Below are 57,671 nucleotides of genomic sequence, written 5' to 3' on the forward strand. Positions count from 1 at the left end.
GGATACCGGTATAGGGATCGAAAAAAGCAAACAGGAAAAGATTTTTGGTGCTTTTTCACAGGAAGATTCCTCAACCACTAAAAAATATGGCGGCACTGGCTTAGGATTAACCATTTCCAACAAGTTATTGAACATGATGGGCAGCCATCTTGAACTCAAAAGCATCCCAGGCGAAGGAAGTACCTTTTTCTTTGAAGTAAACCTAAAATGTGAACAGGGCGAACCCATAGAATGGAGAGGAATAGAGAGCATCTTAAATGTACTTGTTGTTGATGACAATGATAATAACAGGGATATATTGGTGAATATGCTGTCCCTTAAAAACATCCAGGCTGACCAGGCCAGGAGTGGCTTTGAAGCCTTACAGTTTCTGGCAGAAGGAAGGATATACGATGCCATCCTGATGGACTACCACATGCCATACATGGATGGCCTGGAGACCTCGGCAAAAATCAGGGAGAGCTTTACATTTGAACAGGACAGACTTCCATTGATACTGCTTCACAGTTCATCAGATGATGAAAAAATCATCAAAGCCTGCAAAGACCTCAAGATCGAACATCGCCTGGTAAAACCGATCAAGATGCATGAACTTTACCAGGTGTTATCCCGGCTTAAAGCTCCGGAAATTGCACCTGATGATGCGGATCAATCAGTCTTCTCTGATGAAACCGTTGAAAATGAGTTTAAATTTATGGTGGTAGAGGATAATGAAGTGAACAGATTTCTGGCCCGCGCGCTGATTGAAAAACTTCATCCCAAAAGCATTATACTTGAAGCTGAAAACGGTGTTAAAGCGCTGGATATCTTCAAAATAGAATCCCCGGATCTTATTTTCATGGATATTCAGATGCCAGAAATGAACGGATATCAGTGTACCCGCGAGATAAGGCTGATTGAAAAAGGAAAAAGAACACCTGTTATCGCCCTTACTGCAGCCAATGTGATGGGTGAGCGGGAGAAAAGCCTGGAAGCAGGCATGGATGATTTTATTACCAAGCCGGTTTTAGAAGAAAATATCGAAACCATATTAAAAAAATGGTTGCCTGACGGTAAAAAGTCTAATGCCAATACCGCTGAAACGATTAAACCTATTCATTTTGACAGCAGTAAACTGGAGTCTTATCTGGACAATGATACAGATCGAATCAAAAAAATAATCGGCATTACAATCGCACAGCTCGATCAGACATTTATTCAGCTAGGAGGAATAGGCACTCCTTTTGATGCTGAAACGATTATTTCACTTTCACATAAATTATATGGGATGGCTTCTTCAGCTGGCCTGAAAAACCTGGCTGAGATCAGCTCCAGAATGCAGGAACTTGATATTGCTGATCATGTTTCGCTAAAAGCCGGTGCTGAACTCCTAAAAAAGGAAATTGAAGTGCTTATTCCATTACTGAAAAAAAGGTACGCGGACTAATGCTTCAAGAGGCTGTATTATCAGTAGAAAATTGTCAATCCTGATGGATAATTTATTATAAATCAAGATAAATAATACAAACCAGAGTTCGATTAACAAGGTGCTTTAATTGGAGTTATTTTGCTCATTCCATGAACGGTCGATACCCTGAACTTGTTTCAGGGTAGAGGCTTGGGGCTTCTCAGAAATGATTTTGAAGATTTTTGGCAGAATAATATTTTGAAAGGGCGTCATTCCCGTAAAAACGGGAACCACAGGAGTGCTCAGCGAAGCTAATCTTGATGCGATAAAACGGCAACTAAATAAGTCCATACCAAAGCATTAAGGTGCCCAGTCAAGCTGAGCATGACGGACATAGCGAAATTTAATTCTTTTGCTATTTCTGAATCTTATTTTGAGACAGGCTTATTAATAACTTAACAATTGCATCGTAACGCCACATCAATTAATTTAGTCGCAATTTCCTAAACAGATTTCTCCGCCAGGGCCGAATGATTGTATGCGAGAGGCGTCATTTCGACTGGAGCTTACCAATCTTTCATCGGTAGCGTAATGGAGAAATCTTTGAACTTCTACTTTGGATATAGATATGGATTCCGCCTCAAAAACTGGCAAATCTCAGGAAATTCTCAATCTTCCCACTCATTTATGATAGCTGTTAAGTTATTCCAGCCTTTATTAAATTTGTCAATTAAAGTATCTTTTTTCGGTCCACTCCAATTTTTCAGTTGCTTTTCCCTATCTGTAGCTTCTTCTATTGTAAAATAAACTTCATAATAAACGCAAATATTTAAGTTGTACTTTGCTGTAAATGACCTCGGATAGATTTTATGCTGATGCTCATAAACGCGGCTTCTTAAATCAGACGTTACACCTATGTATAATGTTGCTCTTTGATAATTGGTCATGATATAGATACATCCTCCACGTTCCATATCAATGAATTTAAGAATAAGATCGTCATTTCTATCAAAAATTCGTGCTTTTGGTTGGAACTACTATTTTTCATTGTTAACAGAATGGAGAAATCTTCAAAGCTGGTTTTTTAAGATTTTAAATGATTTAGCTTCCCTGAGGGTTTTGTTTCCCGTTCGGTAGGATGGAGAAATATTGTTTTTTACCACTTTTAAAGATTTCTCTCCCAAAGGTTCGGGACTGCGCTCCAGTCGAAATGACGGAAACTAGAGTCACTCAGTTCCAGTATGATATTTACTTGAAAAAATCATCATTTCGACCTTAATGCCTGCACGTAAAGGCGGGGAGACATCTTTGAACGCCGGTTTTGTAAGATTTTTAAATGATTTAGCTTCGCTGAGTCTTCGGGTTCCCGACTGTAAGGCATTTTGCCCGAAATCTTCAACCTAAGTTTAGTATCACCTTAAAAGATTTCTCGACTGCGTTACACTCCGCTCGAAAGGACGGCCATTCTTTAACATACAAATGATAATACAGTCTCCTCAAGTATCTTCTTCTCGCTCCGGTAAAACAACGTGAGTTATGGGTATTTATAGTTGACTATCAATTATTACAAAGATAATTCATCATTATAAGGTGGGATATGAGCGAGCCGAAGCAATCTATCATGCACTTTATTATCAAAAAAGATTGCTTCACTCCCGGGCGCAGTCCTTTCTTAAGTTCGCAATGACGAAATTAAGAGCAAAAACTCATGTTGAAATAGGAACTTGCCTCTTAAAAATCGTGGTATATATTCCTGAAGCTACTTCTGATGCCGAACGTTACTAAGCTGCTATTTTCTGCAGCAGTGACGTTAATTTCCCGGCGGAATGCGCCCGCCAATTCCAAGCGAAGGTTGTATTTAGGATTAAGCAGATAGGAAACCTGGGCGCGGGCAAAATAGAGATTGGTTTTTATTCCCTGTCCAATTTTACTGCCGTAGTTCACCGTTCGTGTTTCGTAACTTTTAAAAATATCGCCGCCATAATTTAAGCCGGCAGGATCTTTCCCATATTTGGAATAAAGCGCTTCTCCCTGCAGATCAAAACGTTTGTAACTATAGTTTAAAATACCTAAAAACTCCCTGAAATTGGCACCGTAGGGATGTGCCAGTGGTTGGTTGTAATTGGCATAATTTGATAACCTGTCAAAATGGGCATAGGTATACGGACGGGCAGTATTGAATTCAGCCAGGTAATTCAACCCCTTTACTTTTAAAAGATCTGATCCGCGTAATCCCAGCTGAACAGCATATTTATTGGCCCAGTAGCCATTGCCTGCAAAAAACTCCTTTGCGGTGAACTCGTCAAACATAAACTGCCCGTAAATTGCAGTATTCTTTAAAACTTCGTATTTCGCATTAAAGCCTAACCTCATCTTATCAGGCGAGGTGGTATTGGTGTTTTCAACCGGCCTTAAAAATATAAATGGGTGTACATAATTAAAATCAAAACCACGTTTACCTTCCACTTCAGCATCTGCCCAGGTCACGGCCTGGAAAAATCCGATAGAAAGTTTTTTTGTCGCATTCCAGTCTACATAATGCGCTGCCATCCACTTTCCCCTGTCACCAAGTCTGCGGTCCGCAGCAAGTTTAGGTGCACCCGGATCAAGCATATAAGCAAAAATGGTTTGGTATTGTACCGCGCCCAGTGTGGCCCTCACCCTTAAAAAGGAATAATTGGAAGATACATCAGAAAGCAGCATCGAACGGTATCCATCACCAATAAAATTCTTATCATAACCAAGGGATAGGTTTAGGTGTGCGTTAGGCGTATAAGACAATAGCGCCGTTACATATGACCAGTCTTGTTTATCTGTTCCTAATTTTCCAAAACCCTGACCTGGAACAACCTGGTTAGCGACAATATAACGGTTTACATAATCAACAAATTTACCCTGGTTCTCAAATCCGTTCAGATAAAAGGAAAACTGTTTCCCTACGGTTCCGCCTACCTGAAAACCCCTTGTGTTTAACCATGTGCTCCGTTTACCGCTAAAATCTCTACCCACTTGAAAATCCGGTAAAAAATCAGCATAAACCTGATAATCCTCGCCATTAAATTCCAATAGATGTTCATTAAACAGCTTTCTATGGACCCATGAACGTCTATTCAGCGTATCCATCCCCATTTTCATTAATGAATCATATGACGTTGCAATTTCATCTGCATCTGCATAAAATCCTTTGATAGCGGAATGGAACTTATTATCCTGGCTATAAATCTGTTTATTTAATTTTTGATAAAACTGGTAATCATAAGGAATATTCACATTTGGGGTAGACTGACCCCAGGCACTGATCACAGAAAAGCTCAGAAAAGCCAGAAAAAAAACTCTCTTCATTTTATTTATTAATCAAATGGTCAAGCTCTTCGAATACTGAGTTCATACTCTTAAACTCCGGAACCATTTTTTTCATATTGGTCACTACCTGCATGTCATCATCCTGTTTAGCAGATTTGATCAGTTCGGCAATGTTGCTGGCCACCTCGTCAAATACATATTCCCTTACTCTGCCAATCATAATTTTATCATGATGGGTAGGCATGGTATTCTCATTGTCATTTAGTAGCTCTTCATAAAGTTTCTCTCCCGGACGGAGGCCTGAAAACTCTATTTTAATATCTACATTGGGCTCAAGACCAGCCAGTTTGATCATCTTTTTGGCCAGGTCAAAAATCCTTACCGATTTACCCATATCGAAAACAAATATCTCGCCTCCGTTGCCCATACACCCCGCCTCAAGTACTAATCTACAGGCTTCCGGAATGGTCATAAAATACCTGGTGATATCAGGATGGGTAACCGTTACCGGCCCACCTTTTTCAATCTGCTGTTTAAAGCGCGGGATCACTGATCCGTTAGATCCGAGTACATTGCCAAATCTGGTGGTGATGAACTTGGTTACAGGTCTTTTTTCAAGCCGGTTAATATAACTTAGGCCATTACTGAAAAGAAAATCACGCTGCCCCAATGAATTGTTAAGCGACTGAACATATATTTCTGCAATTCTTTTAGATGCGCCCATGATGTTCGTTGGATTAACCGCTTTATCGGTGGAAATCATCACGAACTTCTGAACGCCATATTTCACGGCTTTATCAGCAACTGTTTTTGTACCCAACACATTTGCCTTTATCGCTTCGGCAGGATTATCTTCCATTAAAGGAACATGTTTGTACGCCGCAGCATGATAAACGTAATCCGGCCTGTACATGTTAAATAGCTTGTCCATGCGCTGTTCATCCCGCACATCTCCTACAAAAGACTGATAATTTTTAGTGCGGTCGCTTTCATCAAGTTCCAGATAAAGTTCATGCAGCGCCGTTTCAGATTGGTCGCAAAGGATAATCAACCCGACATCAAACTTTGATAACTGCCTCACAATCTCACTTCCAATGGAGCCTGCAGCCCCGGTAATCAGAATCCGTTTTTTGTGCAGCATCTTGCCAATACCTTCAATATCTATCCTGATCGGTTTCCTGTTCAACAAATCTTCAATATTCAATTCCTGAATCTGCGCGGGTTGTAGTTTCCCATTCGTCCAGGCATTTGCCGGCGGAATGTTTAACACCTTAATGTCGTGCTCTAAACATAGGTCTACAATAGCGTCTCTTTTTTCAGCAGGAATGGTATAAGATGCGAAAATAATTTCATCTATGGCATGCTTAGCAATCAAATGCCCAAGATTCCGGGCATCCATAATGCTTACGCCATCAATTGCCTTACCTACCTTACGCTGGTCGTCATCAACAAAGGCCACAATGTTTTTATTCACTTTATCATCATGATCAAAAGTTCTTTTGGTAGCCATGCCCGCTTCACCTGCACCATAAATGATGACCTTTTTTTTATCCAGTTTCAGATTTTTGATGTACATAAAAAAGTACTTGATAAAAACGCGGTACGTAATGAGAAAAACAAAGCTAAATAAACCCGCAATAACCAATACCGTGTTTGGTATTTGCGGCTTTTTCAGAAAACTGATCGCGATGAGGTTGAATATAAAATAAGCTCCGGTTGAGATCAAAACCGAGGATAATATTCGAATGGAGTCTTGTGCGCTTGTATATCTGATGATACCAGAATAGCTCTTGGTACATAAAAATACGATCGAATTAATTAAGAGCAACAGCAGTAAGTTATCCGACAACTGGTATATATCCACTGATGTCAAGTTTAAATTAAACTTTAACATGTAGGCGAAAATCATCGCTAGTGAACCACAGGTTAGATCAAGACTGAAAATAACCCAACGGGGGACAATATTAATTTGTGTAAACAATTTTTTATAGGCTAAGGTGTGTATTTAAAAGACAACCACCATGAGCAATAACCTTGCCAGTTATTAAACACAGGGATTGTATATTTCCGGCACAATAAACCAATAATTTGCCGGAAAATTCAATATACCCTTAGGCCCAGAGGCTTTTTGGATAGTCTCCCTTTGAGGTCAGTTGCTCCAGTTCAGCCCGTACAATTTCAGCATCCTCTTTAAAGGTTACGCCAAACCACCTCGCATCTGTTTTAACCAGGCTCACCGTTCCTTTACCCGTATTGATTAACTGATCCACCACTTCCGGAATCAAAAACTCAGATTTTAGATTCCCATCCTGCTCATCCAGGAAATTGTAGTACGCTCCTTCGCTCCATTCCACAAATGCTGGCGTAAAGCAGAAAAAATTCATACTTACAGGTGTGAGTAAATCCATTTCCACTTCATGCTCTTCACTAACCCTGAATGCTTTATCCTCACGTTTAAAGATTTCTTTTCGCTCCGTAATCCCCTCCACAAAACCTTCACCATCTACCCTGATCTCCCCACGTGTAACCGCCCCGTGTTCACTTAGTGTATTTTTTAACTGATAACCCAGGCAGGCATATTTTCCATCCTGAATGGCTTCACTTAGAAATTTGTATGCTTTTTTAAAAGCGTCCAATCCATAAAAATCATCGGCATTGATTACCGCAAAGGGTGCATCAAGCACATCCTTGCAACATAATAAGGCATGCTGTGTTCCGTAAGGTTTAACACGGCCTTCAGGTACAGGCCTGCCATTTCTGAATTTATCCAGGCTTTGATAAACATATCTGGTTTTAACCTTACCCCGAAGCTTGGGTTCCATGACCGCTTTAAATGCTTCGGCAAATTCTTCCCTGATGATAAAAACAACTTGATCAAATCCGGCTTTAATGGCATCAAAAATGGAATACTCCATAATGGTTTCGCCAGCAGGGCCAAAAGATTCTGTTTGCTTAGCACTACCATAACGACTGGCCATTCCGGCTGCTAAAATGACTAATGAGGGCTTTAGATGGTTCATGTATTATTTTTAGAGATGATGTCAAAAATACACTTTTTTTTTCGTGAAAAAAAAAGACCAAGACCATTCAAGATATGTTTTTTTCTTCTATTACAATAAAAAACAACAAATAATTAACGTTAAGTTAATATTAACAGCTTTTTCCCAACTAAAACTAGAAAAAGTTGACTAAAGTCATCAAAATAGCGCTAAAAATATGAAAAAACAATGCAAAATCAGCCCAAAAACAGAAAATAAACATGCATTATACTTATCTTTGTGTATCATTTGACTCCATAACAATTTTTACTGCAAACAACCTTATTTTAATGATCATGGAAACACCAGAAGTAGTCAAACGCGAGATTAAGTGCCCCAAATGCGACAGCGAACTGAATCGAATTCCTAGAAATCTCATTTTAAAGAAAATACTTCCTTTTCTTCCGCTCAAACATTATATCTGTTACCGGTGTAAACGAAAATTTTACAGAATCAGTTCGTGACATAAAACGCCTATTTTTATTAAACCAGCTACCGAAGGTTTAATTGGCGGTTATTACCTTTTTTTATCATAAATTAAAATACATACATTTCGCTTAGATCATCACTAAAACGTTTAAGCAGGTCCTAGTCATCATGACCACTCCCAACAACCTAGACTTCATAACTATTTGATTAAAATACAGTCTCATTAACGATCCGTTCCTAACCGATTCATCATGCTGAACTTCCGCCTGGCCGATCGGACGGGTGTTTCAGCATTATTTTAGTAAGAAAGTCCCTGACCACGAGGTAGCTACAAGGCCGTTTAAAATACGATTTTCACTTGCAAAATAAATTACGCTCGGTGAGCTCGCTAAGGTCCGGTTCGGGATGAAGTCCGCTCAATCTAAAGCCTTTATAAACTACTGAAAGGCCATATTAATCATCAAATTCGAGTGAATAAGAATCAACGCTAAATCCGATCCTGTAATCGAAACCCTTTACCCTGGCCCAATACCGCTCAATTTTCACTCATAAACACCCGTAAAAGCTGGTCGGAAGAACGACGGTCCAGATAAATAATGCATAAAGAGCTAATTTTCAAAAGCCTAACACGCACAACAATAACCAAAAGAAGAATCTAATTATGAAATTAGTGGTTAACCTTTTAGATACTGGTAATTAATAAGCATTCTCTTCACCCCTGAAAACATTGATGATGGTCATGAATATGATTTTTACGTCCAGCATGGCTGTCCAGTTCTCCAGGTAAAAAATGTCAAATTTTACCCGGTTCTCCATCGCATCGTTCTCTTTTGTTTCGCCCCTGAACCCATTAACCTGTGCCCAGCCCGTGATGCCCGGCTTTAAAAAGTGGCGGACCATAAACTGACTAATAATTTTCTTATACTCTTCTGTATGTTTCAACATATGCGGCCGTGGGCCGACAACACTCATTGAACCGAAAAAAACATTAAAAAACTGGGGCATCTCATCCAAACTGGTTCTACGCAAAAAGTGTCCGATTTTGGTAATCCGATCATCATCTTTGGTCGCCTGTTTTTTGTCACTGTCCCTGTTCACTTTCATACTCCTGAACTTCCAGCACCAAAACGGCTCATCATTTCTTCCACTCCTCAGCTGTTTAAACAATACGGGTCCGGGGCTTTGAATTTTAATCAATATCGCAATGATCGGATATAACCAGCTCATGACAAACACAATCACAAAGGAGCTAAATATCACATCGAACGCCCGCTTTTTAAAACGGTTACCCATAATCTCCAAGGGTTCATTCCTCAAGGTGATCATTGGAAATTCCCCGCCCATATAAGATATGGTATAAGGGGCCGCCAATGCCCCGCCAATATCCGGCACAAACTTCAGCCGCACGCATTGCTGATCTGCAACGGCGACCAATCTGCTTACATCATTCATCCGATGGGGTGCTATAGCTACGTAGATTTCCTTCACGCCAGACTCAACCGCTTTTTCTATTTTTCCTGATATCCTGTCGTTGCCATCCATCGAATCATATATATCCTCATCATCGCCAACAAATCCAAAGAAATTTAAACTCCGTTGTTTATGGATATAGTCTGATAACCTTATGGCCGTATCATTAGATCCCATTACGGCCACCTTTTTTGCGGCGTTAAATTTGTTGATCACCACGTACTGAATAAACGTGCCCACAAACCTGTTGAGAATAAATGCGCTTACGAGCGCGATATAAAAAACAATCAAAAAGGTTCTTGAAAATTCATATTCTGCAGAAAACAACAGGTAGGATAGGTATAAAACAAAATGCAGCGCTAAGGTACGGTAGGTCCCCCTATAAATGCGCTCCAGTTTCCTGGCACCATATGAGGAGTAAAGCCCAAAGATTGCAGATCCGAAGAGCCAAATCAAATTATAAACAACCACATGGTGTTTATCCATTTCATTGTGTACATTTTTACCTAAAAAAGGGGTGATATGATAGGCAGAAAAATACACTACATTAAGCATAATTAAGTCAGTAACTGGCAAAATATACTTAAGCAGGTATAAGTAGCGCGTTGGGGTCATACTTAAGGGATGAAATTAGACAAACTCAAATTTAAACAAATATTTAGAGCTAAAAGCGATCAGGAGTAAAAAGTTATTGATATTTGTAATATAAATTCATTCACATGCGCTGCAAATAAAGGGCATGGCAAAAAGCAGCTATCGGTTTTAATCTTTATTAAACGGAATGGTTATACACCAATTCCGTTTACCTGGAAACCTATTTCCCTTAGCGCTTTATGATCCAGCACATTTCTACCGTCAAAAATTTTCGCCGGTTTTAGCATCTTGTCATATATCTGGTTCCAATTATAGTCTTTAAAACTCATCCCACTCTGTTAAAACCGCTATGGCATGAGCGCCTTCACAGGCCTCATAAGGATCCTGAAATACACTTACCCCATTTTGATTGGACGCTACCGACCTCGTTTCCAAATATTCCAGATCATGATAAATTTGATCCTTTTGAACTTTAGGGTCATAAACCTGAATATAGGCCTGTTCGTTCAATAATTCGTCAGCCACATATATCGCGGCAGACTCCCTTGTATCATTGGTATCTTTTTTAAATGCCCAACCCAGAAAGGCAATTTTTTTACCAGATACGGTATTGTACAGGCTTTTCACGATATTTAACGCAAAACGTTTTCGCTGATGATTGTTCATGATGATCACCTGCTCCCAATAATCGGCTACTTCCTGTAAACCAAAAGACCTGGAGATATAAACCAGATTCAAAATATCTTTTTGAAAGCATGATCCGCCAAAACCTACCGACGCTTTTAAGAACTTCGGCCCGATGCGGCTATCCGTACCAATGGCACGAGATACCTCATTGATGTTAGCTTCTGTTTTTTCACACAGTTCAGATATGGCATTGATTGATGATATTCTTTGCGCTAAAAATGCATTAGCCACAAGCTTAGAAAGCTCTGAAGACCAAACATTGGTCGTAAGGATGCGTTCCCTCGGGATCCAATTGGCATAAACCTCTACCAAGGCAGCAATGGCTTCCTTCCCTTCCTCTGATTCGTCTCCACCGATCAATACCCGGTCAGGATTCAATAAATCCTCCACAGCAGTACCTTCCGCTAAAAACTCCGGGTTAGATAACACCTGAAATTTAACGCCGCTACCGGTATTATGAAGAATATCACGTACTGCTTCTGCAGTACGAACAGGCAAAGTTGATTTTTCTACAATGATTTTATCGGAAGTAGATACCCGTGCGATTTGTCTGGCACAAAGTTCTATCCATTTTAAATCCGCACCCATTCCCTTGCCAGAACCATAGGTTTTGGTTGGTGTATTTACAGATATAAACACCATCTCAGCTTCAGCAATGGCTTGATCTACATCTGTTGAAAAAAACAGGTTTCTTCCTCTGGCTTCCGCAACTACCTCACTTAAACCTGGCTCATAAACCGGGATATTGTTCACATCAGGATCGTTCCAGGCGGCAATACGCGCTTCGTTTAAATCAACAATGGTCACTTTAATATCCGGGCATTGTTTTGCAACCACTGCCATAGTAGGGCCGCCAACATAGCCTGCACCTATGCAACAAATGTTTGTAATTTTTCTCATTTAATGGTTTATTAGATTGAATTGGAATAGATATGTAAAGTTAATTTCTTTTTTAAGCTTAATAAACTTTTTTTAAAAAAACTTAGTGTAAAATGTACACTATAAGTAAATTTTAAATCAATATGAATATATTCATTTTAAATAAACCTTTTTTTAAAGATTCAATTTTTACAGTTTTTTAAAACTTTGTTGATTGTATAATTATCTCCTTAAAAGCATGAATGTAATCATATGCATAACGCTATAATTTGGCACTTATCAAAATGACATTTCCTTAAGGGGGGAATCACATAAAATTTAAAGGTGAAGGCATTAAAGGAAAGGTGCCTTAATTGACTGCAGCCAAATGAATTCATGGTTTTCGACAAGAACATTCATTGCCATGGATGAAAAATATTTTTGATCCACTGAGGTTCTCAGGCTATTCGTTGCTCCATCTAAATACTTATCTTAAAACGGCATTATTTGCTTACTTAATTAATCTGGTCAGGCTTCCCAAGCCCGCGATTCATGCCTCTTATTTTTGATAAATTATTTTAGCCATCCCATTTAACATCAGACTTATTCAGATGCTAACAATTTATTGTTTCTAAGTTTGTTCAAGTTTTTACCTTCATTCATGTCATTCCAGTTATAGCTTTACATAATAAGCAATTTGTGCAGCAAGGGTAGGTGAAATAAACAGGCTTAAGGTAATTGGAAAAATTTCATCATCTGGTTGACTTGGTTGATTTACTTATTTTTTTAAAGTGTTCAATGTATTGATCCACAATAGTATCCCAGGTATATACTTTTTCAATCTTGGTCATATTGTTTTTCAACATGAGTTGATGATTTTCGCTTGATTTATCTGTTTCTTTCAACACCTCCGCCACTTGGTTTGCCTCGTTAAAGTACAGTGCATCCTCACCAAGTATATACCGGTTAAAAGGATTATCATTGGCACAGATCAGGCTATTGGAAGCCATGGCCTCCAATAAAGAGGGATTTGTGCCGCCAACGGTATGCCCATGAAAATAGACGTTAGCGTAATACCTCACGTTATTTAGTTTATCGATATTATAAATTCCTCCAATAAAACGGATTTGGCTTACGTCTTTGAACTTATTCTTGAGGTACTCCCCATAGTGTGTCTCGTGTTTGCCAATTACCAGAAATGGCCGGTTCTGGTTTGCTAAAGCAACACCGTCCAAAATAATCTCAATGCTGTTTTCGGGTTCCAGGCGGGCAATGAGTAAATCATAGTTGTACTTTTCGATGTTATATTCCTGAAGGACAGATTCGTTAGGGTCAAGGAACAGATCGGCACCATAGGGAATAAAATCAGATTCTTTGTTATATTTTTCCTTTAAATAATCCTGAATTCCTATGGAATCAGAGATCAGGTGATCGCTATATTTTACACCCAGTTTTTCTGCCCAAAGCAAAAAGTTCCGAACCTTTGCAGAGTATTTGGTTCTTTTCCATTCCAGGCCATCCATGTTGGTGGTGACAATGGTGTTTTTGGGAAGCAAAAAGCCCCATACCGAGCTACTGGTATAGCCTAACTGTAATACGATATCAAACTTATGTTTTTTTAGGTTGAGGATGCAGTTTAGATCGTAGATGAACTGTCCGGCAGTACCCAATTTGTTTTCCGGATCATAACAATGTACAATCTTAACGCCATTCCATTCACTTTCCTGATAAGGATGGCTATGGCTATTGTACACCACAACCTCAAAGCCTTTTTTAACAAGCCCCAGAGCTAGGTATTCGGCACATTGCTCAAAGCCACCATAGTGATTAGGAATGCCCCTAGTACCTAATATTGCTAATTTCATTATCTTTTAGTTAATGTTAATATATTCTTTTATTCAATGCCCGTTTCACTTCAGATAGATATTTGCCCTTATCAACTATGGATGGCGTTAACCAAGCACCTTCACCGTATTCATTCCACGCATAAATCACCGCTATCTTTTCCTTGGTTGCAACCGGATTTATTGAAAGCCAATTTCGAATGGCAATAACTTGTCTATAAACAGACCCCGGACTGTAGCCAATGTATATTGGCGATAATAAATTGTTTTTATTTATATCTCCCCAAGGCCTTGGATCCCAATTTAAAGTTATCACCGGAATATATGGCAACACACTTGTTTTGTAACTATCCCACACCGCCGTGTCGGCGTTAGTAAGATTATCAATAGGTAATTTTTTTAGGGCACCTTTAAACCCAGCTGAGTGATTATTGTATGCAGTTAGTACATCAAACCCACATTTTTGAGCTAATATTCTATCAGCAACCCCACCACTTATACAAGCAGCACATGTTACACCAATTAACCCATTTTTCTCGGCTTTAGCCCTCAACTGGCTCAGTGCATTTTTCACGGCTTCAGCAGAACCAAATTCTTGAATCAATGTTCTAAAGTCAAAAATTGTAATTAATGGTTTAGAATCTACCTTAAGGTATTTAGGGTCCTTAAAATAGCTGATCCAGGCAGAAGTAACAAAGTCCCAATCTTTAGGTCCAATGATACTTCCTAAGTGGTTTGCCACTAAAAGATTAAACTGTAACCTACTGGAGTTAGGCGATGCAAGGTATAATCCAAGCGCTCTGTTCAATGGATTACTTTTTAGCTTAGTTGAGTCAGAATTACTATAATACCAACAGAAACTAAAAAATGAAATGCCAGCATTTGCCGCTTCATCTATTTGAGCTTTCATGATTTTAGGTGTACTGGTTACCCAACCCCACTTAGGCCGTCGCTCTGGAAAATTATCTTTTAAGCTTTTTGTGATATGATTGGTTTGCCCGGTCCAACCGTCAAAATAGTAGGCACCTAATTTTATGGGCGCTATCGGAAGGGCTGACACGGTATCATTTCCAAGTAGAAAAACAAGCGATAAGAGGCTCAGTAGAATTTTCAAAAACCTTTGAATAACCGAATGAATTAGTAGACCCATCTTTGTTAGATTAATTTATACTTATACTATTTTTTTCCTTCGCTATTTGTATTTAAACCCTCAATCCATTTCCAAGTCTCTGCCACTCCATCTTTAAGGTCAGTAAAGGTAAATTCACCAATCGTACGCTTTAACTTTGAAATATCTAGTATAAAATGGCTTACATCATACGATTTTTGAGGAGTATAATTTACTTTACTTATCTGGCCGGTAGCAGAATTTACTTCTTCGATTATATCATTTATAGATTTACCAGTCCCGCTTCCTAAATTAAAAACACCCTGCGCATTAACCTCTATTAATTTAGTTAAAATGGAAACAAAATCTTTAATATAAATATAATCCTTTGTAGCAGTACCGTCTCCAAAAACAGATAGCTCTTCACCCTGGCTTACTTTCCGTAAAAAAGTAGAAATTACGCCTTGGGCAATAAAATGACCTTGCCTAGGCCCATATGGATTTGACGGACGTACGATTAAGGAATCCAGGTTATATAACCTTTTATACAAATGGATATAGTGCTCAATTGAAGCTTTAACGATACCGTAAGAAGATATTGGGTTAAGCGGAACATCTTCACCGATTAAGCCTGATTCCGTATTACCATAAACTGCACCACCAGAAGAAAAATAAACTAATTTCTTGATCCCAAGTCTATTCATCAAATTCAAAATATTCAATGTTGGTATCAAGTTGTTATTTACATCAGCTATTTGATCTACATTTGAAGTGCTGGGTACAGAAGCGCTGGCTAAATGGAACACAATGTCGATCCCAAGCATTGCCTCATAGAGATCTGGTATATTGTCGAGTTTGGATAGCCTGTAGTCTACATTCGGCAGTGGATTTCTGAACCTTTCATAAGATATATCAAAGACCCGCACTTTATAGCCCCTTTCTATTAGATGGTCAATTAAATGTGATCCGATAAAACCATTTCCACCTATAATTAAAACATATTTATTCATGTTACTTACGCTTTAAGATATTCATTTGATATTACCTTCCCATAATTATCCATAGAAAAGTATTGCTCAGCCCTTTTATATCCATTTTCGCCAAAATCACGGATTTTTGCATTATGATTGATAAAGTCAAGGATTTTATCGGCAAGCGCGATCTCATCTTCAGGAGGAATAAGAAAACCTGTCTGATTGTCGATAACTGTTTCAATGGTACCACCAATTGCAGTAGCGATCAAAGGTTTTTTCATTGCCATTGCAGCTATTGTTACAGTTGCATTTGGCTCAGGCAAAGTCGAGGGAAGCACAAAAATATCCATTGCAGCGAGCCAGTCTTGAAAATTATTTTGAAAGCCCATAAACATCAATGCTGAAGATACAGGTAATGATGATATCAACTTTTCCAACTCTACCTGAAAATGCTCCTGTCCCTTAAATGTATCCCCGAGCATTAAAAACTTTACCTTTACTTGTGATTCTATTCTGTTAATGACATGAGGGATCGATTTCACAAAAACATTATGTCCTTTCCATCCATTTATTCTCCCGGCCATGCCTATCACAATCGTATCATCAGAAATTCCAAGTTTGTTCCTGATCTCTTTTGCATTATTATTTTCTGGATCATAAACCTTAAGATCTACACCATGGTATAACACTTCAAATTTATCTTCTCTCCCTTTATTGACCTTTAAGAAAAAAGTTCTTACGGCTTTGGATATGGTAAAAACTTTATTTGAAAAGATGCCCACCAACTTCCTAATCACATAACTTACAGGCCGGGGCTTCTCCACTAGTTCCATCACCTGCCATATATGTTTTTTTCGATGTAGCCTAGCCGCAAACCCTCCCATCCACACCGCCGAAGTGTTGGTATGTATTATACTAATGTTTTCATCTTTAATTATTTTGGAAATAAAAATATAGAACCTGAAATTCTGTATGATAAACTTGAAAATACCAATTGGTGAAAACATACTACGCCTAACTACCGGTAAGTCACATACCAGATAATCTATATTATTCTTTTGAAACTCCTGACATAAACTACCCTCGTAAGGCAATAATACAAGCGTATCAAATATGTTCTTGTCTAAGCCTTTTATTAAATTAAGTAGTACGTAGTCGCTTCCGTAGAGATCTGCACTGGCATGTAGGTAAAGAACTTTCTTTCTCATGTATTTAAATTTTATTTTTTTGAAGCGTATTGATGATAAATTTGAATTTGCAACTCTTGTATTTATTTGATCCCCAGCCTGATCTTATCAAGACGAAAAATTAACCTATTGATTCTATCCCGTTTCATCAAAGAAGTGAAATAGTGAAAGATGAATATCCCTGGAAACTTTTTGAAAATCTCTAAAGAACTTCGTTTTTCTACCTTCAGCGCATACAAAAAATTATATCTTTCTTTTGCTTTTAAAACCAGTGCTTTATGTATAGAATATTTTTTAGCCAAATAGTCTAAGACAGCAATTGAAGAGAAAACCATCTCGCCGGTATTGTTACTATAATTAGTTTGATGTAACCGGTATACAAATATTTTTTCCTTAATAAATTTGAAGTTTACATGATCAAGCCTGAAGATAATGTCCAGGTAGGCAGCCCAATCGTCAGCACCTTTAAACTTCGCAGATGCATCTATAAATGCATTGTTTTTATCAATAAAATCGCTATTAAATATAACTGTTCCCGGAGTGTAAATAGTAGTGGTTTGCATCAATATACTCTGTACCCTGAAATCAGGCGAGATGTAATAAATCGGAATTTCTTTCTGTTGCTCGTGATAAAGGAAAACTCCATTAATGATATGCAATGCAAAAGCAGGATCAAGGTGTTTTTCAAGTGTAGAAAAGTAGTTGTCTTGAACGTAATCATCCTGATCTATTATGGTGTAATAACTATATTGAGTCCTTTTGAGTCCTACATTTCTAGAGTTGGCTACTCCTAAATTTTCTGGATTGATGATTATTAATAGATTTTCGTTCGGATACCGCTTCGTGATTTCATCAGCTATTCTTTCAGCATCATCCATCGAATCAATAACTACCACCACCTCTTTTTTTAAAAGCTGCCTACTTTGTTTGTAAGACCGGAAGATTGAGTCTAAGCAATGGAAAATATACTTTTCACCCTTATAATAAGTTAAAACGATAGAGAGTCCGCTATTGATGTCCATTTTACTTATATTTTTTTAAGACTTCTCCTGTAGCTTCAAGATATTGACTTCCCCATTTTTCGCATGGTTCTAAATGATTCCCCTCTGCCCACTCATTCCAGGCATTGATGAAAATCAGATTTTCTTCCCCTCTCGGCTCAAACCTTTCACAAACATTTTCTAGCCAGTCTTGATAGAGTGCAGGGGTAGAGTGTGTTAGAATCGTTCCACCTTTTTCACGTCGCCTTACATAGTTGTCCCACATTGGCGTTACACACGGGAACAATCTAAAATCTTTCGGAAAAACAAACTTTTTATAAAAGTCTACAACTTCTTTATATTTTATAACCAAGAATCTGCTCCGCAGCGGTGCAAAAATGCCTAGCTTACGCATTAATTCAGAAAATATCGCACGTTTCCGTACAAAACTCATCTTGTTGGGTGTAAATTGAGCAGCCGCATCAAACCCCCACTTTTTCGGTTCAACACCGGCATCAAATCCCCAGAAAAAAACAGTATATACACCTGGATAACCGTATTTCTTTGCTTCGATCTGCCAGGTTTCTATCGTTTTGTTAATGTTAGGGAATAATGAGGGCCGGTAAATTACGAAGACTGGTTTACCGTCAATCTTTATATACCGATCATCAGAAAAAACATCTTCACATAAATATTTAATATGATCAATATCATCCTGCTCTGAATACTCTTGCTTAATTAAACTTTCATTAAACTTGCCATCCCAGTTCCTTGACCAATTTTCATTTGCCCAACATAAACAGAATGGAATATCAGGCCTTTTTGAACGCAAAAAGTTGTTAACGGGCATTTCTAACAGCCTTTTACCATTAAACCAATAATGATAAAAGCAAAAACCATGTATTCCATGATCTTGAGCCAATTTAGCCTGCTCTTCCATGATCTCCGGCAAACGTAAATCATAAAACCCCAGATCAGCCGGTAGGTGCGGCTGATACTGACCTTCAACTATCACCTTACCTTTAACTACATTACGCCACTCTGTAAACCCTTTTCCCCACCACTCGTCGTTTTCCGGTATTGGATGATATTGCGGTAGATATATTGCCAGTGCCCTTAAAATTTTCTCCATAAATGTTTATAATTTTACTATTACAAATGTCTAATTATCACCCTTAATTTTCTAGAATGTCAAGATATACGTGATGGATCAATTCAGCATTACTCTCTTCAGAAAATTCAATCTTCGCCTTATTCATAGCCGAAACAAGCTCATCTGAAAAACTTTCTATTCCCATTTTAGTTAAATCCAGCATCAGGTTTGCCAGCTCCCCGACAGAATCAAAAAGCAAACCTGTTCCTATTAAATCAATTATTTCCTTTGTTCCTCCTGTGTTTTTGCCAATTACCAAACAACCATTAAACATTGCCTCAGCAGTAATTCTTCCAAATGCCTCGTTTAACGATGGTACAATCAGCGCTGTTGCCGATTGCATCAATTGATCTACATCATTGCGATGCCCAAGAAATGTTACACGGTCTCCAATTCCCTTCTCATTAAGAAAGTCAATAAGTGCAAGCTTATAGGATGGTAAAGTACTATCACCTGCTATTAATAAATTATGCGACTTATTTTCCTGACAAAAAACGCTAAAGGCTTCCAGTAAGATTTGTATTCCCTTATTTTGACTTAGATGCCCCACAAAAAGAAAATATTCAGATTTTGACGGACTATATTTTGCTGCCGAACCTTTCATAATCCCATTGTAGATTACCGTAGAAGGGGGCTTCAACTCAAAGTGTTCATAAATTGCCCGACTGATCGCTATTGGGTGATTATTTTTGTGATTCAGCATTCTAAGAAAACCTTTTTTATTATACCAGGTTTTCATGTTAAAGTCTAGGTCCTGAAATTCGCGCAAATGCCAAACATGAGGGATATTAAGTTTATTTGCCACTTCGTGCCCTAACAATAATGGACCAACATTAGTATGTATGATATCTATACGTTCAGACTGAACAATTTTAAATATCTTCCTCTTTGCAACCAAATTTCTAAATTTTGATCTCAGAATTCTAGGTAAATACAATAATTTATCTCTAAAATTATCATTATTTGGAAACACAGGCATATAATATTCAATTATATAGCTTTGTACGCCTATTTTGTCCAACTCAATTTTCAGAGTCATGTCCTCATAAGGAGATAATAACACAATTGGCTTAGCCCCTTTAGATTGAAGCCCAACTAACATATGATAGAGAGACCTATTTGCCCCAGTAAAAAAAGAAGATATATGAGTTATATAAAGTACGTTCATTTAATTCTTGTTAAGAAACAATATCAAGTAAATAAATTCATAAATCTTAACCATATGGTTGATCGGATCTAACAAATTACTTTATAAATAATTTTTATTTTTCTTTCCCAAATAACTCATCCCACTAACAAAGGGTATGATCCAACTTTCCCACCATGGATATGATCTTTGTAAAAATGCAATTGCGATCAACACTAAAAAAAACAAATTATACTTTCTAGAATTATAAAGGATAGTTGCAGTAGATTGATAGTAAAATAAAGCAAAGACTAGTAATGAAAAAAGACCGTATCTAATTAAAAAAATTTTCCATCCAGCACCTAAGTTTTCATCTTTGATATAATTCTGAGGCATTCCAATCCATATATCTCCGTTATTTATAATTCTATCTAAGTATTCATCTGCATTTGTCGTAGCACGATTATTTCCTGCGATACCTTTTTCCTGATCATATTCCATTCTAGCAATAATTAATGTATTCAGGAGGTTATTACCATTATTGTAATATTTACCCGCCAGATATAGTGAGCCAAATATTAAAATCACATAAAATATAAATCTGTAGACAGATCTACTCTTTATCAGGATACTTAAAAAATAACCTATTGCTACCAAAATATAACCGGCCAAAGAAAGAGTGAAAATCTCAATTAGAATCATAACCCAGACCTCCCATCTCTTGAAATTAAATCTAATTGCGAATAATAAGAATGCTATAATCATCCCGAGATGGCCAGGCTCTAAGAAAATAGAATTAAATCTGATGTCGTAAAATTGACCTTTTATAAAAAAAACGTAATTTGTGTATACGTATTCATCCCAGCTAGGATGTTCGATTTGTCCGAGGTTTGGTAAAGAAAAAAAGAAAGATAGTAAAAATAATATCAGTGAGACTATAAGAAAATAGGATAACAATTTTACAATTAAATCTAATGTTTGCGTTTTGAATTCTCTTGTTGTTGTTAGGAAAACAATTATGGGGATTGTATTCAACATCTCCGTTAAATTATTACCATAACCCAAGGAAATAATTGAGGCGACATACAATAGGATAATTTTTAAATGCTTTCTGATTTCTAGTTCTCTGTCATAAACGAGAAAGTAGAAAATACTTATTAAAGCAGAAAAAATAAATAATGACTTGCTAATATCCCAAGTAAACCACGCATTTAGCGATCGCAAGAAAGCCAATAATAATACTACTTGATATAATCGCTTAATAAATAATTTACCCATCAGAATCTCTTTTTAAGACATTTTTTTTAACAAAAAGTATAATCAAACTCTTTTCATTTTCATCTAGCATTCCGTAAAAGAATACGACGAGTATTGATAATGATGAGGAAACAGTGGTCACTAAAAATGATGTAAATCCAGTTGTAGTCAAAAAGTGGCTTACAAGTATTGGAAGTATTGATGCGATAATTGACAATATGATCGCACGATAAAAAACCGTATTCAGATATAAACGAACAGGAAATTCAATTAATTTTGATAAAATATTTAACCTCATGAACATAGCCAAAAAATATATTGCTATCATCACGTAAAATGGACTCTCAGGCGAACCACCGAGTTTTAAAATCACATAAGAAATTGGCAAAATAGCTAACGTTACAACCCCTATACTAAGCTGATAAGATTTTATAGTACCGGTAGCCCTAACAGCCTGACTTAATGGACCTTCAAAAACATTGATTAAGGTAAACAAAAGAACCAATTGCGTAAAAACTATCATATGATTATCAACCTTATTTCCCAACCATAATTCCAAAATAAATCGAGCTTGAAGTGCAATAGGAAGAGATAGAATTAGCAATAAAGCATAACCAATCTTAGTAGAAGACATTATTAGACTGCGTTGCCTAGCTAAATCATTTTCGGCATAAGATTTCACAATCTGTGGATTGACAGCATTGAACAAATTAGTAACAAATGCAGAAACTGCTGAATTAACTTGATATGCTATACCTCTTGCAGTATTTATTACAGGGCCAAAAAAGATATTTAATAACAAATTTAATCCTTGATTGTTAAAGACAGTCGTTGTTGCCCCAAATAAGCTCCAACCAGAGTAGCCTGCTATTTCTTTAAACAATTTTGAATCCCAGGCAAATTTGAACTTTGACTCTGCAAATCGATAATAACAAAACAAAACGTATGTCAGCGTAATGACGAAAGTTACTAAGAAAGTTAAAAGGCCATAAAGCTTTAATTTATCATACGTAAAGTAAACCAATACAAAAACGACAAATAATTTCAAGCTGACTTCGACGATACCTACATAAGCGTAAAATCTCATTTTTTCATGTGCCATAATCAGCGCATTGTAAGGTATTGCAAACATAGTTAGAATGAAAGAAAATATCGAAAACTGATATACCCATTTGGCAGCTTCGAATCTATTAGAAGGTAGGTTAACGTAATTGTCCAAAAACCAAATTCCCACTGACTCTGCAAGTATAAATACAATTAAAGCGATTAGCCCATATATCATCAATGATGTGCTAAATACTTTTTTCAAGTTTTCAACATTATTTCGCCCTATTTCAAAAGCAAAAAATCTTTGAGACGCGGATGCCATCGTATTGCTTAGGAAAGCGAGCATAGTTACTACACTACCCACGACATTATTTATCCCGTAATCCACAACTCCAAGCGTTCTAAGAACAACTCTAACAGTATAAAGAGAAATTATCAGCGTAAGTAGCATCCTTATATATAGTAAAATCGTATTTGCTGCGATTTTTTTATTACTACTTTCTTTCATTTATTTAGGGGACATTAAAAAAACGTTAAACAACGATCTATGAGGGTGGCAAAATAAAATTGAATATTGGAGCAGAGATCAGATACTCAATTTTATTTTTTAACAAGCCTATTTCCAAAATTTGAATCTTGAAAAACTATTCTTATTACTTTCTTCTTGTATACCATAACTGCCATAGCCATAACCATAGCCGTAACCATACCCATACCCATAACCATAACCATTCTTTGCATCAATGTCATTTACTACAATTCCTAAAGATGGCATTTTATTATTTTTACTTAAATCCTCTATAATATTTATCTGTTCCTTATGAGTATAATTTTGTCTCACCAGATAAATAGACATATCAGAATAGTTAGCGATAAGCTGTGCGTCTGTAACAATACCAATAGGAGGTGCATCAATTATTATATAATCAAATTTCTCTCTTAACTCGTCAATTAAGAGCTTAGTCCTTGAACTTAATAACAATTCAGCTGGATTTGGAGGGATTGGTCCAGAACTAATGATATATAGATTTTTGTTTAGCCCCAAAGGCCTAACTATTGAGTCAAGTCCTAAGTTCGTATCAATAATATAATTTGTGAATCCCAAAGAATTATCAATATTTAACTTTGTTGATAAACCAGGTTTTCTTAGGTCTAACTCCATAAGTAGCACCCGTTTATTTGACAATGCTAGTATATTTCCAAGATTTATGGCAACAAAAGATTTCCCTTCACCAGACATGCTGGACGTTAATAAGATTATTTTATCATTAGGTGTCTTTTGCATAAAAGATAAATTAGTCCTCAAAGCTCGAAACTGTTCTGAAACTGAAGATCTAGAAGCATTTGCAACAATAAGGTTATCTTGATTATCATTGTGGCTGATTTCTCCGATTATTGGAATATCTGTTATACTTTTGATATCTTCTTTAGTCTGAACTTTCGTATTCAATAACTCTTTAAGATACAATAAGCCTACTGGTATTAGAAGTCCAACAAAACAACCTATAATTAAAGATATTGCTTTTTTAGGACTTAAAGGTTTAACGTCAGCCTTTGGAGGATCTATAGTTTTAGACGTTGCTATATTTGAGGTCTTTGATATCGCTGTTTCTTCTGCCTTTTGCATTAAAAAGATATACAACTCTTGTTTGATTTGCTGTTGCCTTGCCAGATTCAAATAATTACGTTCAATTTTTGGTACATCCTTCACCTGGTTTTCTGCCTGCTGCATTTGTGCTTTGATCTTTCTTTTGGTAATCAGAAAACCATCCAATGTCGTAGCTAAGTTTGATTCGATATCTGCACGGGCATTTTGTATTTCCTTATCGATTAAGATAATACTTGGATTATTTTCTGTAACGCCAATCAGTCTTCTTGCCCGTTCCAAGGTCAGTTCGTTATACTTAGTTACCGCTGCACTAAATACTAAATCTGCAGGAATAAGCGAACTTGGCAAAACCCGTTTATTTTTGTCATTATCCTTCAAATAAGACTGAAGACTTTCCATAATGCTTATCTGGGTTTCTACCTGCGCCAATTGTTTAACATAATCAGCTGTCACTTGCACCAATTGCTTAGATTGTTCGGACATATCGGCCAAACTATTGCGCTGCTTAAAACCCTGTATATTCCCTTCCAAATCTCCTAGTTCATTCCCAATATAGGCAAGCCGGTTTTGGATAAATTTAACGGTACTATCAGCTACCTGATTTTTATCTTGAATATTCGCATAAACGTATTTTTCAATAAGCTTAGATAGTATATCTTCTCCTCTTTTAGGTATAGAATTAGTTATTGATAAATCTATTATAGTAACAAGTTTGTTGGCAACATCCACTTTCAAAACATCACTTAATTCTGCAACTGCCGCATCAACCGAGCTTACTCCAATTTTGTATTTTCCTCCTAGATTGATAACTCCAGAACCCCTTATCAATTCTACTTGTCCTATGTCAGGAAATTTAAAAACTCTATTAAATGCAACGACGGAGTCAAAATATTTACTTTTCAAATGCACCTTATTATTTGTAAGTACTTCCGCTTCAATAGTTGTATTTTTGATCGTATCTTGTGCTTTTAAGATTTTGAAAGTCAAAGGAGATTTATATAATGGCCGTGTTTTGAAAGAATTTATAGAATAATAATTGATATTTAAATTCATATCCTTTACAACCTGCTCTAACAACAATCTGGTCTTTAGAATTTCAGCTTCATTATCTACGGTACTTTTAGTTCCTAAAAGTCCTCCAAGCTCACCGAGCATATCAGCCCCGCCTAATACTCCTCCACCTTTCTTTTCATCATTAACCAAAACTTTGGCTGATATGCTATAGACAGGGGTCTTATATATATAATAGAGATAAGAAAGTAGGATACATGCAATCAAAGAGAAACCTATCCAATGCCAATTCGCTAAAAGCCTTGCAATAAATTTTTTAGTGTCTATTGATGAGGTTTGTTTCATTGCCTCTTCAGAATTATTATTCATTTATTAATTAATTAAAGGCGTGTAAAAAGTACTACTAAAACGGAAAGAAGTGATCCAACTAAAGCGTATGTTTGAGTTCGTGCTTGATTTAGCGAAGCTGCTTTACCTTTATTTGGCTCCACATAAAGTACATCATTTTGCTTTAAATAATAATAAGGACTGTTGAATATCTCTTTAGAGTTTAAGTCAAGCCTTGCAAACTCTTTCTTTCCACCATTATCACGGATCAGCGTAACATTTTCCCGCTTCCCAAAAATGGTCAGGTCACCGGCCAGGCCCAGGGCATCCAATACACTTACTTTCTCATTTGGAACCACGTATGATGCAGGCCTATTGACTTCGCCTAAAACCGTTACCTTGAAATTTGCAAAACGCACCTGTACATTAGGATTGGTATAGACAATGGCTGCCTTTTCTTTAATCAACTCCCTGGCTTGAAAGGTGGTTAATCCGAGTACTTTTACTTTTCCCACAACCGATAAATCAATCTCCCCATTTTTATCCACTAAAAAACCTGAAGTTGGCGGAGTGGCACCTAATGACGCAACTGACCCCACATTGGTACTGATGGCCTGGCTAGCCGCCTGGTTTACCACCATATTGGTTGTCGGATCGATCGTGAAAATTGATATGGATAAGATATCATCCGGCTGAATAACGGGGTCAGTAAACTTAGCCGTGTTGGCCAGTTCAGATTGCCCTAACGCACTGATATCCTGAAAGTAAGCCACATTTTTGGTACTTACACAAGATGTTAAAAATACGATGGATATCAAAAAGCATAATTTAGCAAACCTCGCTTTACATATTGGCATTTTCATAGGCTACTGAGAACGTTTTTAAGACTGATGAATTGTGTTTGTTGGATGGCCAAACTTAACATTTTAAAAAGTGAAAACATATACGTCTGTGCTATATTTATATTAAATTTAAAAAACTATTATTTTCAAAGGGATATTTTCCCAATTTATCAAATAAATAGCCGTTTTCTACATGATACTTTAATGCATTGTAGTGTTTTTGATGATGTAAATCCGTTCCGGCTAACCTGTACAGCTTATTTTTAAGCAGGTATTCGGAGGTGATTTTTACTTCCCGGCCGTAGTAGCCTGTTACGGAGAGCAGATTCAATTGTAACAGAACCCCCATATCATGAAAACGATGGAACCTTTCCTGATCCTTATGATAAAAATTATACCTTTCCGGATGGGCCAGAATAACCGTGTACCCTTTAATCTGAAGATTAAAAATTACCTGCTCAATGTTCGGTGTTTCATTCAGATAAGACATCTCCACGAGAATATGCCTATTGGGCAAAGACATCATTACGTCCCTGATTTCGAAATTTTCATCCAACATATACTCTGCGGCTGCCGAGATACTGACATTTAAATTGGCTTTATGTAGCGCTACTTTGGTTAAATCCAAAGCGCTATTGATTGTTTCAGGGGTATTGGGATATAGTTCTTTAAAGATGTGGGGCGTACAGATAAAGCGATCAATACCCAATTCATAAAGCTTGGTAAGCAACGCTATTGACTCCTCAACATCCGGTGATCCGTCATCAATTCCCGGCAAAAGATGAGAATGTATATCTACACCCAACCACTTCAAATCTTTTACGATAGGTTTTTTATTTTTGAAAAAGCTGAACATCAATTAAGCTGGAAATATGCAAATGATAATTATCCGGAACAAATCCGCCGCAAGTTAACAGTTTTTTTGCATAAAAATTTTAACCTGTCTCTTTTTTAATTATTTCGTAACGGGAATGATTAAAATTCGCATTTATTAATCAAAATAACTGGTGTGATATAGCCAAAATTTAAGTAATACGAACGAATGTTAAAAAATATCAACTTGATTTTAGTGATTAACATGTATAAGACGCATGAATTAGACTTCATGATGGCAGCTACTGAAAATGATACCCACCCCTGCTGCCTATTAATGCAGCGCTTTTGCGATCATCACCTTCAGGTGGCAAACCGTTATGCGGTGGCAATTTTGGTGCTGGTAGGGTCTGGTGTGGCCATCTGGTGGGTAGGTTTGAAATCAACAGGAGGCAGCTTGTTAAAACCGATGATGGAAATGGGTATTTAGGTTTGATGTTCTAAAAAAAACTAGTCTTTTACCGGGAAAAAACGCCTGGTGAATTTTTTTTTTTTACAGTCACTCAGGCTACGTTAAGGCCTACTATCGGCCACCAGCTAAATTGTTTTATTTGCCTAAAAAGAGCGTTTTCTTTGCCAGGCTAAAATTTTGATTGCGCTATTCCCATGCGGAAAAGCGCTATTACTTAGGGCATTGTGCGATAGTTGATATACGATTTGAAATAAGTTGTCGTTATACTGGGCATAAGGTGTAATTATACTACTAAAATAATTACTAATTAAATTTACGCATAATGGAAAAATTAACGCCGGTTGTTATTTCATCTCTGATGATGCAGGTATTGACCGCAATGCATAGCTGTATGGGTGATGCAGGGCAGAACGGCCTTCAAGGGGTGGCCTGCATGATTTTTAACCTGGGGTTTATTTGCCCCAGCCGGGGCCACCCCTAACATCGGGGAAATTATTCCCCACAATTCATGATCCTTACCTACCTGTTAATCAACGTCAATATTATTGGGAATGTTAAACAGCTTTTGGCGCAGTTTGACGCTAAAATGTTAAGATTAACGCAAATTTTCTAACCAATTTTAGTCGCTTCAGCCCCATGGGTTAACCGCCAAAATAACGGCACAGAAACATTTTCCAAATATGGTTGTGTGATGCCTTTTAGCGTTACACAATATGGTTTTGTTTTTAAACGCTATGCCCTATGAATAACCTCGATGCACTTGTACAGATTTTGTATAACATTTACCTCGTACTCAACAAAGAAGAGTTAAAATTTACCTTTATTGATCTCTTTGGCGATCCTGAAAAGCAGTTAACCCGCCAGCAGGTGAAAGATTACCTTAACATCAGCGAAAGTACCTACAAACGTAAAGTGAAAGATGGTACATTAAAACCCATCAAACTGCCGGGCGGCGATCGGTTTTACCTGAAAGATCTGCTGGGTGCCTACCTGGAAAGCCAGCGCAAAGGCCGGATCTGATTACCCTTTCTTTACCTGTTGTTTACCCTTTCCTGGTACCAGCCTTACCCCAGGCTTACCCCCTGGTTACCTATTGCTTACCTATTCTTTACCCATTGTTTACCTTTTAGGTAACCAATGGTTTTTTTTACGGTAAACTTTTACCGTCCATCCACCCATGTGGCATCAGGGCAGGCCGCTGGGGTGTACCTGCTCTTTTGCCCAAAATCCCAAACCTGATCGGGCTCATTTCAGCTCATTACTGCTTGTAATTGGCTCAATTTGGCCCAATTGAGTCCAAAATGAGGTACCCTTGCCTTGAAGCTGCTAGGTTTGATCATGGATTTAAACATACCGGTATCACAGAAATCCGATTAGTTAACATTTTTTCACTTAAAACAAAAATTATGGCAACGTATTCAAAAGGCGCCAATGGCGCATTCTCCGGCAAGGTAGGCAGTGTAATCGGCAGCAACTGGCGCAGTGTAGATTACCTAAGGGGACTGCCTAAAAAAAGCAGTAAAACCAGTACTGAAGCTCAATTGGCGCAGCGGACTAAATTTACCCTCGCCGCCCAGTACCTAAGTCCGATCAAGGATATTTTAAATATCGGCTTTAAGGATAAACAGCTGAACAAGATTACCGGTTACAATGCCGCGGTAAAAATTTTCTTAAACCAGGCGGTTACCGGCAACTATCCGGATTTTGAGATCGATTTCTCGAAAGTGGTGATCAGCAAGGGTTCGCTGTCGGTAATGCATGGCCTGAGCGCAAGCCTGCAGGGATCGGACTTATTGCTCAATTGGCAGCGCATTTTAAACCGCTATAATGCATTTGACGATGATGTGCTGACGGTTGTACTGTTCAACACAACCAAGAACATGTATATGGTGTATGACGAAGCGCAGCGTGCCGCACTTACTTACACGGCGGTAATAGGCACCCACTTTAGCGGCGATATTTTTCACGCCTGGGCTTTCGCGGTAAACCGTGATGCTTCCGGTGTAGCAAACAGCCAATACCTGGGCACCTATACCATTCCTTAATCCAATGATCAACCAGCCCAAACCAAGCCATGCTAAAGGTTTGGGCTATTTCAACAGAAAAGATATGAAAACATTAAAACTGGCTTTAACGGCGCTGCTGCCGAAAAAGCAAATCCTTGAAAAACTGATGCTGGCCATTATTTTAGTACTGGGCTGGCATACCTTCCCTAAAGTATTAAAAACCATTGAGCCTACTGCTGCGCTGCTTGATGCGGGTATCTGGCAGCTGATTTTGCTCACGCTGCTCTGTTATGTAGGCCTGTTGCAGCTATCGTGGTGGCTTTTATACCGTTTTTGGCAAAACCTAGGCCTGCATCAATTAACAGATATGGTTTCACTATTTAAACAGTTAACATCATGGCAACAGTTAAGTTTTTTCTGGGCATCGTTTGCTTTGCTCTTGCTGGCCGCTATAGCCTGCCTGGCCGCAATAGTATAAGTTTAAGGCAAAACCCTGCGTTGGCCAATGAGCAAAGGCTGCTGCAGGTGGCTAAAAAGGAGCTGGGCGTGCGCGAACGTACGGGCAACAATGATGGCCCAGGGATTGCAGCATACCTCGGTTATGTACATGTACCTGAGGGCAATGCCTGGTGTGCGGCTTTTGTGAGCTGGGTTTTTGGCCAGGCGGGTTACCCTGCGCCACGTACTGCCTGGAGTCCGGCTTTATTCCCGCTAAATAAGCGCACCAAAGAGATCAGGCCGGCAGTGGTGTTCGGTATTTACTTTAGCCATTTAAAGCGCATCGCCCATTGCGGCCTGGTTGAACGGCAGGAAGGTGATTGGATGATTACCATTGAGGGGAATACGAACCCGGCAGGAAGCCGGGAAGGAGACGGGGTGTACCGTAAACGCAGGCATTTAAAAGCCATGAAATACTTTGCGAACTGGACAGGCAGGAAAGGAGCGGATGATGAAAACTAAGTTGAACCTGTTCATGGCTTGTGGCCTGATACTTTCGGCATGTAGCACTTTAAAAAACAAAAAGACATCGGCTACGCAAGCACTTCAAAGCTATAGCCACCAGCAGGAAAACATGAAGCAGCTAAGCTGGGCGAAAAGCAATACCCTTTTGGTAGATACCAGCAACAGCGAATATGTGGTGCAAATTACCCCACTGGGGAAATTTCTCTACAGTGCCGAAAAAGGTTTTGAGGGCATGGCTGAAAGGGTAGTGCTAAGCGGAAAAGCCGATAAAAGACAGCACCTGCGGCAGGAGCAACAAACAGGCGATCAGCTGGCACAGCAAAAGGGCGGTGTGAAAAGTACCGCTTTGGAAACGAAGGTACAGCACACCGCAAAAACGGGTAAAGGCCTGCCAACATATCTTTGGATTGGACTGGGGCTTACCTTTTGCCTGACTTTAGGCTACCGGTTAATGAAAAAAGATGATTGACCTGAATATTAACACGCTCCCTTTGAGCCACAGAGGGAGCGTTTACAACATTTTACACCGGTGTAAAATATAAAACGCAAACCTGATAAATAATTACCATTTATATGCCAGACCCACCTTAAAATGCAAATTATTTGTATCTACTTTTGGGATGTCCCAGTAGAAAGAGCCATCATTATCAATAAGCCATTGATTATTTAGCGTACGAATATATGTTAAGTTTGAATTGATGATAAACCTGTTGAAATCCCATCCGAAGTTTGCACCAAAAGCGAAATCTATCCAATGCCTTCTAACTTCTGTTACAGATGAATTTGTATTGTATAAAAAATCATTATTATGAACTAAGCGATCAAGCGTAAAGCCAATTCTTTTCATTCCTTTCACCCATGAAACCTCTGTTGACTGGATATTACTACCCGGGCCAATGCCTGCGCCAAGTATTTGTCCCCGATTCGTATAGCCATCTGTAACCTGGTAGTGCGAATACCAGGACTCTGTAGGTCTCAAATTGGAAGTTTTTGACAACTCTAACTGTGTCATTTCAAATCCAAACTGGATATATTCATCTTGCGATCTCAAAGCAAATAATTTTCTGAAACCCAGAATGTAGGCGCGTGAATGTTCCGGCTCAGAGAGTAGATCGCGGATATTATAAGCATGATCATTTCTTCCAAACTCTGTATATAATTCGGCTTTACTTTCAGGCATCACCCATCTGGCAAAAACAGATAAATATTGATCTCTTTTTTTAAGATCCTCCTGATATACATTGGTTTCCCGGTTAACTCCTCCCTGTTTTTCCAATGCTGTAAATATGGGAAGGTAATCTCCAATACTTTTGCCCATATCTTTTCGATATATTACAAAGGAGCGATCAATTCCTAAAAAAAGATTGGGAATCCATTTTGGTTGGTAGGTAAAAATAAACCCGGAAAAATAGCGCCAGTCATCGGGTTTATTGGTATAATATTTTCTGTATTCAGGTCTCACGGTAGATGGTAAGTCAATCCCTGATGATTCCAATTTCCCTGCAATCATCTGCCCTTCAATCTTACCTAAATAAATATCTACTGGTTTGGTTGTATTTAAGGTTAAATGCTTAAATCCAGATGCCGTATTGCTCATTAAAAGAGAATTTTTTATGCCTGGCCCCCACCAAAGGTTTTCATTTGAAAGCCCTAATGATATAGGATTGAAGGTAAGACGGACAGAACTTTGCCCCCAAGAAAATTTATTATATGCCGATTCTCCAAAAGAAGAGGGATTATCTATTTTGTTGTATATATAGCTTGCATATGCCTTTTGAAAACCCGATTCATTTACATTTGATTCAGGACCGAGGAAGGATTTATTTTGCGCATATACATATTCTGGGTAAAGCTGAACACTTAATGGTCCCCACCTAAAGAAAAAGCCGGCAGAGATAGCCGCCTGGTAGCCCCTTGACTGCACCATTGAATTATCATTCATTCCAAAAGGAGCTTTGAAATTATATTGTTGTTGCAGCATTACCGGTAATGCAGAAATCTGCATATTTAGTTTTGCATTATTGAAAAGTGGCTTCAGCAGTTCCTTGTAGGTGTAAAAGGAATTGCCGTCAGTATCATGATCAAATGTAGGTAAAGTTAGCGGACGAACTGTAAATGAATTTCCAGTAGTATCTTTACCCAAAAGCTGTAAACGACGATATTGATCCTCCACATTTTCAAGCAAACCCAATGGAACGGTTTGTGAATGCGCAGTTCTTGCTCCCAACATAATGAGCAATAAAATTAATGCGGAATTAACGTGTCTGTATTTTTTCAAAGCAAAGGATATTTTTGGTGTGACTGATAAAGTTATATAAAAAAAACAGCTTTCAATGATTTATACAAATGCTGTCAAATTGTAAACTAACGCCCCGTAAGGTAAAGTCGCCCTTCCAGATTAAACCTGACAGCAATAAAGCAAATCAATGCCGAAATAGCAAATAAGAACCCTTGCCATATAGAATCTCCGATCAGGCCGATTAAAACAACATTTATCATTGCCTGAGTAACTGAATAGAGCATTGCTACTGATAAATGCGACCAGGCAAGCTTGCTCGTTAGGTATTGATAAAAATGTTTTTTGTGTGGTTCAAATATATTTTCTTTCCCTAACATCCTAAATAATATTGTGGATCCGGTATCAAGTCCATAAAGAAGGAGAAATAAAACATAATTAACGTTATGGGTTTTTAACATTAACTGGCCGATCAGGAAAATAATGACGAATGCTATTCCAACACTACCTACATCTCCGGCAAAGCATACCGCTTTTTTCCTGAAATTGAAAAAATTGAAGATCACAACCGACATCGCAAGTATTAAAAGTAGGTTAGCAGACGTAAAAGCAACTTTTTGATTCATGTAAAAAAGTGTACCGATCGTTATTAAGCTATACGAACCGGTTATCCCATTTATACCATCCATAAAATTGTAAGCATTTAAACTGCCAATTACCAATACCAGTAGAATAGGAATCCAATACCAACCTAGTTGTAAGATATCCAATTGAAAAAAAAGCAGGCCCACTGAAGTTAAGTGCACTGCAATACGAGTTAAACTACTAAGTGAAGAGATGTCGTCCCAAAAACTAATTAGGGAAATCAGAATGAGACCCAGCATAAAAAAAGGATACTGAAAACCATAAGATAGGAAAAACAATAGTGCTCCAAAGCAGAAAATAATTCCTCCTCCCCTGATCGTGATGGAACTGTGTGAGCTTCTGTGGTTGGGCCGATCAACAATATCATATATTTTGGCTATCCGAAAGAATAGCACCTCGACGATCAGCAATATTGCAAAAAATGCAATCATTAAAAAATAATTCATAAGTAGCTCAAGTAAAATGGTAGATAGACATCAAAATCTCAGAAAATATGGTAGAATTACAAAAGACAAGCCTGTGTGTGACAACATTATATACCAAAAGATTTAACAGTTAACTTCAATCCCTCAACTGCGTTTTGAGGCATATCTTCTCCAATTATAGCCTTTATTTTAGCATTGTTGACACGATAATCTTCAGTAAGTTTAGTCAATCGATCGGAATTCAACGGAAGGTTAAATCTATCTCCGATCCGGGAAAGAAAAATAAGTAGTTTTTTAGGAATATGGAGTAGCCTTGGTTTTTTACCAAGTACAGCCGCTAAAACCTCCACTACCTGATTAGTGGATAGATAACCATCATCGGATAGGTTATAAATACCAGAGGCTGGGGACAGCTTAAGTAACCTGATTATAATAAAGCAAAGATTTTCAACAGAAAGAAATGATCTATGGTTATCAAAGCTTGCAAAGGGATAGGGTATGCCAGCCTTTACAAATTTATATAACAGATTTAAATTTCCCTTGTTGCCGGGTCCATGAATCATACATGGCCGCAGGATATAAAACCTCTTGTCAGGTGGTAATGGCTTGGATAGCATATAGGTCTCTGCTTTCAGCTTTGAACGTCCATAATGTGTTGTGGGATTAGGAACACTTTCTTCATCTAGCACCCCGTTTACACTATCTGCTGAAGCCTTTACAGAGCTTAGGAAAATAAAAATTTTAGCGTTAGAGCTCAAGAATGCATCAAAAAGCTTTTTTGTTAATTCAAAATTTACTTTATAGTATTCGTCAGCATCGGGAGTTTTTTTTAAATCATGAGCTTTTCCAGCTAAATGGATGAATGCCTCGGCGTCAATAGGTAATGCAAACTCCCGACTGTTAATCTGTTCTCTCGACAGTACGCTTACCTCTTCTCCACAGCTGAGCAGATAGGGAATTAAGTTACTTCCCACAAACCCACTTCCCCCTGTTAATGCAATTTTCATAATATTATTTTAAATTTCCAGCTCAGGTTCTTCAATCTAATTCAAACTTTCATCTCGTTGATATTGATCTAAATCTTGATTTAACACCTTGTTATTTATTATTTTTCTTCTTTTATCTATCCATCCCCATTTACTAAAATATGAAATTGCGGAATTTAGAAATATCTTAAATAATCGCTTATTTTTATTTGCCCCTGCCTGATAACCATGATAAACACTTACACTGGGAAAATAAATAGTTTTATATTTTTCATTCATCCTTCTGGAAAGGTCCCAATCTTCAAAATACATAAAAAAACGTTCATCATAGCATCCGATTTCTTTTATAGCAGACAGATTAAGTAAAGTGAAGCATCCGGAAAGAATTGGCGCTTCATAGATCTTGTTTCTCGGAATTTCCCGGAGTTCGTATTTGGCAATAAAGCGATCATAAAAAATGTCAAACTTATGCAGCTTACGCCTTATTATCCAAAAAGGATTTGGCAACAGTTTTGGCAGATATTGTACAGTCCCATTATCATTCAAAATTTCAGGCATGATCATACCCACCTGAGGATTTAATGCCATAAAAGCAACCATAGGAGATACTACATCTGTGTTAAAGTAAATATCAGGATTTATGATAAAATGATATTGAGACCCTGCCTTAAGTGCCAAATCGACCGCTATGTTATGCCCGGCACCAAATCCCGGATTTGATGGTGTATGGATATAAACCAGGTTAGCACGTTCACAATAAGGCCGAAGGAGCGCTGTTGGCGAATTATCAACCGCATATATTTGCATATGCCCAAGTTTAATTCCAAAACTATGAATCAGTTTGTTCAACTGTTCAATGGGTGTATTATATAATACTATACTTCCTGAAATTCTTATCATATATTTTGTTTTACCCTTAGCAGTTCTTCATTACTGCAAAAATCTCGTCAGCAGCGGTCTTCCACTTATATCGCTCCCTTAACTCTTTAAGCCGGTTGTCGTATTTACCCCTATCAATGGTATCATGCAAAAATGATAAAACTTTCTCCACGATTTGCTCTAGATTTTCAGGATCAATATATAATACGGTATCTCCATAAATTTCCGGAAGGCAGGATCTGCTAGATACGATGGAAATCTTGTTGAAAAACGCCGCTTCAATTGGAGGAAAGCCAAAGCCTTCGTGAAGTGTAAGATAAAGATTTGCCTCACAGTTTGCGTATAACCAGCATAACTCTTCATTTGTGACATAAGGGAGTATGTTAACATTTTTTAATCCTCTAGACAAAATCTCATTTTCAACCACACTTCTGTAGTTTCCATGGCATCCAACAATCACAAATTTACAGTTTGTATCCTTCAAGGCTTCTGCAACCTTCAATAACATCATTATATTTTTATGCGGATAGTTTGCCCCCACAGTTAAAAAATATTTGTCGTTTGCAAGTTCCTTAAATTGTTCGTTTAAGGGTGGCAAAGTTGTTTCTTTCAATTGCTGAAAAAGGTGGTCAGCACCATTGTATACGGTAAATATATTTGATGATGGAATTTTGATTTCTGATAAAATATTTTGCTTAGTAAAATCTGAAATCGCAATGATCAGAGATCTTTTCGCAATAAGAGGAACAAGGTATCTAAAATACCAATACTGCATCCTATTCTGATAGGGATAGCTTAAACAGATTAAATCATGTATTGTAATAATCTGTTTACCAGAGCCATAATAACCATGGGTGGAGGGGCTATAGGTAAGATTAAAAGCCCGGGCTATTTTTTTAAGCACCAATAGATTCCATACCAACCTATGTACTGACAGACTTTTTTTACAGACCCATTCCATAAACGCTGGAAGCTCTATTTTTCTCAATCTATCTTTGGGTAGAAACTCCAAGTGAGCATGATCATAACTGTAGACCAAATAGTCAACATCATCACGCTCAAAATTAATCATTAACTGCTTGAGAAGCTCAATGGTGTAAATACCTACACCATTAAGCTTTTGCCCCAAGATCGAAGCATTTATCAATATCCTCATTTTTTAATTTTTTGGCTCCTCCCAACCTGCAGAACCGATTGCGGCATAAATATTAAAGTATTTATTGACGGCATCAGCGACATCAAATCTTTTTACATTTTCCAGGCCTGATGAAATAAGCATTGTTCTATAAGTTTCCTCGGATATTACCTTTAGCAATCCTTCACGTATAGATTCCACACTATAAGGGTCAACAATACAAGCCGAACCACCAGCAACTTCTAACATCGGCTCTAAGGCTGACGTCACTATACAGCGTCCAACGGCATTTGCTTCAATTATTGGCATTCCAAATCCTTCATATATCGAACAAAAACAAACAACATCGCACGCTACATATTCATAGAGGATTTCCTCATCTGAAAGGTTCTGCAATACTTTATAACTAATGGAGCTGTCAATTAACTTTTTTTCCAGTTCCGGATTTAGCTGACCAACAATTGTAAACAGGCATTTTATTCCTTTAAGGGCCGAGATAACATTAACCAGATTTTTATTCCAAGAAGTACCAATTTGCAGTATTGAAGGACAGTGGTCATTAAAAACTTTTGGTGTGAATTGAAATGATGGATCAACTGCGTTATGGATAAAGCTGACTTTTCTTCCCGGAACAATCTTAAGAAGCTCATTATAAGTAGTTTTTGAGATGCAAACCACCCGGTCAGCAAAAAACACAGGAATTGAAAACCAAAACCACTTAATAAGTAACTTTTTTAAAGGATTGGAAATCCGGTCCATCATACTCAGATCATGCACGGTTAAAACCGTTTTACAACCTATCAAAGCAAGCACACAATAATGAATGTCTCCTGTTATATGATTTATTCCATTCCGGTTTCTTTTTTTATATACAAACAAAAGATTTCGGATTATGCTATATGGATCTGCGCGGCGAGCCGGCACAAAAAATTCTTTACAACCGATCTGTGCACCCATCCCATCAACAAGAGATCTAAACACCTTAGCTATACTAAAACCGGCCGCATTGCTGCGATAAAAAAAAGTGACATTCATAGCGCTGCTTATTTTAATTCTCTTATATAGTCCGAATTGATGAATAGTCCCTTGTAGGGTAAAAACAAATCTGCATATTGGGCAATAGATTGGAAAAAATAGAGTACACTTAAAAGGAAAAAAAACATCAGGATAACTACACGGTCTTTCTCAAATTCGAAAAGAAGTAACAAAGAGCTCAACAATATGGGTTCAAACATGTTGAAATATAAGCTTCCCCTACTTACTAAAATCGTTAGTGAACTTGAAAACAGAAAGTAAAGCAATATGCCCACAATATATGCATTCAGTATAAGATTATAATGGATTAGCTTAGTTGAAAGCCGTTCTCTGGCATAAAGAAAAATCAATACAAACAAAATTCTTTTCACTAACCCTACAGTACTAACACTGTAGTCTTTTGCGGCATCGAGGCCGCCTTCTAAATAAACCAATACCTTATCTCCGATTCCCCCGATCCTTCCCAATAAATTGAAGGCAGTAATCGGAATTGCAGTTTTGCCGAGTACCACGGCCATCATGATAACAACTATCAGGCCATATGTGTTAAAACGCCTGTCTAAAAAATATAGCGGAATACAGATGATAGCAGTAGTATGAAACAGCGTCGCCAGTATGATGCAGAAAAAGAACTTATAGGGATTTTTATGAATTATAAATTTACAGCTATAAAGTATGATGGATATGGCGATCAATTGCCTATGTGATCCCATTACGCCCATTGTAAAAGCGTAAAAAAGCAGCACGCAGATGAAAAAATATGGCGAAAAAAGTTGAATTCCTTTAAAGACAATCCAATAATAGATAAGCGAATGAACAATTAAAAGTACGCTATAATCATTCGAAAATATTTTTACCAGCCAACAAAGAACACTGTAACCATACTCCATTCCGGTTACTAAGGGTGAGGTACTTGCGAAAGTATCAATATTCTCAAAATGTGTCAGGTAAGGAACCCAATCTGTTCCGGTTTCCCACCTTAAGCCAATCTGCAAAACGATAATGAGATAGGTTACAATATAAAAGCCCCTTTTTAACCCATCGGATAGCGGATAACGTACCTCCAGAAAAGAAAAGCAAAAAAGCAAAAAATATGTAACCAAATATACACCCACTTAATTCTATTTAATACACTTCAAAAAGTTTATTACACTGATTATCAACACTATAATTTACCGAAAATAATATCTAACATTTGCTTGATTCTGATATCATAAGTGTGGTTCGCAAGAAAATGTGCCCGTTGTTTTGTCGCCATGTCATAGCGCTCTTCAGGTTGCTTAAGGTAATAAATGATCTTATCTATAGCTTCATCAACTTTCCTGAAAGTAAATCTTTCTGAAGCAATGCCTGAAAAATCCTCAACAGCTGGTTTGTAATCGCAGATCTGAAACCCTCCCGCGCCGGCTATTTCAAAAAATTTGCAGTTTACTGATTCAATCTCTGCATAATGAAAATTATTGAAAACAACTTTCGATCCGACCAGAATTTCACTTTTACGTTCACCTGTAATCCATTCATCCTTAAAATATTTTTTTAATTCCTGATCTGAATTCTGGTTGTTTCCGAAGATGGTGAGATTAAGACCCGCCGCGACTAGTTTTTTGAGCATTCCAGCTCTATATGGATAAATCGATCCAAATGCCACCACATCAATATTTATTTTTTGCTCCAAGGTTATTCTATCTATATTGGGCATTCTGTGGAATCTATCGTTGAAGGCTTCCGGAAGAAAATAGGCATTAAGTCCCGCCTTATTTCTCATAAAATCAACAATATAGGGGTCCTTAGTAAAGAAAAAATCGTAGGGAGAGTAGAATACCTGCTGCTTTTCGAATGTAGTTAATGCGTCAGGATTTAGCTGAACTACCGGAACATGCGGAAGCGATCGCTTTATTTTTTGTATTGATATACTCGGCAAGAAACGATAAGTAGCAATCACAAGATCCGGAACAAAGTCAATCACTTTATTTGCTAAGTAATTAAACATGTAATCAACATATTTAGGTACAAACTTAGAAAACCAGTAATTATAAAGATACCTGATATTCACAAAATCGGACATATCAACATGATACACTTCATGGCCTAAATTTCTAAGTGCATCAGCCGTATGAAATTCTATGGTGTCAAAATCCTTATTCCCAATTAACGCTATTTTCATGTATTACTTTTCTTTAAATTAAATCTGAAATAAGTTTTAAAATCATCCATAGGATAGCCCGGTTTAAATAACATTAGGATTGCATCAATAAATGAAATGACCCTGAGGCTTAAGTATTCCCAATACGGTCGGTTTTTCCGAAAATAGGTGAAAGCACTCTTTTGAACCATTATAATTTTACTGACACTTACATTTACACTACTCGATTTTCCTTCCAGATGCACTATCCTGGGTCCTTTAATTATGATATTAGTATATCCCATACGACTGATCCTTAATTGGAGATCTGCCTCCTCATAATACATAAAATAACTTTCGTCAAATCCTCCGATGTCCAGGAACAAATCTCTACTCATGAACATATCTGCACCAAGAACATATTCTACATCAGTTGGGAAAGAATTTTCTACGGGCTGATCTGCGAATTTTGCAGAAATTGCATGAATACGCGAGGCCAAGTAGGTTTTAAGACGAGGGAACTTGCCACCCGTCCCGTTAACCATTAGTTTTTCATCAAGTAATTCAGCACCTAAGCAACCTAGTTTATTTGTTTGATGAGAATCAAAAAAATCTATAAATATCTTTATTGCATTATTAATGAAAAAGGTATCAGAATTAAGAAAGAAAAGATATTTTCCTCTTGCTTTACTGGCTCCAAGATTATTAGCGCGTCCAAAACCCAGGTTAACCGGCGACAGTATCAAATTTATCTCGGGAAATTCATTGGAAAATAATTCCTGTGACCCATCGTTGGAAGCATTATCCACCAGAATTACTTCATAAGATATATCGCTAGACCAATTTCTGATGGACTGCAGGCAGTTCATGGTCAACTCTTTTGTATTATAGTTTACTATGATGACTGAGCACTCCATTAGTAGGATTTAATGTTTTTAATTACAAAATCTAAATTTTCCTTAAAGGTATAGTTTCGGTTAAAAATCCTTGTCAGGTTCAATACCATATCAGTGAATAGATATATCGGGTAGTTTTTTTTATCATTTTTTTTAAAATAATAGTTTCTACTAATCTGATTAACCAACCGCTTAAAAGGAGAATATTTTTGCCTATCGGTACTTCCACCCTCAAGATGGATAATGGAAGTTTTAGTTATAACATAACATTTGTATCCTAGCTTTCTTAACGCCATTTGCATATCAGACTCTTCATAGTACATAAAATATGCATGGTCAAAGCCACCAACGGCATCGTAATGTTTTTTTCTCATAAACATATCTGCTCCGATAACATAATCCAATTCAAAGAACGGGAGGTTAAAATCATAAGTATCTCGAGCTGGTATTTTTTTGTTGGTAACTTTCTCCTTAATCAGATAGTAATATTCCATTAAATCATTTTTGACCCAGGGGAAACCACCACCAGAATTAATAGTCTGTAAATTTTCATCCACAAGTTTACAGCCCAGCACTCCTATTTTTAATGCTTGTTCATTTTCGCAATAAAAATCATAAAGCATCTTAATCGAGTTTTCATACAAAATTGTATCAGAATTCAATAGGAACAAGAATTCGCCCGTTGCATGTTTTACCCCAAGATTATTACCTTTTCCAAATCCAAGGTTTTTACCCGCATTAATAAACAGTACCTCTGGAAATGATTTTGTGATCAATTCATAAGAGCCATCAGTAGATCCATTATCAACTATGATAACCTCATATTTAACCCCGATAGTGTTATTATATAAACTAGTTAAACAGTTGTAAAGTAATTGCTTTGTATTGTAGTTGATGATGATTATCGAAATATCCATATTATCTTTTTGATCGAGGTAAATAGGACTTAACAGTGCTTTCAATCTCCAAAAGTAACGAATTTTTGAGAAAGAAACGCTGAATCAAAATCAGGTAAAGGAATGAAGCCGTAAATACGCTTATAAGGATCACCATACTATTCGTAAAGTTTGCTCTTGCCACCCAGCAGAATAAAACATAAGGAAAAGCATAAAGGGTGTTTATAATAAATTTCCGGTATGGTATTGTCAAGTTGACCTCTCTTTTCACAAAATAATTTGCACTTATCACAACAGCTATTTCTGACAATAACAATGCAATCGAAGACCCTATGGCCTGTAGCCTATGAACCAACAGAACATTTAAAATAATCCCCACCAGTGCGCCTGCCAGAGAGTTAATAAAAATATGCTTGTCATTATTAAAAGGCATTAAAATCTGAATAATAAGAATTTCAGCAATACCTATTATCAATATCAGCGGCATGACGATCTGCATTGGGACTACAGCACCTTCAAAACCAGGCCCGGCTATAAGATGGACTATCTGCGGAGCCAGGAGTGTACCTATTACCAAAATTGGAATGCTCAGCACAAACAGCGCATCGTATGATTTTTCAATCAGTTTTTTAATCTCTTCAATTTTATTCTGCGAAACCAATTGGCTCATCCTAGGCAACATTACAGTAGTAAATGCGGTGAATACGGAAAGTAAGATTGTATATATTTTAGTTGCTGTGGTATAATATCCAACTTGCCTGTCACCTGAAACAAAGCCCAAATAAATTACATTAAACGAGGTATACATGTAGGTAAGTAAACTATATATCCCCATTATGACTATTGCTCTCCAATATCTGACTATATTTAGCTCCTTAAAACTAAAGGTGACGAATTTTCTGGAATGATACAGGTTAAATGCGGCACCAATTACAGTAATCAATACCGTAAGCAGGAAATAAATCTGATAATCGCTACTACGCTTTACCAGAAAAAAAACTAGTATAACATAACAAAACTTTATACCTATACTTCTTGCTGTTATGAACTTAAAATTTTCGAGTCCGGCAAAAAACCACTCTACCATAAAAAGTGTAAATACGATCTTTCCCAGTCCCATATATAGCAATAACCTATATTCCTGAAACTTTGCTACATTAAATATTACACAAACATACACCAAACAAACCAATGTAGTTGTAATGAGATTGAAAACCAAAAAACTGGAAAATACCCTGTTTAATAAAAGTCTATCATCCTTGGCTTTGGCTATCTCCCGGATGCCAACCGCACCGATGCCAAGGGACGCAAAAAGCAGGAAGTAATTTATAACTCCGTCTACAAAGTTACACTTCCCCATGTTTTCTACTCCCAAAACCCTGGAAACGTAAGGGAAAGTGAGAAAAGGAAAAATATAGTTAGAAACAGATAATATGCCGTTGTAGAAAAAATTTTTCTTTATGCTCATTTACATACTTGTTTTATTTTTTCCATCATAATTGCTACATACCTATCCCAGGTATATTCACTAACAGCCTGATGTGCTAACATGGAAGACCGGGAAAATACATTTGAATTAAAAAGACTTAAAATATGTTGTGTGAGTTCAGCTACGGAAAATTGCCTGCAATAGCGCCCAAATTCTATTTCATTCCCGAATTCTGACGTAAATTCTTCATAGGGTGAAATAATAATTGGTGTATAGAAATACATTGCCTCGATTGTTGAAGAGTACCCGCCCCAAACTGGCGTTGGATTAACAAAAATGCGCGCATTAAGTAAAAGTTGATAATATATATCTCTTTCCATTGCATCTGCCTTGTCCAGATATCCGTAACAATGAACATCATCAGGTAATTCACGACCGAACTGCTCTTCCGTGATCCCTACAATGTTCACTTTCATTGATGGAAAAGTGGACTTAAGCTCTTGATAGGCCTCGATTAATAGATTAGCACCACTAATATAATTTACACTACCTATAAATAGAAGATCGTGTGAGTTGTTTTTTTGATCTATAATTTCTTTCTCTATCAATTCTTTCTGATAAAGGCTATTTATTACGTTCTGTTTAAGATGACAGATATTTTCCTTTGCATATCTGTTTTTCATATCTTCTGCAGATTTGGGAAATAATGATATGATAAGATCAGATTTTTCAATTACTTTTCGCTGTCTATCTATTGCTAACTGTTCAAAGTAATATGGACGTCTCCCCATACGCTGATTTATCCCTATGTGCAGGTCCCAATCACAAAAAAGAACATTTGGCTTGTTGGAAAACCTGTTAAGAAAACTAAAATTCGTAAATATGTTCAGATCCGCATTGGGGTATCTTTTGTTAAACCGTTTAATCCTCTGGTTGGTTAATAGATCATTCATCCAGGTTCGCTCATAAAGAAATACGTTATCCTTTTTTATATATCGCGTTAATGGATGTATAAAACGGTTAAATATAAATTGGAGAAGCCTATTAGGTGTGATATTTATTCTATTAACGGTATAACCACTTTTTTCTAATGTCTTGGTTAGCAGGAACGGTACATTGGACCAAGTTCGGGCAAGCGAAGAATCACCCAGGGTAAACACATTAATTTCTCTGATTTCTTTCATATTCGTCAAGCTTACTAAGCCTTTCGTTACTCGAAAACGTAGAAAAAAAAACGTTTCAATGTTAAAATAGCTGCGCCAATAAAACCAAAAATAAATCCACCTAACACCAAACCCTTTAATTTGCCAAATGATTTTTTTGCCAATGGGTAAACTGGCTCATCAACAACCTGTATAAGAGGAGCGTCCTTACGCAAGCTAATCTTAGCCATTTCCAGATTCTGAACAAGGGAACTTAAAATTGCTTTATTTGTTTCAGCTGAAAACTGAGATCTTTGCATAGGGGCAATTCGTTGGATTTGCCTTGTAGGGTTCAAATTTGGTGTAGCATCAGCAACAGATGCGGAAGAGTAGATAGCCCCATTCATTACTGTCCGGACAGAATCTGTTTTTTGCTGGAGGATTTTTACGTTGTAGAGTGATTTTTTTGTTTTGGTTTGAACGTAAAAATCGTTAACATTCTTAACGATCTGTTCGTTAAAGTTTTTTGAAAAAAACTCATCTTCAGACTTGACATCAGCTACAATGATACTTAATTTTTTATCGGGTTTTGCGACATTCAGGCAGTTCTTTGTTATGTCTCCAACAATACTCCCCATAACGCTATCTCGGAGTCTAATGTTTTTAACTGAACGGTAATCAGTCGTGTCAAATCTCAGTGCACCAGCTGCCGATTCCTTTCCCCATTTTTCGCGTAAGTTATGAAAGGAAATATATTTTTCAATAAGCATTTCACGCTTTCCATTATACACTACCTGAGTAAGTAGTGTCTTTTCAATCATTCGCCGTGACTTATATAATTCTATAATGTTATCGCCTTGAAATATTCCGCCCCCCCCAGCATTGATGTCAACACCAGCCATTGATGCAAGGCCAGCTAATGAGCCCAAACCAGAAGATGAGTTTTTCTCTTCCTCCAAAACAAAGGTTGTAGTGGCAGTGTAGACAGGTTTCTTTTTAGAAGCATACCAAAATCCTAAAACTCCACCAACAACTACGAGTATAGAAAGTAAAATCCAGTTCTTGAACAAAAAGTAGAACCAATCTTTTGCAATAAAAAAAAGCTCCCTTAGTGAAATATTCTGCCGATCTCGCTGGCCCATTCTTGAACCTTTTTCAATAGTCATCCTAAATATCTTTAAATATAGTGATCATGCCCTACCTGAGTATACTCATAATTATCGCGCCCAATGACGCAACCGCAGTGCCAATTCCAATCCAACTTTGCGCTGTTAAGCGCTCCCTTTCTGCTCTCTTCGGCACTAATATCTCTGCACCAGGTTTAACAACTGGATAATTATTAAAGAATAAAAATTTACTCACTGCCGCTGCAGAACCATTAGCATATTTAATATAAGTTCCACTTTTTCTCGCATTTGAGGTAAAACCACCTGCACCATTGATATATTGCCTTAAGCTTTTTCCTGGCTGATAAACGATATTATTTGGATTGAGTACTTCTCCTGTAATCCGAACGGTTTGTAAGGTACGGGGAACACGAATAATATCACCATCCTCTACAATCAGATCGTACTTACCTAACGGTTTTTCCAGGATACGCTCCAAGTTAATGCCGACCAAGTCGCTTTGAATCAGTTTCTGCTCAATGTCTGCAGATAGGGTATCTTTTGTACCAGCTTCCTGCGCCCTTTTTAGGTTAAGGTATTTTTTATCTTCCTCTTCCTTATTGTTAATGGCATTCTTATCTGCTGGATTTACTTTTTCTGCTCCCGGACGTTTCAAACTTGCCCCTTCAACGTAAGCATAAGAGGTAAGTCCGCCGGCTCTTTTGATCACATCAGAAATACGTTCATTTTTATTTGTAATGGTATAAACGCCGGGATACAGCACCTCACCTTCCAGTTTGATCTGTTTTTGAATGGAATAACCTTCCGCATTTCTGACTGATACGATATCAAAAGGCTGAAGCACAAAAGTAGGCCCCTCAATTTTCAGATTACGATCAACCGAAAGGGTAAATATTTCTGCTGTACGGGAATTTTTACCCACCGTATCTGCACTTTTAACCCTCCTGGAAATTTCAATCCGGCTAGGGGTAGCCCCTTCTTTAAATCCGCCCGCCATTTGGATTAAATCCTGGACACTGGTATTATCTGCATACTGGAAGGTGCCGGGCTGCCTCACCTCGCCCTGTATACTCAGCTTATATTCATCTCTCAAGTCAAACAGAGACGATATGGTCACTTTATCTTCTCTCTGCAGCGGAATGTCAGCCTGTGCGCCAGACATGATCTTGGCCACGTCGAAGGAAAGTAAACTGGCCGTATTGTCGAAATTCAAACGGTTGATATAACCCCTGTTTAAAAAAGCATCTTCCTTCAGTCCATCGGCTTTCGTAATCAAACCCTTTAGCGTCGCCGCATCTTCTAATGAGTAGATTCCAGGACGAAAAACAGCCCCATTGATTTCTACCTTATTGGCGAAACGGTCCAAAATGGCATCTACAATAAATTTATCGCCATTCTGAGGACTATAGCTATTGTATTGCGTGCTTGGAACATCTATGATTTTGCGTTCTCTACTGGTATTTTGCAACACTTTAATATTAGCGCTATAAGCTTCAGTTGAAAAGCCACCCGCAAAACGCAAAACATCAGCAAGGCTTTCACCCGATACCACCTCAAACAAGGCAGGTCTTTTAATCTCGCCAGACATTTCAACACGTTTTTCATACACAGGAATATTAATCACATCCTGATCCTGTAAACGGATATTTCCTTTTTGGACACCATTCAGTAAAAAGTCGTACACATCAATAGTGGACACCACCTTGTTCCCTCTGATGACCTGGATTTTACGAAACGATCCGTTTTCATTTGGTCCACCCGAAGCATTTAAAGCATTAAATACTGTTGACAGGGAAGAAAGGGAGTAAGATCCCGGCTTTACCACTTCACCAACTAAGGTGATTTTGATTGTCCGGATATTGCCCAGGTTTACCGCCACACTTGTTCTGCCCGATTTTAATGAAGGATAGGTGGATCCAAGACTGCTACGGATTTTACTGATGGCCTGTTCAATAGTTAAACCGCCAACGGAAATGTTTCCAACATACTGCAAACGGATCACCCCTTCAGGACTCACCTTCAGTTTATAACTCGCTTCATTGTCCCCACTCAGGTCGATCAATAATTCATCATCTGGCCCAATGACGTAACCTCTGGGCGTAGCCAATCGGAGATTAGGTTCGAATGTAAGGTTACTGCTGGAAAAAAGTTCTTTTCCAAAAATTTTAGGTTTTAAGCTCTCGAAAATATCGGTATTAGTATAACTATTATTTGTAATTTTGGTTGAATCACGGTTAATCTTGACCGCTGTTCGTGACCGATCATCAGTTTGTTCTGTATTGCCGTTTGCTACATTGCCACCAGCTGTACCTTCCTGCTTTCTAATTTTCTCTACCCTTAATCGTAGTTTTTGAATTTCCTCGGCTTTCATACCTTGCGCAGCAGCCATCTGCTCCAACTGTGCGTCGTTATAGCCGATAGATTCAGCACGCTGTATCAATTGCCTGATTTGTGTATCACTTAGGTCATCAACCTTTACATTTGAATAATTAGTCTGAGCCATTGACTGTTGGAAAACAGTAAGTATGATCAGAAATAGTAAGGTTGTAAATATGTTTTTCAACTTCATTAGGTATAGGAAGTATTATTTAGTTATATAATGATTATTCGAAATAGTTCAATGTATTAAATCCACCTTCTTTTAAATACTGATCTTTTTTCATGACCTGCAAATCGGAATGCACCATATCTTTCACCAATGCTGCCAAATCGTATTTAGGCTGCCAGCCTAACTGTGTTTTTGATTTTGTAGGGTCGCCAAGCAACAGATCAACCTCGGTTGGCCTGAAGTATTTGGCATCAACCTGAATCACGGTTTGACCTGGTTTTAAAGTATTTGCATTTAACCCCAGGCTAAGCATTAATTCTTCGTCAACACCAATTACCACGCCTTTTTCATATTCATCTTTTCCGCTGAATTCTATTTCTATTCCGAGTTCAGCAAAACTCATCCTTACAAAATCCCTAACGGTTGTGGTCACACCGGTTGCAATCACATAGTCTTCGGGTTTTTCCTGTTGCAAAATCAGCCACATGGCTTCAATATAGTCTTTTGCATGCCCCCAATCCCGCTGTGCAGACAGGTTACCCAAAAACAAACATTGCTGTAAACCAAGCGCAATTTTAGCCGTAGCCCTGGTAATTTTGCGGGTTACAAAAGTTTCCCCTCTTAACGGACTTTCATGATTGAACAAAATCCCATTACAAGCATACATTCCGTAAGCTTCCCGGTAATTTACGGTAATCCAATATGCGTACATTTTTGCCACAGCATAAGGTGAACGCGGATAAAAAGGCGTGGTTTCACTTTGAGGTACGGCCTGCACCAATCCATATAATTCTGAAGTAGAGGCCTGATATATTTTGGTATTGGTTAGCCCCAGTATCCTAATCGCCTCCAAAAGCCTCAATGTACCTATTCCATCTGCATTGGCAGTATATTCAGGCATCTCAAAGCTCACGTGCACATGGCTCATCGCTGCAAGATTATAAATTTCATCGGGTTGCGTTTCCTGGATAATACGGATCAGGTTTGTCGAATCCGTAAGGTCGCCAAAATGAAGTTTGAAATTGACATCGCGCTCATGCTGATCCTGATACAGGTGATCGATCCGATCGGTATTGAATAATGACGACCGCCTCTTCAAACCATGAACTTTGTATCCTTTTTTGAGCAGAAATTCTGCTAAATAAGCTCCATCCTGACCTGTAACACCTGTTATTAGCGCAACTTTCATAAACTTTATTTTGATAACTTTTTAAGGGAGCAAACATACATATTTTTTTTAGCTAAATAATAGAAAGGGCTGGCTCAACTCGCAATAAGCTAAAAAAGATATTCGCAACCACTTTCTTTCCTGACTATCAGCAATTAAAATATAAATGTTTAACATGATCTACTTCTGATAAATATCTTTACTTTTGACCTTGATATCCAATTTAAATGAAAAAAATTATACTCCTTTTAATTCTACTGTCGCAGTCACCCTTCATTTTTTCGCAGACAAGCGCAGACTATAACTACTCTATCGGTTTAAGAGCCTATAGTGTAATGCAATTACCTAAAGTACTCAATCAGACCAACTATCAGGATTTCAACCATACCTATGCCAATGCACTATTGATGAAATTCAACGATAACCAGATCAGTTACCGGGTTGGGGGGAATTTTTACAGAAAAGACGTTACCTTTCCGAATACCTGTGCAAACTGTGAAACTGCGGCAGGAACACTGACCGATTTTGCCTTCAAAGTTGGATTTGAAAAGAATTTTACTTATTCCCGTATCCAACCCTATTTTGGAGTAGACCTGGGGTACCGTTCCAATCGGTTTAGCGGTAATACTTACCCAGGCACTACGATGTACTCGGCTACGGCAAGGTATGCGGAGTCATCAAAAAATGGACTGGTCATATCACCTGTGATTGGCCTTAAGCTCAATTTATTGCCATATATGAACTTATTTGCCGAAAGCAGTCTTGACTTTTTCTATTCATATGAACGTCAGGATTTAACAGAAACAAATGGCACATCGAGAACAGTTAATACCTATCAAAAATCAGAGTTTTTGCTTAACCTCTTCTCTGCCGGGGTCCAGTTTAACATCAGCAGGCGAAACTAGGTTTAATTGAAGAGCGATTTAAGAAAAAAATCAAGGGGAAAAATTCGACACTGCTGTTAGAACCTCAGTTTGATTACAAACCGGAGTTTGATTAATGGGCTTTAATTTGGGTTATCTGGCGCCTTGCATAAACGGTCGTCACCCTGGACTTCTGCCCCGGCCAGTCAGACGGGTGTTTCGGGGTCTTTATAGTAAGGGGGGGGGTATCAGGAAAGATGCTGACCACGCAGTAGCTACAAGGCAATTAAAAACACTAGCACTACTTGTAAAATAAATTCAGCATGACGATCGCATGAGGTAAAGCGGATAAACGCGAACTATGATTCCAATATAAATCGAACTCAAGTTTATAGCGCCAGATGCACAGGTACATATCTTCTCTTTTAGCACCCTCTCGTTTGGATAATTAATATTTTTTCTAAATAAATGCCTTCTTGTAGCTTGAAAGATAAGGTTGTATCAAAAAGATTTACACTGGCCCATCAAACAACTTATATTTTGATACGTCGTCATTCCCAATTTAATTGGGAATCCTAATGCTATTGCAGGGCGCTTTAAGATTAGCTTCGCTGAGCAAGTTATTGCTCCCGCCTGCGAGAGAATGATGGGGAAAGAAATAAAATTCTGTTCTAAATTGCGACTTAAAATGTTATGCCAATAACAGCAAGCTTATTTCCTGATTGCTTTTTCCCATACCGCCGATTGTTTTCCCTTAAAAAACCGGAAAGCACCGGCAATTACGGCGTAATTCATCATGCAGAAATAATAAGGGATGAATAAGATTTTAAGCCTGATTTTCCGCTTTTCCAGCCATAAACCGGAAAGAGCCATCAGGTAAAACAAAGTTTGCAGCAAAAACAGCACATTATACATAACACCGCCGTGCTGTGAGATAATTATTATGTTAGCAATATAAGCTAAAATCAGTGCCAGCGGCGTTACTGTCCACCTCAGCACACGGTGGCTAATGTACTGGAATGTAAGTATGGGATCCCTGAAAGGGTTTAACAGCGATTTTAACCAGATAACCGACTGGATGCCTCCAGCTCCGATCCTTATTTTACGTTTAAGCTCTTCACTGATATTGGCAGAGGAGGTTTCCTGGGCGAAAGCTTCTGGCTCATATTTGATGCGATAACCTTTTTCTGCAATCCGCATCGAGATCATAAAGTCATCAAGGATACTTTCTTTGGGCACAGGATAATAGAGTGATCTTCTGATGCTATATAATTCACCTGCCGCCCCCACAACGGTATGCAGTTCCGAATCCCATTGCTTCAGCTTTGATTCATATTTCCAATAGATCCCTTCTCCGGCTGTCGCATCGGCATGTTTGTCCGTATATATTTTTTTCTCTCCCGCAACCCCGCCTACACGTTCATCTGCATAGTGTTTGCAAAGATGAAACAGTGCATCAACATTGAGGTAGGTATTGGCATCAGTAAAAACAACAAGCTCAGTATCCACATGCTCCATAGCGCGGTGCACAGCTGCAATCTTTCCTTTACGATCTGAAGAATGCATTAAATGAATCTGCGTATAACGCGCAACAATTTCTGGCGTACGGTCTGTGGAGCCGTCTGTAACAAAAATGAGCTGAAGTTTTTCGGGAGGGTAATTAAGGGCAAGCGTGTTGTTAATCTTCTCCTCAATAAAATCCTGTTCATTAAAAGCCGCTACAATAAGTGTACAGGTTGGCAGCTTCTGATCACTGAAAACTTTCGGGATGCCGGGCGCAAATACACGTTTAACCAAAATGATGAAATAGAGTAAAATCCCATAGCCGATATAGGTATAAAAAACCAGCAGAACAGAGATGATAAAAAAAGCATGCATAAAATAAAGTTAATTGGTATTTGTTACGACGATTAAAATGAATTGGTATGATGGCTAAGGTTCCAAAAAACAGCCCTAAACATGGCTGTAACATGTTTAAGCTTGCCCTTGATCAGAAACTTAAAAATGTTCCTTGGAAACACAATCAGGCTAAAATAAAAGCAGAACAGCACCTGTTTATAAAAAGTGAAATGCTTTCTTACCAGCAATATCCGGTTTCTGTTCAGGTAATAAACTTTTAAGGGGCTGTCTGCCCCAACTGAAACGGATTCTTTATGGTAAATCTGAGCAAACGTATTCACCCGGATCTTAAATCCCGCTTTCCGGATGTTCAGACTCCAATCCATCTCTTCGTAATAAAGAAAAAAGTTTTCTGCCATTAATCCAGCCTGCTTACAAGCTTCACGGGAAATCATCATTGCTGCACCATGGGCAAAAGCGGTGATGAAGACTTTGTCGTCGTACTGCCCTTTGTCGTCCTCAAACTGCCCCAAACATTGATTTCTAGCGGTAAAGGAAGTAAGTTCTGTGAAACCGATGTACTGGATTTTTCTTGGATATTCAAAATACCTGATTTTTGGACAAACGACTCCTGTATCAGGAAAATCGTGAAAAGTTAAACTCAGTCTTTCCAATAGACCTTCCGTAAATTCAGTATCATTGTTAACCAGGAAAAAGTACTCTCCATCTGCGGCTGCTATACCGAGGTTGTTTCCTCCTGCAAACCCAAGGTTCAGCTCCGATTGAATAAATTTGACCTCAGGGTACCTATCCTTCCAAACAGGAATAAAATTTTCACGACTGCCATTATCAACAATGATGATCTCTATGTTGGGGTAAGTGTTTGTTGCGAAAATGGAATCCAGTAACTGCTGGGTTACCGTAGGTTGGTTATAATTTACACTGATAATGGAAATTTTTTTGCCCGGCAGATTTTCAGTCAGAGTCATCATCGGTTGGTTACGGTTTCGGAAAGTTGTGGTCCATTTTTAATTGCGCTTATCATCTGCCGGCTTTGAGCAGTAGCTAACAGGTGATCCAATGGCTCTGCGGTTAAATCTACTTCTAATTATGATCAAATTTATAATAATAATCACACTAAAAAGACTTAAAATTTCAGGAAAAATAAACCATAGGGCGTAAACTCATTGAATATCTATTCCTCTTTATCTGCAAATCCTGATCTTCATATGTAGTTTACAACTTAGCATGCTAAAGAAAAGGACTGATTATTTAATAAAAAATTGCATTTATAAGGGTTCTATTTATATCTTAGATTTTTCGAAAATTTAGACCCGCATGCTCTTTAATTCCCTCGATTTTTTCCTGTTTTTCTCTACCGTCCTCTTACTTTACTATTTTTTGCCTAAAAAATATGTGTGGATGATGTTGCTGGCTGCGAGCCTGTTTTTTTACATGTGCTGGAAATGGGAGTACATCTTTCTGCTTTTTTTTCCCGCAACCATAGATTTTTTTGTAGCGAAGCAGATAGAGAAAACTGCACAACAGCGGCAGAAAAAAATGCTTCTTTGCATCAGTATCATCACCAACCTTGGGCTCCTTTTCTACTTTAAGTATTTTAATTTTTTTCTGGACAGCATTAATACAACGTCTGCCTGGCTTGGATCACCAACCTTATTACATAGTGCAAAGATCCTTCTCCCTGTCGGGATCTCTTTCTATACCTTTCAGAGCATCAGCTATACCGTGGAGGTTTACCGTGGAAATATGATTGCCGAAAAGAATTTTGGCAGGTTCGCGCTTTTTGTGTCCTTTTTCCCCCAGCTGGTAGCAGGTCCCATTAACCGGCCCCAGGTACTTTTACCGCAGGTGAACAACTTAAAACCGCTCGAAGCTGACAACCTGATTATTGGTGCCAGAAGAATATTGTGGGGGCTGTTTAAAAAAGTGGTGGTGGCAGACAGGCTGGCATTTTTTGTCAATCTGGTGTATAACAATCCCGAATCATACCATGGCTTATCCGTTCTTTGTGCCACTATATTTTTTGCCTTTCAGATTTACTGCGATTTCTCGGGCTATTCTGATATTGCCATAGGCGTAGCTAAAATGATGGGCGTTGATTTGATGAGAAATTTTAATAAGCCTTATTTCTCTTCATCCATACGCGAATTCTGGAGCAAATGGCATATTTCCCTGTCTACCTGGTTCAGAGATTATCTCTATATCCCGCTTGGCGGAAATAAGGTGGGAATGGGCCGCTGGATATTCAACTTATTCATTACTTTTCTGGTATCGGGGGTATGGCACGGGGCGAGCGTAAATTTTATTATCTGGGGCGCGCTACATGGGTTGTTGATCTCGCTCGAATCGTTAAATCAAAGAAAAAAGTTCTTCAATTTTAAACTCCCGCGATGGATGGGCATACTCTGGACATTTTCAGCGGTATGTTTTGCATGGATTTTTTTCAGGGCAAACAGCCTCCATGATTCTTTTACGATCATCAAAAACCTTTTTGATTATAGCCATTCCTTTATTGCAGAGATCAGGCAATCAACAGGAGCTGATCTTTACAACTTTGCTGTAGGGTTTCCGCTGATTTTCTCACTGCTGATCTTTGAAGGTTTTTGGGGGAACGAAAGGGTACAATATTATTTCTATGCCTATCGGTCGGTACGCTTTTTAAGCTACCTGACTTTAATTCTATTTATTGCCTTGTTTGGGGTACTGGTATCACAAAGCAGTTTCATTTATTTTCAATTTTAGCCATGAAGAATTTTTTTATTCAGCTGTTTAAACTACTTCTGATCTGCTATCTGATATTCTGGTTGCTGGATGAAGGCTTTACCTATGTATTTCAAAAAGGCAATTACACCAAAATCCAGTGGCTGGATAAGATCAACAATAAGACGTTCGATTTTGCCGTTCATGGAAACTCAAGGGCCTATACCTCCCTGGATCTAAAAATGATTGAGGAACAGACAAAAAAGAAAGGGATCAACATCTCCGTAGATGGCAGTTCGATTACCGATCAGTACCTGATGCTAAAGCTGTTTATATTAAAAAATAATAAAATCAAAAAATTATACCTGCAGATAGATCCTTTTTCTTCCAATACAGAGCAAATTTTTGATTTTGCCGTTCCCAAATTTTTCCCATACCTGAAAGAGCCTGTGGTATTTGACCATTTTAAACAGTTTGGATATGAATGGTATGCTTATAGATATATACCTTTTTACCGGTATGCGAAATACAATACCCTATGGGGCATTCACGAAGTAATTAATGATGGATTTAATATACTGCCCCAGGATTTCGACAGTTATGGCGATTTCTTCTATCCTGACGCGACCTATAAGGGGCCAACGAAGCTAAGAGACCTGACTTTCGATTTGAAAGGTAAGTATAAATTCCTGAATGATATCATTGCGCTTTGCAAGGCCAATAAAATTGAACTGATTTTATTCACCGCGCCGGTGGCCGATATTAACATTGATGAGAAGTATAAAAAGAATATAGCCGATTTTACCCTACAGATGAAGAGGGATAAAGGGGTTGAATATTTAAATTTTGGAGATATCTATCAACATGATCCAACCTTTTTTTATAATGAAATCCACATTAACCGAAAGGGTGCGGAAGATTTCACCAAACGGATGATGCCGGTTTTTGAAAGGTAATAATCATTATTAGCTTTCGGCCTCCATCCATTAAACCTTTAACTTGACTTCGATGAATAATGTGGCTTTCAAAGCTATTCATCGGATACAGGCGGGAAAAATCTTTTAAACAAGTTTAATTACTCAGTTTAAAGATCTCTCCATTTCGCTTCGCTACAGTCGAGATGACGATTTTTTTTTGAGGAGTCTGTCGATGTTAGGAATAATTTATGGTATAAAAAACAATATTAATGACGCTTTTTGCTTACCACAAGTCTTGCCCAAACTAACGATGAAAAATCGGTACAGATCCGCCGCCCCTGCATTACCTAACTCAATAATACCAATACCTGATCGATAATTATTTAATTAAAACACGGTCTTGTAAACGACCCATCCCTAACCGATTCGTCATGCTGAGGGATAATTATGATATAAAAATCAATATAAATGATAGTAATTAATCCTCATGTAAAAATTCACTCGTGTTACCGTCCTTTCGAGCGGAGTGCAACACAGTCCAGAAATCTCACTAAATAGATCTCTCCACTTCGCGTTACTGCGGTCGAGATGACGACCATTTTATTGGAGTCTGTTAATGGTAACTTGTTTTCAGCATCTTTTTTTCATGATGATCAATATTGAGTGAACTTAGATTTTAAAGAAATTATCCTCCGAGTACCCGTTTTATTCTTTTTAAAGAGCCCTTTATTAATCCGCCGTCAAGTTGTATTCTTCTGTCGGTGGTCCATGTCAACGCCCTGATATCGGTAACCAGATGGAGTTTTCCGAAACCCTTATTGCGCAACTTGAGTGCCAGCCAGCCATCTTCATTGGTTCCTGCCGGATGATTAAAACCTTCTACGGCCATGCCCTGCTCTCGCCTGAAGCCCGAATTAAATCCATATACATTTACGGCCTCCTCTTTAAAAACCTTGTTGATCCACCTGGAAAATCGGGACAGGTGTTCATAAAAAAAATAGGTCACCCGGCCTGTTTCTGCAATAGGCAAAAAAGCGAATCTACCATAAGTAAGGCAAATCCCGGGGTTCTCCAAAGGAGTAGTCATCTGTTCAATCCAATCAGCAGGATAAATGGTATCCGCATCTGCATTTAAAATATATTTGCCCCTGGCCACTGCAAGGCCAGCGTTACGTGCAAAAGTTATTCCCTGTTTGCTTTCCAGAATACATTGCACCCCGGTACTTTTAACAAGCGCTTCAGTATTATCAGTAGAATTATTGTTCACCACAATAATTTCTACCACTCTTTTTGTTTTATTGGCAGCCAAAGAGGCAAGGGTAGGTATGATATTATCCTGCTCATTAAATGCCGGCATCACCACTGATACTTCCGGAACACCATTGGAAATGGTTTTATAGGAGGCGTTGGCCCTGGCGCCCAACTCCTGGAAGGTGAACCGTTTATCAATAAACTGTTTAATATGTTCAGGAACTTTGATTGGCCACATAACTGATGTTTTAAAACACAATATTAAATAAATACTTCAATAATTTTAATGTTTAGGATATATTTGAATGGGTAACAGGAACAAAACCTCAAATTTAGATTGATAAGGTTTAAAAACATGAATAATAATTTTAATTCCCTAAATTTGTATGTTCTACCGAAAACAAAAAGCCTCTAATTCAAACGAATGTCCAAACAAAGAGAAACTATCCACATTGTTATCGCAACGGATAACCACTATGCAATTTTATTGGCGCCCTTGATCAAATCAATACAGGCTAATCATAAAACCGGTGAGCAGATTGCCTTTGCCATTATTGATAATGGAATTTCCAAACCCAACCTTCAAAAGCTGAGATCAATGGTTGATGGCCATGATTATACCCTCACCTTTCATGAGATGCAATCGGTTCTTCCAAAAGATATGCACCTTCCCATTGACGGTACAGGGATGCCGCAGATTACCTATATGCGAATGTTTGCGCCTTATATTGTGGGCAGTAATGCAAAACGCGTTCTTTATTTGGATGTAGACATGATTGTGAATAGGGATATCTCTGAGCTATGGTTGGTGGAACTGGACGATAGAACCGTAGGTTGCGTACAGGACCATTCAGCAACGGTAAGTTGCGAATGGGCAGGAATCCCCAACTACAAGGAACTTGGACTAGACCCGGAAACAAAATATT

50 protein-coding genes (2 of these 50 cut by a window edge) are annotated in these 57,671 nt (G+C 37.9%); 12 read left to right on the top strand and 38 right to left on the bottom strand.

Features of this window, described 5'->3' with window-relative positions:
* Positions 1–1,426, top strand: the 3' portion of a protein-coding gene (locus tag PGN18_RS09285; RefSeq protein ID WP_335319179.1) for a PAS domain S-box protein. It extends 2,906 nt beyond the left edge of the window; only the last 1,426 of its 4,332 coding nucleotides appear in the window; the start codon falls outside the window, past its left edge; its stop codon occupies positions 1,424–1,426.
* A gap of 105 nt (positions 1,427–1,531) precedes the next feature.
* On the opposite strand, the gene PGN18_RS09290 is transcribed toward PGN18_RS09285, so the two are convergent.
* The 20 genes from PGN18_RS09290 to PGN18_RS09385 form a co-directional block, all read right to left on the bottom strand.
* Positions 1,532–1,738 carry a hypothetical protein gene (locus PGN18_RS09290; RefSeq protein WP_335319180.1) on the bottom strand — a complete coding sequence of 69 codons (207 nt, stop codon included), beginning with the start codon at positions 1,736–1,738 and terminating at the stop codon, positions 1,532–1,534.
* Positions 1,739–2,055: 317 nt separating this feature from the next.
* Positions 2,056–2,361, bottom strand: a complete 306-nt coding sequence (locus PGN18_RS09295) for a GIY-YIG nuclease family protein (protein WP_335319182.1) — start codon at positions 2,359–2,361, stop codon at positions 2,056–2,058.
* Between the two features lie 757 nt (positions 2,362–3,118).
* Positions 3,119–4,729, bottom strand: a complete 1,611-nt coding sequence (locus tag PGN18_RS09300; protein WP_335319183.1) for a gliding motility protein RemB — start codon at positions 4,727–4,729, stop codon at positions 3,119–3,121.
* Position 4,730: 1 nt separating this feature from the next.
* Positions 4,731–6,671 (bottom strand): polysaccharide biosynthesis protein, encoded by a 1,941-nt coding sequence (locus tag PGN18_RS09305; protein WP_335319184.1) that lies wholly within the window; start codon positions 6,669–6,671, stop codon positions 4,731–4,733.
* 130 nt (positions 6,672–6,801) lie between these two features.
* The gene (locus PGN18_RS09310) at positions 6,802–7,710 is read right to left on the bottom strand and encodes a nucleotidyltransferase family protein (RefSeq protein ID WP_335319186.1); all 909 of its coding nucleotides are present in this window, start codon (positions 7,708–7,710) and stop codon (positions 6,802–6,804) included.
* A 1,143-nt stretch (positions 7,711–8,853) separates the two neighbouring features.
* A complete protein-coding gene (locus PGN18_RS09315; RefSeq protein WP_335319188.1) occupies positions 8,854–10,242 on the bottom strand; it encodes an undecaprenyl-phosphate glucose phosphotransferase in 1,389 nt (462 codons plus the stop codon).
* Between the two features lie 170 nt (positions 10,243–10,412).
* The gene (locus PGN18_RS09320) at positions 10,413–10,550 is read right to left on the bottom strand and encodes a hypothetical protein (RefSeq protein WP_335319189.1); all 138 of its coding nucleotides are present in this window, start codon (positions 10,548–10,550) and stop codon (positions 10,413–10,415) included.
* Complete coding sequence (locus tag PGN18_RS09325; protein WP_335319190.1) at positions 10,540–11,808, bottom strand: nucleotide sugar dehydrogenase; 1,269 nt, start codon at positions 11,806–11,808, stop codon at positions 10,540–10,542. The genes PGN18_RS09320 and PGN18_RS09325 overlap by 11 nt, the downstream gene beginning before the upstream one ends.
* A 710-nt stretch (positions 11,809–12,518) precedes the next feature.
* Positions 12,519–13,631 carry a DUF1972 domain-containing protein gene (locus PGN18_RS09330; protein ID WP_335319191.1) on the bottom strand — a complete coding sequence of 371 codons (1,113 nt, stop codon included), beginning with the start codon at positions 13,629–13,631 and terminating at the stop codon, positions 12,519–12,521.
* Between the two features lie 16 nt (positions 13,632–13,647).
* The gene (locus PGN18_RS09335) at positions 13,648–14,760 is read right to left on the bottom strand and encodes a glycoside hydrolase family 99-like domain-containing protein (protein WP_335319192.1); all 1,113 of its coding nucleotides are present in this window, start codon (positions 14,758–14,760) and stop codon (positions 13,648–13,650) included.
* A gap of 26 nt (positions 14,761–14,786) precedes the next feature.
* On the bottom strand, positions 14,787–15,728 hold the full coding sequence (locus PGN18_RS09340) for an NAD-dependent epimerase/dehydratase family protein (RefSeq protein ID WP_335319193.1): 942 nt from the start codon (positions 15,726–15,728) through the stop codon (positions 14,787–14,789).
* Between the two features lie 5 nt (positions 15,729–15,733).
* Complete coding sequence (locus PGN18_RS09345; protein ID WP_335319194.1) at positions 15,734–16,900, bottom strand: glycosyltransferase; 1,167 nt, start codon at positions 16,898–16,900, stop codon at positions 15,734–15,736.
* 62 nt (positions 16,901–16,962) lie between these two features.
* Positions 16,963–17,901: a glycosyltransferase family 2 protein gene (locus tag PGN18_RS09350; RefSeq protein ID WP_335319195.1), complete on the bottom strand. Its 939-nt coding sequence runs from the start codon at positions 17,899–17,901 to the stop codon at positions 16,963–16,965.
* Between the two features lies 1 nt (position 17,902).
* The gene (locus PGN18_RS09355) at positions 17,903–18,991 is read right to left on the bottom strand and encodes a glycoside hydrolase family 99-like domain-containing protein (protein ID WP_335319196.1); all 1,089 of its coding nucleotides are present in this window, start codon (positions 18,989–18,991) and stop codon (positions 17,903–17,905) included.
* A 43-nt stretch (positions 18,992–19,034) separates the two neighbouring features.
* Positions 19,035–20,180 (bottom strand): glycosyltransferase family 4 protein, encoded by a 1,146-nt coding sequence (locus tag PGN18_RS09360; RefSeq protein WP_335319197.1) that lies wholly within the window; start codon positions 20,178–20,180, stop codon positions 19,035–19,037.
* Between the two features lie 81 nt (positions 20,181–20,261).
* Positions 20,262–21,416: a hypothetical protein gene (locus tag PGN18_RS09365; RefSeq protein WP_335319198.1), complete on the bottom strand. Its 1,155-nt coding sequence runs from the start codon at positions 21,414–21,416 to the stop codon at positions 20,262–20,264.
* A complete protein-coding gene (locus PGN18_RS09370) occupies positions 21,409–22,950 on the bottom strand; it encodes a lipopolysaccharide biosynthesis protein (protein WP_335319199.1) in 1,542 nt (513 codons plus the stop codon). The genes PGN18_RS09365 and PGN18_RS09370 overlap by 8 nt, the downstream gene beginning before the upstream one ends.
* A gap of 108 nt (positions 22,951–23,058) precedes the next feature.
* A complete protein-coding gene (locus PGN18_RS09375) occupies positions 23,059–25,431 on the bottom strand; it encodes a GumC family protein (RefSeq protein ID WP_335319200.1) in 2,373 nt (790 codons plus the stop codon).
* A gap of 11 nt (positions 25,432–25,442) precedes the next feature.
* Positions 25,443–26,252 (bottom strand): polysaccharide biosynthesis/export family protein, encoded by an 810-nt coding sequence (locus tag PGN18_RS09380; protein ID WP_335319201.1) that lies wholly within the window; start codon positions 26,250–26,252, stop codon positions 25,443–25,445.
* A 97-nt stretch (positions 26,253–26,349) separates the two neighbouring features.
* Entirely contained in the window at positions 26,350–27,087 is a 738-nt protein-coding gene (locus PGN18_RS09385) for a tyrosine-protein phosphatase (protein ID WP_335319202.1), read from the bottom strand.
* Between the two features lie 186 nt (positions 27,088–27,273).
* Between PGN18_RS09385 and PGN18_RS09390 the strand changes: the two genes are divergently transcribed.
* The 7 genes from PGN18_RS09390 to PGN18_RS09420 all read left to right on the top strand — a co-directional run bounded on the left by PGN18_RS09390 (position 27,274) and on the right by PGN18_RS09420 (position 30,954).
* Positions 27,274–27,534, top strand: a complete 261-nt coding sequence (locus tag PGN18_RS09390; protein ID WP_335319203.1) for a hypothetical protein — start codon at positions 27,274–27,276, stop codon at positions 27,532–27,534.
* A 304-nt stretch (positions 27,535–27,838) separates the two neighbouring features.
* Positions 27,839–27,997, top strand: a complete 159-nt coding sequence (locus tag PGN18_RS09395) for a hypothetical protein (RefSeq protein ID WP_335319204.1) — start codon at positions 27,839–27,841, stop codon at positions 27,995–27,997.
* 260 nt (positions 27,998–28,257) lie between these two features.
* Complete coding sequence (locus PGN18_RS09400) at positions 28,258–28,536, top strand: helix-turn-helix domain-containing protein (RefSeq protein ID WP_335319205.1); 279 nt, start codon at positions 28,258–28,260, stop codon at positions 28,534–28,536.
* Between the two features lie 386 nt (positions 28,537–28,922).
* The gene (locus tag PGN18_RS09405; RefSeq protein WP_335319206.1) at positions 28,923–29,561 is read left to right on the top strand and encodes a DUF6266 family protein; all 639 of its coding nucleotides are present in this window, start codon (positions 28,923–28,925) and stop codon (positions 29,559–29,561) included.
* 64 nt (positions 29,562–29,625) lie between these two features.
* Complete coding sequence (locus PGN18_RS09410; RefSeq protein ID WP_335319207.1) at positions 29,626–30,000, top strand: hypothetical protein; 375 nt, start codon at positions 29,626–29,628, stop codon at positions 29,998–30,000.
* Positions 29,919–30,482, top strand: coding sequence for a peptidoglycan-binding protein (locus PGN18_RS09415; protein ID WP_335319208.1), 564 nt, complete (start codon positions 29,919–29,921; stop codon positions 30,480–30,482). The genes PGN18_RS09410 and PGN18_RS09415 overlap by 82 nt, the downstream gene beginning before the upstream one ends.
* On the top strand, positions 30,469–30,954 hold the full coding sequence (locus PGN18_RS09420; RefSeq protein WP_335319210.1) for a hypothetical protein: 486 nt from the start codon (positions 30,469–30,471) through the stop codon (positions 30,952–30,954). Before PGN18_RS09415 ends, PGN18_RS09420 begins: the two co-directional genes overlap by 14 nt.
* A gap of 93 nt (positions 30,955–31,047) precedes the next feature.
* Here PGN18_RS09420 and PGN18_RS09425 read toward each other — a convergent pair whose 3' ends face one another.
* From PGN18_RS09425 to gmd, 15 genes are all read right to left on the bottom strand, one after another.
* Positions 31,048–32,763, bottom strand: a complete 1,716-nt coding sequence (locus PGN18_RS09425; protein WP_335319211.1) for a capsule assembly Wzi family protein — start codon at positions 32,761–32,763, stop codon at positions 31,048–31,050.
* Positions 32,764–32,849: 86 nt separating this feature from the next.
* Positions 32,850–33,812, bottom strand: coding sequence for an MraY family glycosyltransferase (locus tag PGN18_RS09430; protein ID WP_335319212.1), 963 nt, complete (start codon positions 33,810–33,812; stop codon positions 32,850–32,852).
* Positions 33,813–33,898: 86 nt separating this feature from the next.
* On the bottom strand, positions 33,899–34,798 hold the full coding sequence (locus tag PGN18_RS09435) for an NAD-dependent epimerase/dehydratase family protein (RefSeq protein WP_335319213.1): 900 nt from the start codon (positions 34,796–34,798) through the stop codon (positions 33,899–33,901).
* Positions 34,799–34,834: 36 nt separating this feature from the next.
* Positions 34,835–35,677, bottom strand: coding sequence for a glycosyltransferase family 2 protein (locus PGN18_RS09440; protein ID WP_335319214.1), 843 nt, complete (start codon positions 35,675–35,677; stop codon positions 34,835–34,837).
* A 16-nt stretch (positions 35,678–35,693) separates the two neighbouring features.
* A complete protein-coding gene (locus tag PGN18_RS09445) occupies positions 35,694–36,812 on the bottom strand; it encodes a glycosyltransferase family 4 protein (protein WP_335319215.1) in 1,119 nt (372 codons plus the stop codon).
* A gap of 3 nt (positions 36,813–36,815) precedes the next feature.
* A complete protein-coding gene (locus tag PGN18_RS09450; RefSeq protein WP_335319216.1) occupies positions 36,816–37,826 on the bottom strand; it encodes a glycosyltransferase in 1,011 nt (336 codons plus the stop codon).
* Between the two features lie 8 nt (positions 37,827–37,834).
* A complete protein-coding gene (locus PGN18_RS09455) occupies positions 37,835–38,929 on the bottom strand; it encodes an EpsG family protein (RefSeq protein WP_335319218.1) in 1,095 nt (364 codons plus the stop codon).
* A 62-nt stretch (positions 38,930–38,991) separates the two neighbouring features.
* Positions 38,992–39,990 (bottom strand): CgeB family protein, encoded by a 999-nt coding sequence (locus PGN18_RS09460; RefSeq protein ID WP_335319219.1) that lies wholly within the window; start codon positions 39,988–39,990, stop codon positions 38,992–38,994.
* A complete protein-coding gene (locus tag PGN18_RS09465; RefSeq protein ID WP_335319220.1) occupies positions 39,987–40,865 on the bottom strand; it encodes a glycosyltransferase family 2 protein in 879 nt (292 codons plus the stop codon). The genes PGN18_RS09460 and PGN18_RS09465 overlap by 4 nt, the downstream gene beginning before the upstream one ends.
* Positions 40,865–41,761: a glycosyltransferase family 2 protein gene (locus PGN18_RS09470; RefSeq protein ID WP_335319221.1), complete on the bottom strand. Its 897-nt coding sequence runs from the start codon at positions 41,759–41,761 to the stop codon at positions 40,865–40,867. Before PGN18_RS09470 ends, PGN18_RS09465 begins: the two co-directional genes overlap by 1 nt.
* A gap of 1 nt (position 41,762) precedes the next feature.
* On the bottom strand, positions 41,763–43,208 hold the full coding sequence (locus PGN18_RS09475; protein WP_335319222.1) for a flippase: 1,446 nt from the start codon (positions 43,206–43,208) through the stop codon (positions 41,763–41,765).
* Positions 43,205–44,353 carry a glycosyltransferase gene (locus PGN18_RS09480; RefSeq protein WP_335319223.1) on the bottom strand — a complete coding sequence of 383 codons (1,149 nt, stop codon included), beginning with the start codon at positions 44,351–44,353 and terminating at the stop codon, positions 43,205–43,207. Before PGN18_RS09480 ends, PGN18_RS09475 begins: the two co-directional genes overlap by 4 nt.
* 26 nt (positions 44,354–44,379) lie before the next feature.
* A complete protein-coding gene (locus tag PGN18_RS09485; protein ID WP_335319224.1) occupies positions 44,380–45,477 on the bottom strand; it encodes a Wzz/FepE/Etk N-terminal domain-containing protein in 1,098 nt (365 codons plus the stop codon).
* A gap of 31 nt (positions 45,478–45,508) precedes the next feature.
* Complete coding sequence (locus PGN18_RS09490; RefSeq protein ID WP_335319225.1) at positions 45,509–48,007, bottom strand: SLBB domain-containing protein; 2,499 nt, start codon at positions 48,005–48,007, stop codon at positions 45,509–45,511.
* Positions 48,008–48,041: 34 nt separating this feature from the next.
* Complete coding sequence (gmd, locus tag PGN18_RS09495) at positions 48,042–49,175, bottom strand: GDP-mannose 4,6-dehydratase (RefSeq protein ID WP_335319226.1); 1,134 nt, start codon at positions 49,173–49,175, stop codon at positions 48,042–48,044.
* A 206-nt stretch (positions 49,176–49,381) separates the two neighbouring features.
* Between gmd and PGN18_RS09500 the strand changes: the two genes are divergently transcribed.
* Positions 49,382–50,059: a hypothetical protein gene (locus PGN18_RS09500; RefSeq protein WP_335319228.1), complete on the top strand. Its 678-nt coding sequence runs from the start codon at positions 49,382–49,384 to the stop codon at positions 50,057–50,059.
* A 669-nt stretch (positions 50,060–50,728) separates the two neighbouring features.
* Here PGN18_RS09500 and PGN18_RS09505 read toward each other — a convergent pair.
* A complete protein-coding gene (locus tag PGN18_RS09505; protein WP_335319229.1) occupies positions 50,729–51,895 on the bottom strand; it encodes a glycosyltransferase family 2 protein in 1,167 nt (388 codons plus the stop codon).
* A gap of 32 nt (positions 51,896–51,927) precedes the next feature.
* Positions 51,928–52,848: a glycosyltransferase family 2 protein gene (locus PGN18_RS09510; protein WP_335319230.1), complete on the bottom strand. Its 921-nt coding sequence runs from the start codon at positions 52,846–52,848 to the stop codon at positions 51,928–51,930.
* Between the two features lie 346 nt (positions 52,849–53,194).
* Between PGN18_RS09510 and PGN18_RS09515 the strand changes: the two genes are divergently transcribed.
* Positions 53,195–54,619, top strand: coding sequence for an MBOAT family O-acyltransferase (locus tag PGN18_RS09515; protein WP_335319231.1), 1,425 nt, complete (start codon positions 53,195–53,197; stop codon positions 54,617–54,619).
* A gap of 2 nt (positions 54,620–54,621) precedes the next feature.
* A complete protein-coding gene (locus PGN18_RS09520; protein ID WP_335319232.1) occupies positions 54,622–55,533 on the top strand; it encodes a hypothetical protein in 912 nt (303 codons plus the stop codon).
* A 646-nt stretch (positions 55,534–56,179) separates the two neighbouring features.
* Here PGN18_RS09520 and PGN18_RS09525 read toward each other — a convergent pair.
* A complete protein-coding gene (locus tag PGN18_RS09525) occupies positions 56,180–56,983 on the bottom strand; it encodes a glycosyltransferase family 2 protein (protein WP_335319233.1) in 804 nt (267 codons plus the stop codon).
* 186 nt (positions 56,984–57,169) lie between these two features.
* Here PGN18_RS09525 and PGN18_RS09530 point away from each other — a divergent pair, with 186 nt between their 5' ends.
* Positions 57,170–57,671 carry the 5' portion of a glycosyltransferase family 8 protein gene (locus PGN18_RS09530; RefSeq protein ID WP_335319234.1) on the top strand. The gene runs 398 nt beyond the window's last position, so only the first 502 of its 900 coding nucleotides appear in the window; the start codon lies at positions 57,170–57,172; the stop codon falls past the right edge of the window.

Origin of the sequence: Pedobacter terrae (assembly GCF_036946585.1) — a bacterium.
GTDB classification, from domain to species: domain Bacteria; phylum Bacteroidota; class Bacteroidia; order Sphingobacteriales; family Sphingobacteriaceae; genus Pedobacter; species Pedobacter terrae_C.

Bases quoted from the DNA above. Each gene is read 5' to 3' on its own strand.
- PGN18_RS09525 (WP_335319233.1), bottom strand. From the start codon at position 56,983: ATGTGGCCAATCAAAGTTCCTGAACATATTAAACAGTTTATTGATAAA.
- PGN18_RS09510 (WP_335319230.1), bottom strand. From the start codon at position 52,848: ATGATGACTCTGACTGAAAATCTGCCGGGCAAAAAAATTTCCATTATC.
- PGN18_RS09335 (WP_335319192.1), bottom strand. From the start codon at position 14,760: ATGGGTCTACTAATTCATTCGGTTATTCAAAGGTTTTTGAAAATTCTA.
- PGN18_RS09485 (WP_335319224.1), bottom strand. From the start codon at position 45,477: ATGACTATTGAAAAAGGTTCAAGAATGGGCCAGCGAGATCGGCAGAAT.
- PGN18_RS09295 (WP_335319182.1), bottom strand. From the start codon at position 2,361: ATGGAACGTGGAGGATGTATCTATATCATGACCAATTATCAAAGAGCA.
- PGN18_RS09420 (WP_335319210.1), top strand. From the start codon at position 30,469: ATGATGAAAACTAAGTTGAACCTGTTCATGGCTTGTGGCCTGATACTT.
- PGN18_RS09330 (WP_335319191.1), bottom strand. From the start codon at position 13,631: ATGAAATTAGCAATATTAGGTACTAGGGGCATTCCTAATCACTATGGT.
- PGN18_RS09360 (WP_335319197.1), bottom strand. From the start codon at position 20,180: ATGAACGTACTTTATATAACTCATATATCTTCTTTTTTTACTGGGGCA.
- PGN18_RS09445 (WP_335319215.1), bottom strand. From the start codon at position 36,812: ATGAGGATATTGATAAATGCTTCGATCTTGGGGCAAAAGCTTAATGGT.
- PGN18_RS09435 (WP_335319213.1), bottom strand. From the start codon at position 34,798: ATGAAAATTGCATTAACAGGGGGAAGTGGGTTTGTGGGAAGTAACTTA.
- PGN18_RS09470 (WP_335319221.1), bottom strand. From the start codon at position 41,761: ATGGATATTTCGATAATCATCATCAACTACAATACAAAGCAATTACTT.
- PGN18_RS09350 (WP_335319195.1), bottom strand. From the start codon at position 17,901: ATGGACATCAATAGCGGACTCTCTATCGTTTTAACTTATTATAAGGGT.
- PGN18_RS09395 (WP_335319204.1), top strand. From the start codon at position 27,839: ATGGAAAAATTAACGCCGGTTGTTATTTCATCTCTGATGATGCAGGTA.
- PGN18_RS09385 (WP_335319202.1), bottom strand. From the start codon at position 27,087: ATGTTCAGCTTTTTCAAAAATAAAAAACCTATCGTAAAAGATTTGAAG.
- PGN18_RS09415 (WP_335319208.1), top strand. From the start codon at position 29,919: ATGGCAACAGTTAAGTTTTTTCTGGGCATCGTTTGCTTTGCTCTTGCT.
- PGN18_RS09320 (WP_335319189.1), bottom strand. From the start codon at position 10,550: ATGAGTTTTAAAGACTATAATTGGAACCAGATATATGACAAGATGCTA.
- PGN18_RS09490 (WP_335319225.1), bottom strand. From the start codon at position 48,007: ATGAAGTTGAAAAACATATTTACAACCTTACTATTTCTGATCATACTT.
- PGN18_RS09480 (WP_335319223.1), bottom strand. From the start codon at position 44,353: ATGAAAGAAATCAGAGAAATTAATGTGTTTACCCTGGGTGATTCTTCG.
- PGN18_RS09315 (WP_335319188.1), bottom strand. From the start codon at position 10,242: ATGACCCCAACGCGCTACTTATACCTGCTTAAGTATATTTTGCCAGTT.
- PGN18_RS09400 (WP_335319205.1), top strand. From the start codon at position 28,258: ATGAATAACCTCGATGCACTTGTACAGATTTTGTATAACATTTACCTC.
- PGN18_RS09500 (WP_335319228.1), top strand. From the start codon at position 49,382: ATGAAAAAAATTATACTCCTTTTAATTCTACTGTCGCAGTCACCCTTC.
- PGN18_RS09520 (WP_335319232.1), top strand. From the start codon at position 54,622: ATGAAGAATTTTTTTATTCAGCTGTTTAAACTACTTCTGATCTGCTAT.
- PGN18_RS09390 (WP_335319203.1), top strand. From the start codon at position 27,274: ATGTTAAAAAATATCAACTTGATTTTAGTGATTAACATGTATAAGACG.
- PGN18_RS09515 (WP_335319231.1), top strand. From the start codon at position 53,195: ATGCTCTTTAATTCCCTCGATTTTTTCCTGTTTTTCTCTACCGTCCTC.
- PGN18_RS09340 (WP_335319193.1), bottom strand. From the start codon at position 15,728: ATGAATAAATATGTTTTAATTATAGGTGGAAATGGTTTTATCGGATCA.
- PGN18_RS09325 (WP_335319190.1), bottom strand. From the start codon at position 11,808: ATGAGAAAAATTACAAACATTTGTTGCATAGGTGCAGGCTATGTTGGC.
- PGN18_RS09410 (WP_335319207.1), top strand. From the start codon at position 29,626: ATGAAAACATTAAAACTGGCTTTAACGGCGCTGCTGCCGAAAAAGCAA.
- PGN18_RS09430 (WP_335319212.1), bottom strand. From the start codon at position 33,812: ATGAATTATTTTTTAATGATTGCATTTTTTGCAATATTGCTGATCGTC.
- PGN18_RS09310 (WP_335319186.1), bottom strand. From the start codon at position 7,710: ATGAACCATCTAAAGCCCTCATTAGTCATTTTAGCAGCCGGAATGGCC.
- PGN18_RS09475 (WP_335319222.1), bottom strand. From the start codon at position 43,208: ATGAGCATAAAGAAAAATTTTTTCTACAACGGCATATTATCTGTTTCT.
- PGN18_RS09375 (WP_335319200.1), bottom strand. From the start codon at position 25,431: ATGAATAATAATTCTGAAGAGGCAATGAAACAAACCTCATCAATAGAC.
- PGN18_RS09380 (WP_335319201.1), bottom strand. From the start codon at position 26,252: ATGAAAATGCCAATATGTAAAGCGAGGTTTGCTAAATTATGCTTTTTG.
- PGN18_RS09345 (WP_335319194.1), bottom strand. From the start codon at position 16,900: ATGAGAAAGAAAGTTCTTTACCTACATGCCAGTGCAGATCTCTACGGA.
- gmd (WP_335319226.1), bottom strand. From the start codon at position 49,175: ATGAAAGTTGCGCTAATAACAGGTGTTACAGGTCAGGATGGAGCTTAT.
- PGN18_RS09300 (WP_335319183.1), bottom strand. From the start codon at position 4,729: ATGAAGAGAGTTTTTTTTCTGGCTTTTCTGAGCTTTTCTGTGATCAGT.
- PGN18_RS09450 (WP_335319216.1), bottom strand. From the start codon at position 37,826: ATGAATGTCACTTTTTTTTATCGCAGCAATGCGGCCGGTTTTAGTATA.
- PGN18_RS09460 (WP_335319219.1), bottom strand. From the start codon at position 39,990: ATGAAAATAGCGTTAATTGGGAATAAGGATTTTGACACCATAGAATTT.
- PGN18_RS09505 (WP_335319229.1), bottom strand. From the start codon at position 51,895: ATGCATGCTTTTTTTATCATCTCTGTTCTGCTGGTTTTTTATACCTAT.
- PGN18_RS09370 (WP_335319199.1), bottom strand. From the start codon at position 22,950: ATGAAAGAAAGTAGTAATAAAAAAATCGCAGCAAATACGATTTTACTA.
- PGN18_RS09290 (WP_335319180.1), bottom strand. From the start codon at position 1,738: ATGGACTTATTTAGTTGCCGTTTTATCGCATCAAGATTAGCTTCGCTG.
- PGN18_RS09440 (WP_335319214.1), bottom strand. From the start codon at position 35,677: ATGATAAGAATTTCAGGAAGTATAGTATTATATAATACACCCATTGAA.
- PGN18_RS09465 (WP_335319220.1), bottom strand. From the start codon at position 40,865: ATGGAGTGCTCAGTCATCATAGTAAACTATAATACAAAAGAGTTGACC.
- PGN18_RS09405 (WP_335319206.1), top strand. From the start codon at position 28,923: ATGGCAACGTATTCAAAAGGCGCCAATGGCGCATTCTCCGGCAAGGTA.
- PGN18_RS09365 (WP_335319198.1), bottom strand. From the start codon at position 21,416: ATGGGTAAATTATTTATTAAGCGATTATATCAAGTAGTATTATTATTG.
- PGN18_RS09355 (WP_335319196.1), bottom strand. From the start codon at position 18,991: ATGGAGAAAATTTTAAGGGCACTGGCAATATATCTACCGCAATATCAT.